The following is a 57,671-nucleotide window of genomic DNA, read 5'->3' as shown; positions in this document are numbered from 1 at the left end:
CGGGGACGCCGGACGTGACGGCGGTGGGGTCCACGGGCAGGTCGATGCGGTCCGGCAGGTCCGCGAGCCGCTGCCGCCAGTGCGCGAGCTGGCGGCCCGTCACGCCGTCCGCGCCGTCGTCGGCGAGCAGGTCGTGCTGCCACAGGCTGTAGTCGGCGTACTGGACGGGCAGCGGGGCCCAGTCGGGCGCCCGTCCCCGCGTACGGCTGCGGTAGGCGGTGGACAGGTCGGCCGCCAGCGGTCCGAACGACCAGCCGTCGGCGGCGATGTGGTGCAGCACCAGTGCCAGGACGTGGTGGTCCTCCCCCAGCTCGAACAGGGCCGCCCGCAGCGGGATCTCGGTGGCCAGGTCGAAGGGCCGGCGGACGGTCCGCTCCAACTCGGCGGTCAGGTCGGCCTCCGCGACGCGGACCGCGACCGGTTCCGGGCGGGTCGGCTCCGCATCGGCGTCCAGGATCTCCTGGCGGGGGCGGCCGTCGGTGTCGGGGAAGACGGTGCGCAGCGCCTCGTGGCGGGCGGTCAGGTCGGCGAGCGCGGCGCGCAGCGCGGGGAGGTCGAGGGGGCCGCGCAGCCGCAGCACCACCCGCATGTGGTAGCCGTCCGTGGCGCCCTCGGCGAGCTGGTGCAGGAACCACAGGCGGCGCTGGGCGAAGGACAGCGGGATCTCGTCGGGCCTGGGGCCGGCGGTGGGGCGGGGACGGGGCGGGGTGCCGGCGGCGGCGGTGACGCGTTCGGCGAGTTCCGCGACCGTGGGGGCCTCGAAGACGGCGCGGACCGGCAGGTCGGCGCCGAGCGCGTTGCGTATGTGGGCGACGAGGCGGGTGGCGAGCAGCGAGTGTCCGCCCAGCTCGAAGAAGCTGTCGTCGATGCCGATCCGGCCGACGCCGAGGAGCCGCGCGTACAGGCCGCACAGCACTTCCTCGAGCGGCGTGCGCGCCGCGCGGCCGCCGTCCGCCGCGGAGCCGTCGGCGGCACCGGGATCGGGCAGGGCACGGCGGTCGACCTTGCCGTTGGGGGTGAGCGGCAGCCGGTCCAGGACGACGAACGCGGAGGGCACCATGTAGCCGGGCAGGCCGGCCGCGGCGTGGCGGCGCAGCCCGGCCGGGGACGGGACGCTCTCGGGCCCGGTTCCGGATACGGTTCCGGTTCCGGATACGGTTCCGGTTCCGGTCTCCGGGACGACATAGGCGACCAGCCGGAGGTCGCCGTCGGGGGTGTCCCGGCGTACGTCCGCGACGGCGCGGGCGACCGCCTCGTGGCTCTCCAGGAACGCCTCGACCTCACCGAGTTCGACGCGGTGGCCGCGCACCTTGACCTGGTGGTCGGCGCGGCCGAGGTGGTCCAGGCGGCCGTCCGCGGTCCAGCGGGCCAGGTCGCCGGTGCGGTACATGCGGGTGCCGGGCCCGCCGTACGGGTCGGCGAGGAAGCGCTCGGCGGACGGACCCGGGCGGCCCGCGTAACCCCGGGTGACGCCGGGACCGGCCAGGTAGAGCTCGCCGGGCGTTTCGGCGGGGACCATGCGCAGCCGGTGGTCCAGGACGTAGGCGCGGACGCCCGGGCGGGGACGGCCGATCAGGAAGCGCCCGCCGGACCGCGGTGCCCCGGGCTCGTCCACCGCCTGGAAGGTGCTGCTCATGGTCGCCTCGGTGGGCCCGTACTGGTTGACGACCAGCGGGTTGCCGAGGGCGGCCGTCTGCCGGAGGTGGCTTTCGGTGAGCGCTTCGCCGCAGGTCATCACCAACCGCGGGGAGGGGCGTTCGCCGACGGGCAGCTGTGCCGCCTCCTCGTCCAGGGCGGCCAGCAGGGACGGTACGACGGAGAGCAGCGCGGTGACCCGGTGGCGGCGCATGGCGCGGACGAGGGCGCGGGCGTCGTTGGCCTCGTCGGGCGGCACCATGACGACACGCCCGCCGGCGGCCAGGGTGCCGAGGATGTCGCGCACCGAGGGGTCGAAGGAGACGGACGCCAGGTTGAGCACGACGTCGTCGGGGCCGAGCCGGGCGATCCCGGACGTCAGGTACGAGAAGTAGGCGGCGACTCCCTGGTGCGGCACCACGACCGCCTTGGGCCGCCCGGTGGAACCCGAGGTGTGGATGACGTAGGCCGGATGGCCGGGCGTCAGGGGCACGGTGCGCTCGTCGTCGGTGGGGTCGCCGTCCGGCAGGGCGCGCAGCGCGCGTCCGGTGTCCGGATCGTCGAGCCGTACGGCGCCGGAGCGGACGTCCTCGGGGAGCGACGCGGCCGCCCCGGTGGTGGTCAGCACCGTCACCGGCCCGGCGTCGCCGAGCATGTACGCGATGCGGTCCGCCGGGTAGCCGGGGTCCACCGGGAGGTACGCCGCGCCGGCCTTGAGGACCGCCAGCAGGGCCACCACCAGGTCCGGGGAGCGGGGCACCGCGACGGCGACGGTCCGTTCGGGGCCGGCGCCCCGGGCGACGAGCAGGCGGGCGAGGCGGTTGGCGCGGGCGTGCAGGTCGCGGTGGGTGAGCCACTCGTCCCCGAAGACGACCGCCGGGGCGTCGGGGGCGGTGGCCGTCCGGTCCTCGAGGACGCCGGTGACGGTGCCGGCCGCCGTGGTCCCGTCCTGTGCTCCCTGCCAGGCCGTCAGCAGGTGGCCGCGTTCGCGCGGGGTGAGGACTCCGGCGCGGCCGGCGGGCCGGTCCAGGCCGTCGCCGAGCTCCTCGAAGAGGCGCACCAGCCGGTCCATGAGCGCTTCGGCGGCGGCCCGGTCGTAGGCGGAGGTGTGGTAGCCGAGGGTGAGGTGCATCCGCTCGCCGGGGGCGGCGAGCAGCCGCAGCGGGTAGTTCGTGGCCACTCCCCCGTCGACGGCGGAGACACGGACGCCGTCCGCCGGCCGGAACACGGCCGGGTCCAGCGGGAAGTTGAGGAACACCACCATCGTGTCGGCGAGCGCTCCGGCACCGGTCTGGCGCTGGATCTCCGGCAGTCCGAGGTGCTGGTGGGCGGCGAGGCGGGACTGCTCGTCCTGGAGCCGGCGCAGGACGGCGGACATCGGCAGCACCGGGTCGAGGCGCACCCGCACGGGAACGGTGCTGATGAACAGGCCGATGACGGACTCCACGTCCTCGACGTCGGCCGGGCGGCCCGCGTTCGGAGCGTCGAGGACGACGTCGTCGCGACCCGTCAGCGCGCCGATCAGGGTGGCCCACACGCCCTGCACCAGGGTGGCCGGTGTGAGGCCGTGGCGGCGGCAGTGCGCGGTCAGGCGGGACGTCAGGTCCGGCGGCAGCAGGCGCTCCACGACCTCGTGCCCGGCCGCGGACGCCGTACTGCCGGTGTCGTCGTGGTCGGCCCGGCTGCCGGTGTCGTCGTGGTCGGCCCGGCTGCCGGTCACCGGCACCACGAGGGTCGGTTCGGCGCCGTCGAGCGCCTGCCGCCACGCCTGCCGTGCCGCGTCCTTGTCCTGCCGGGCGAGCCAGGACAGGTACCGCTCGAACTGGGGCGCCGCCGGGGAGAGGGAGTCCGGCTCGGCGTAGGCGGTCAGCAGTTCGTTCAGGAGCAGCGGCTGCGACCAGCCGTCGAGCAGGATGTGGTGGTAGGTCACGATCATGGTGTGCCGGTGCGGGGCCAGGCGTGCCAGCGCCACGCGCAGCAGCGGCGGCCGCGCCGGGTCGAACGGGGTCTGCCGTTCCGCGGTCCGCAGCTCGGCGAGCCGCGCCTCCCGCTCCGGCCCGCCGGTCGTGGACAGGTCCGTCTCCCGCCAGGGCGGTGCCGCCTCGCCGGTGACGACCTGCACCGGGCCCGCGTCCGCGTCGTGCACGAAGGCGGCCCGCAGGCTGCCGTGCCGGGCCAGCAGCCGGGTCCAGGCGGTGCGCAGCCGGGCCGGGTCGAGGGGGCCCTCCAGCGTGAGCGACAGCTGGACGGTGTAGTCGTCCACCCGGGCCCGGCCGTCCTCCCCGGTCTCCCCTGCGCCCCCCGCCCGCGGGGCCTGCGCGGCGGCCAGGGACTCGAAGAGCAGCCCCTCCTGCAACGGTGTCAGCGGGAGGACCGGCATGTCAGCCGGGCCCGGGTACGGGGCGGTCAGCCGCTCGCGCACCGGCGCCGGCAGCGTCAGCAGGGGCTCCTCGCCCGCCGCTTCCGGCGCTTCGGTGGCGCCGGTGTCCTGGGCCTCCCGCGCCACGGAGGCGAGGGCCGCGACGGTGGGGTGCGCGAAGACGTCACGGACGGCCAGGCCGATACCCGCCCGGCGCGCGGCGCCCACCAGCCGCATGGCCAGCACGCTGTCGCCGCCCAGTCCGAAGAAGCTGTCGTCGATCCCCACGTGCGGGAGGCCCAGCAGTTGGGCGAAGGCGGTGCACAGGGCCTGCTCGGTCGCGTCGCGCGGCGCCCGGCTGTCCGGTGCGGCCGCGAAGTCCGGCGCCGGAAGGGCGGCGCGGTCCAGCTTGCCGTTCGCGGTGAGCGGCAGCTCCGCCAGCACCACGAAGGCGGCGGGCACGAGGGCCTCCGGCAGGGTGCGTTCGGCGAGGGTCCGCAGTTCGGCCGGGAGCGCGGTGAGCCTGCGGGCGAGACCCGGCTCGTTGGTGCGTCGTGCCGGGGCCGGGAGGGACCCCGTCGCGGGCTGGTAGGCGCACAGCACTTCACCGGTCACGGTGCCCGAGGTGGTGGCCCGACCGGTCATGGCGTCCGGGATGGCCTGACCGTTCATGGCGGCCGGGGTGGCCTCACCGGCCGGGGAGTCCAGGGTGTCCGTGCGCCGGAAGACGGCGTCCACCGCGCCGGGGCCGGTCACCGACGGTGCCACGGCCACGCGGTAGCCCAGTTCCCCGGCGAGGGCGTACAGGTCCTCGGGGTCCACCGCGCCGGGCACCGGGACGTCGTCCGCGAGGACGCGCGCGGCGCGGGCGGGTTCGGCCCCCTCGTCCAGCCGCCCGGCCGCCAGGACCTGCCGGGCGGTGCGCTCGTCGGGGAGCCCGGACACGCGCAGTTGAGCCGGGCGGGCCGTGGACAGGGTGTGCCGCAGCCCGTCCAGGTGTATGCCGTCGCCGGCGTCGGCGTCGTGGCTGTCGGCCGGCGGCTCCGCCACGGCTGCCGGGGCCGTGTGCAGGACGACGTCGTAGCGGTAGCGGCTCAGTTCGTTGCGGTACCTGCCCCGCTTCACCTGGACGTCCACGGCGGTGAAGGGGCTGTCGGGACCGGTCCGTCCGGTGAACCAGGCGGGGTCGACGAGGAGTTCGTTCTCGTTCAGCAGGGCCCGGCCTACGGACCGGCGCAGCGCCGCGGTGCCGGTGCGCCGGCCCGGGGGGAGGCGGACGAGGTGCTTCTCCGTCTCGAAGACGCGGGCGGCCCGCAGGTCCCGTACGTCACCGACGAAGATCCGCCCGCCGGGTGCCAGCAGCGGCGCGACGGCGTGGAACACCCGGTCCAGGTAGCCGGCGTCCGGGAAGTACTGGATCACCGAGTTCAGTACGACGGTGTCGAAGAACCCGGTGGGCAGGCCCTCGGTGTCGTCCGCCGCCTGGTGCCGCAGGGTGACGCGGCCGGCGAGGTGGCCGGGCAGCCGGTCGCGCAGTGTGCCGATCACCTCGGCGGAGAAGTCGGTCGCCCAGTAGGTCTCGGTGTCCCCGGCGAGCCGCGACAGCAGCAGGCCCGCACCGACGCCGATCTCCAGCAGGCGTACGGGACGCAGGGCGCGGATCCGCTCCACGGTCGCGTCGCGCCAAAGGCTCATCTCCCGGTACGGGAGGGGCCGGCCGTCGTAACTGCTGTCCCAGCTGGAGAAGTCGTCGCCGAAGGCGGTGAGTTCGCCGGCCGGAAGCTCCGCGGCGGTGCTCGGTGCGGACGGTGTCCGGGCGGCGGGCGCGTAGACCGACTCCCAGACGGCGTTCCACTCCTGAACCTGTGCCCGTGCCCGTGCCTGTGCGTCTGCCTGTACCTGCTCGGCCCCGGACCCGTCCGTGTCACGCCCGTGCACGGCCGGCACCACGTAGGCGGTGAGCTGCCGCCGGCCCGGCTCGTCCTCCCGGACGATCACCGCGGCCCGGCTCACCGCCGGGTGCCCGGCGAGCGCGCCCTCGATCTCGGCCGGCTCGGCGCGCACCCCTCGGATCTTGACCTGGTGATCGGTCCGGCCCAGGTACTCCAGCGTGCCGTCGCCGCGCCACCGCGCCAGGTCGCCGGTGCGGTACATGCGGCTGCCCGCGGGGCCGAAGGGGTCGGCCACGAAACGGAGCGCGGTCGTCCCGGGCAGGGCCGGGTAACCGCGGGCGAGCTGGCGTCCCGCCAGGTACAGCTCACCCGCGACGCCCGGGGCGACCGGCCGGAGCGCCGCGTCGAGCACGTACACCCGGGTGTTGTCCACCGGACGACCGATGGGGACCGTGGCTCCGGCCCCGACAGGGGCCGTGACGCCCGCCCCGCCAGGCGCCGTGGTGCCCGCCCCGGTGGAGACGCAGCTCCACCGGGTGACGTCGATGGCCGCCTCGGTCGGCCCGTACAGGTTGAACAACGGAACGCCGAGGAGGCCGAGGCAGGCGTCGGCGAGTTCGGCCGGGAGCGCCTCGCCGCTGCAGATCACGCGCCGCAGCCCGGCCCCCGCCGCGGCCGCGGCGGGCTCGTCGAGGACGTCGAGGAACACCCGGAGCATCGACGGGACGAAGTGCACCGTCGTCACCCGGTGGGTCTCGACGGCCGCCGCCAGGTACTGCGGGTCGCGGTGGCCGCCGGGGCGTGCCACGACCACCGCGGCACCCGTGGTCAGCGGCCACAGCAGCTCCCACACGGACACGTCGAACCCGACGGGCGTCTTGTGCAGCACCCGGTCGTCGGCGGTCAGGGCGAACTCCCGCTGCATGCCCAGCACCCGGTTGGCGATGGCCTCGTGGGAGACGACGACGCCCTTCGGGCGGCCCGTCGAGCCCGAGGTGAAGATCATGTACGCGGCCGAGGCGGGCGCCACGGGGACCGGCGAGGACAGGGCCGCACCGACACCGGCGGGCGCGCCGTCCCCGAGGAGGACCGTGTCCGGGCCGCCCAGACGGGGGAACCGCTCGACGAGGCCGCGCGTGGTGAGGACGCAGGCCGGGGCCGCGTCGTCCAGCAGCAGCCCGATCCGCTCCGCCGGCAGGTCCGGGTCCACCGGCACGTACACCGCGCCCGCGCGCAGCACGGCGTGGACGGCGACGAGCAGGTCCGCCGAGCGCGGCACGGCGACGGCCACCCGGGTCTCGGGCACGGCCCCGCGCTCGCGCAGCAGCGCCGCGAGCGCCGCCACCCGGGCGTCGAACTCGGCGTACGTCAGCTCCTCGGTGCCCTCCGCGCCGTCCCCGTACACCACGGCGGTCGCGTCGGGCGTGGCCGCCGCACGTGCCGCGACCAGTTCGGGCACGGTGACGGGCGGCACCGGCACGGCGGTGTCGTTCCACTCCGCCAGCACCTGCCGCCGCTCCTTGGGGAGGAGCACGTCGACGGCGCCGACGGTCCGGTCGGGGTCGGCGACCGGCCCCTGGAGCAACCGCACCAGCCGTTCACCGACGAGGGCGATGTCCTGGGGCGAGAAGGCACCGGTCCGGTAGCCGAACCGCAGGCTGAGCCCGGCGGTCTCCGGCACCACCAGCAGGGTCAACGGGTAGTGGGTGCCCGCGTGGACGTGCGGATCGGTGATGCCGAGGCCGGGGCCCGGCCGGAAGGCGGCCGGGTCGACGGGGAAGTTCTCGAAGGTCAGGACGGTGTCGAAGAGCCGGTCCAGCCCGGTCGGGCGGGTGATGTCCGGCAGGCCCAGGTGGGCGGCGGCCGTGTGGCGCGACTGCCGGTGCTGCATCCCGCGCAGGACGCCGAGCAGGTCGTCCGCCGGGCGCAGCCGTACGCGCACGGGGACGGTGTCGACGAACAGCCCGACCATGGACTCGGCCCCGTCGATCTCGGCGGGACGGCTGGCGACCGTGGTGCCGAACACGACGTCGTCGCGCCCGGTCAGCCCGGCCAGGAGGAGGGCCCAGGCGCCCTGGACGACGGTGTTGAGGGTGAGGCCGTGCGCGGCGGCCAGGTCCCGCAGTGCGTCGGTGGTGCCGGCCGGCAGGTCGACGGTGTACCGGCCCTGCGCCGGCTCCGCCGCTTGGGCGGCGTCCGGCACGAGGAGCGTCGGTGCGTCGAGCCCGTCGAGCGCGGCGCTCCACTCGGCGCGGGCCGCGTCGCGGTCCTGCCGTCCGAGCCAGGACAGGTACGCGCGGGGCGGGGTCACCGGCGGCAGGGGCTCGTCGTGGTACAGCGCGAACAGCTCTCGGCCCAGCAGGGGCAGCGACCATCCGTCGAGCAGCATGTGGTGGTGGGTGAAGAGCACGGCGTGCCGCTCGGGGGCGAGCCGCACCAGGGCGATCCGCAGCAGCGGGGGGCGTGCCAGGTCGAAGCGTCCGGCCCGCTCCTCGGCGGCGACCCGCCGCAGGCGCCGGTCCCGCTCCCGGTCGTCGGTGTCCGTGGGCGGCTGTGTGAGGTCCACGTCGCGCCAGGGCGGCTCGACGTCGTCGAGCACCACCTGTGCCGGTACGTCGGCGGCGTCGGCGACGAAGGCGGAGCGCAGGACGGGGTGCCTGCGCACCAGGGCGTGCCAGGCCGCGCGCAGCCGGTGGCCGTCCAGCGGGCCCTCGACCGTGAAGCCGAGCTGCACGGTGTAGTCGTCGTCCCCGGCGGTCTGCGCGTCGTGCAGGGACTGGAACAGCAGGCCCTGTTGCACGGGGGTCAGGGGCAGGGCGTCCGAGAGCCGTGGGTAGCGGGCGCGCAGGCGCCGGAGTTCCGCCTCGGCGAACAGGGCGGCGTCCGAGGACTCCGGTACCGGGGAGGTGTCGCCCGTGGCGTCCTCCCGCGGGAGCGCGCGGGTGGCGAGGTCCGCCACGGTCGGGTGCTCGAACACGTCGCGCAGGGTGAGGGTCAGTCCCTCGCGGCGTGCGGCGGCGACCAGGCGCATCGCCGAGACGCTGTCGCCGCCGAGGGCGAAGAAGTCGTCGTCGATGCTGACGCCCGGTGTGTCGAGCAGGCCGGCGCAGAGCCTGCAGAGGGTCTCCTCGGCCGGGTTCCGCGGCGTCCGGCCGCCACCGGGGGCGGCCGCCGCCGGCGCGGGCAGCGCGGCGCGGTCGAGTTTGCCGTTCGCCGTCAGGGGCAGTTCCGGGAGGGTCATGAAGGCGGCGGGCACCATGTACGGGGGGAGGCTCCGCGCCAGCGCCGCGGCCAGCTCCTCTTCGCCTGCCACCTGTTCCGTGCCCGGGACGAGGTACGCCGTCAGCTGCCGCCGGCCCGGCGTGTCCTCGCGGAGCACGACCGCGGCACGGTCCACGCCCGGCTGCCGCTCGAGCACGGCCTCGATCTCGCCCGGCTCGATACGGTGTCCGCGCACCTTGACCTGCTGGTCCGCCCGGCCCACGTAGGCGAGCCGGCCGTCCTGCGTCCACCGTACGAGGTCGCCGGTCCGGTACATGCGGGTGCCGGGGACGCCGAAGGGATCGGCCACGAAGCGCTCGGCCGTCAGGCCGGGCCGTCCCGCGTACCCGCGTGCCAGTCCGGCGCCGGCGATGTACAGCTCGCCCACCACGCCGGGCGGCACGGGTCGCGCCGCCCCGTCCAGCACGTACACCGCGGTGCCGGCGATCGGCCGTCCGATGGTGACCGTCGCCGCTTCGGCGTCCTCGGCGGACAGGTCCGCCGCGGTCGACCAGACCGTCGTCTCCGTGGGTCCGTAGACGTTGGTCACCGACGCGGCGGACGCGAGGAGTTCACGCGCCAGGGCGGCCGGCAGCGCCTCGCCGCCGACGAGGACCCGGACGCCGCCGAGGGCGGGGGCGACCTCCGCGGACACCGCCTGCCACAGGCTCGGCGTCGCCTGCATCACCGAGACGCCCTCGGCCGGCAGCAGTCGCCGCAGCCGTGCCGGGTCGCGTGTCTCGTCGGGTCCGGCCACCACCACCGCGGCGCCGGCCACCAGGGGCGCGAGCAGCTCCAGGTTGGCGATGTCGAAGCCCAGCGTGGTCACGGCGAGCAGGCGGTCGCCGGCGCCGAGGCCGGCCCGCCCGGCCATGTCCAGCAGCAGGTTGGCGAGGCCCGACCGGGGGACGACCACGCCCTTGGGGCGTCCCGTCGACCCCGAGGTGAAGATGACGTAGGCGGCGGCCGAACCGTGCACCGCGGCGGGCGGCGCCGCGACGTCGGCCTCCGCGGAGGCGTGAGCAGGGGCATGAGCAGGAGCACGACCGGGTGCGTGAACAGGTGCGTGGTCAGTGGTACGGGCGTCGACGGGAGCGACGTCCCACGCCCCGTCGGTCAGCACGCGTCGCGGCCCCGGCGGCACCCGCTCGGCCAGTTCGGCCGTCGTCAGGACGACGGCCGGCCGTGCCTCGGCCACCATGAGCTCCAGCCGCTCCGCCGGGTGCGACAGGTCCAGCGGAAGATAGGCGGCGCCGGCACGCAGGCAGGCCAGCACGCAGGCCACCAGGTCCACCGAGCGCGGCAGAGCCAGCGCCACGCGGTCCTCCGGCCCCACTCCGTGACCGGCCAGGACACCGGCCAGCCGGGCCACCCGGCCGACCAGTTCGGCGTACGTCAGGGACGCTCCCCGGGCGGTCACCGCGACGGCGTCCGGAGTGCGGGCCGCCTGCGCCGCGACCAGCCGCCACGGGTCGCTCTCCGGGGCGCCCTCCGGCTCATCCTCCGAAACCCGCTCCAGGGCCCTCCCCGGCTCACCCTCCGAAACCCGCTCCGGAGCGTTCCCCGGGGCGCCTTCCGTGTCGCGTTCCCCGCCGGGGGCGACATCGCCGACGGCTCCGGCACCACCGGACCAGCCGCCCAGCACGCGCCGGCGCTCGTCCTCGTCGAGCAGGTCACCGTGGCCGATCGGCCGCGCGGCGGCGTCGTCGCCCGCGGTGAGCCTCTCCAGCAGCCGCAGGAACCGCTCGTGGTGTCCGGCCAGTTCACCGGCCGAGTACAGCGCGGGGTTCCCGTCGACGGCGACCTTGATCGCGCCGCGCTGTCCCGGGCGCCCGCCGTAGCAGGCGACCGACAGGTCGGACACCGGCCCCACGGCCAGATGGTGCAGGGAGCCGTGGAGGCCGCCGAAGGTGAAGTCCTGGCCGAACGGCATGACGTTGACGAGCGGCCCGTAGAGCCGGCCCCCCGCGGAGAGACCGAGGTCGCGGGCGAGGTCGGCCTCCGGGTAGCGCTGGTGCCGCACCGCGTTCTTCATCTCGGCCGCGACCCGGGCGGTCAGCTCGCCGTACGTCAGGCCGGGGTGCACCCTCAGCCGCAGCGGGACGACGTTGGACACCATGCCGGGGGCGGTCTCCGCGACGGAACCGACGCGCGCGGTGACCGGGAAGCCCAGCACCAGGTCGTCCGCCCCGGTCATCCGGTGCAGATAGGCGGTGACGCCCGCGACGAAGGCGGCCGGCCAGCTCGACCGGCCGCTCCGCGCGACCTTCCGCATTCCCGACTCGGTCCCGGGGCTCAGCCGTGCGGTCCGCCGGTGCACCGGGGCGGAAGGCGGCGCGGTCCGGTCCACCAGCCCGGCGGGTGCGGGCCGGCCGGCCATCCGGTCCAGCCAGTACGCCCGGTCGGCGCCGAAGTCGTCCGAGGCCCGGTAGGCCGCCTGCTCGTCCAGCAGTTCCCGGACCGGCCGCAGGGCGCCCCCCACGGGTTCGCGCCCCTCGGAGAGCGCGGTGTAGAGGGCCGCCGCACGCCGTACGGCGATCCCGGCACCGTACCCGTCGCTGATCAGATGGTGGAGGCCCGTGTACCACCAGTGGCGCTGCCCGGCGACGCGGATCACCGCGTTCGTGAGGTTCGGCGGGTGGCCCAGGAGGCGCGGGCGCGCCATGTCGGCCCTCATCCAGGCGTGTGCCGCGGCCTCGGGGTCGGCCTCGGCCGACACGTCGACGAAGAGCTGCTCCCACGCACCGGTCGGCTCGACCCACTGGCGCAGTTCGCCCTCGTGCTCCCCGACCCGGACGCGGAACCCGTCGGCCTCGTCGAGGAAGCGGCGCGTCGCCTCGGCCAGCAGCGCGAGGTCGAGCGGACCGGCGATGTCGACGTAGATGCCGAGGTTGTAGGCGCGGCTCTCCGGCGCCAGCTGCTGGCCGAACCAGACGCCCGACTGTCCCGGGGTCAGCGGCAGGCCACAAGGGTGGTCGTCTAGCACGTGCGTAACTCCCAGGCATGCGGATGAGCGGTGAGCGTGGCCCGGCCTCGGTATCGGACCGGGAAAACCCCGGTGACCACGGCATTCACCGTGCCGGCCGACCCGGGGCCGTGGTGACGGGCTGTCATCCGGGTGTCTAGCACGGCGAGTTGACCGGCCGGGGGTGCCCGCCGACAGAAAATGATCTTCAGGTGAACTGTCCCGCGCGGCGCGGAACCTCCGCGGCGGCCGGCGGGGGCGCGGGAACTGCGTGTCCCGTCCGTGGCGCCCGCCCGGCATTCACCCCGGCATCACTTGCGGGGACCTCTTGTTCACCCGGCTGAACTTTCCCCCAACTGCGGTGACGCCCACGGTCCGCAGCGGCGTCCGCCGTTCGCGGCCCGGATGCCATCATCCAGCTGTCGCGGCGCCGCTTCGTTCCGCACCCCGGGCCCGCCGCCGGTATGCGTCGCACCCTGCCCCCCGATCCCTCCCCCACCGCTTCCTGATCCTTCCCGACCCCTCCCGCCGCGCTGTGCGGCACCGACCCCGAGGACTCCGATGGCGCAGCCCGGCACCCCTGAGACGAGCCCTGCCGGAACCCGCCGCGCGTTCCGCGCCCTGCTGCTCGGCCTCTTCGCCGGACTGCTGTCCAGCACCGTGGTCGTCACCGCGCTGCCCCGCGTCGTCGCCGACCTGGGCGGCGGTCAGGCCGCCTTCACCTGGGTCGTCGCGGCCACGATGGTCTCCTCCACGCTGAGTCTGCCGCTCTGGGGAAAGCTCGCCGACCTCGCGGACCGCAAGACGCTGATCCAGTGCTCGCTCGGCCTGTTCGCCCTCGGGTCGGCGTGGTGCGCGCTGGCCGGTGATGTCGGGCAGCTCATCGCGGGCCGGGCCGTGCAGGGGCTGGGAGCCGGCGGGGTGAACGCGCTGGCCCAGGTCATCATGGCCACGCTGGTCCCGCCACGAGAGCGTGGCCGGTACAACGGCCGCGTCACGCTGGTCATCACGGCCGGAACGGTCGCCGGTCCCCCGCTCGGCGGCCTCCTCGCCGAGACCCCCGGGGTGGGCTGGCGCGGCTGCTTCCATCTGGGCGTGCTCCTCGCGGCCGGCGCCGGACTCGCCCTCCACCGGACCCTGCTGCTGCCCGCGCCGGCGCCCGGGGCCGGTTCCGGGCGGGCGACGGGCGGGCGCCGCCCCGACCTCTGGGGCGCGGCCCTGCTCACCGCGGCGGTCGGCACGCTCCTCCTCGCCGTCACCCGGGCCGGTGACGGTGTCCCGTGGGTGTCCTGGCCGTCCGCGGGAGCGGCCTGCGCCGTGCTCGTCCTGGCCGTGCTGTTCGTCCGTCGCGAGTCGCGGGCCGCCGATCCGCTGGTGCCGCTGCGCCTGTTGCGCGACCGCACCGTCGCCCTTTCGGCGCTCGCCGGTTTCGCGGTCGGGCCGGCGCTGTTCGCCGCTCCCGCGCTGCTGAGCCAGTACTTCCAGATCGCCCGGGCGCAGTCGCCGGCCCTGTCGGGCCTGCTGACCCTGCCGATGATCGCGGGTCTGCTGGTGGCCTCCGGCGTCGCCGGGCGTCTGATCGCCACGCGAGGCCGCTGGAAACGCGTCCTGGCCGTCGGAGGCCTGCTGCTCGTCCTCGGCTTCTCGCTCATGGGCACCGTGGCGGCGGACACCCCGCTGCCGCTGGTGGGCGCCGCCCTGTTCGCGGGAGGCGCGGGCATCGGCATCGTCTCGCAGAACCTCGTGCTGATCGCCCAGAACGCGGCGCCGCCGGACGACCTGGGCGCCACCACCACTTTGGTGGTCCTGTCCCGCAGCCTCGGCGGTGTACTCGGGCTCGCCGCACTCGGCTCCCTGCTGACCGCCCGCGTGGACGCCCTGTCCCGCGCACACACCGCGGCCGGAACCGGGCTCGACGGCGGCCTGCCGGACCTGGGCTCCCTACCGCCCTCCGCCGTGGAGAGCGTCCAGGCGGTGTACGGGCAGGCTTTCGGCGACGTGTTCGCCACCTCCGTACCCTTCGCGCTGCTCGCGCTGACCGCCGTCCTGCTGATGCGGGAGACGCCCCTGCGCACCGCGCACGGGGAACCCGAGCGCACCACGCACGGGGAACCCGAGCGCACCGCTCACGGGGACCCCGACCGGAGGCCGGCCCCCGACCCGGAGTAGAACTCCACGGCACCGCACGCCGTGGGTCTCCTCCACATGCCCGGCTGACCGTCCGGCACCGCGCGCGACCATGGCACGCGCAAGCCCGTGTCACCGGCCGAGGTCGAGGGCAGCCGGGCGTGGGTTCCCGCCTGGACCTCGCTGTCGGGCTGTGCGGTCGGGCGGCCAGGATGCGCGGGACGTGCCCGCCGCCGGTCGGTGTCCGCACTGGAAGCGACCGGATGAAGGGACCGGATGAAGGGACCGGATGCGGTCGTGACAGCGCCCGGCGCCGCCCGTCGGGCACGGGCGGCGCCGGGTGTCCGGAGGGGGCCGCTCAGCCGGCGCGGCCGGCCATGCGGGCGTCGACGAGGCGGGTGACGGACTCGCGGTGGTCCTGCAGATAGAAGTGGCCGCCGCTCAGCACGTCCAGCCGGAAGCGCGAAGGGGCGATGTCCGCCCAGCCCGACATGTCCTGGACGCCGATCGACGGGTCCCGGTCCCCGAGGTACGCGTAGACGGGGCAGTCGACCGGATCCGCGGGGCGCGGCCCGTAGGTGCCGACGATCGTGAAGTCGGCGCGGATCGCGGGCAGCACGATGTCGCGCAGGTCGGGATCGGACAGCAGCGCCTCGTCCGTGCCGCCGAGCCGGCGGACCTCCGCGATCAGCGCGTCGTCGCCCTGCTCGTGCAGGCGCCGCGGCGTGAGCCGGTGCGGCGGCTTGCGGCTCGACACGTGGAGTGCGGCGGGCGACACACCGTGCCGCTCGGCCAGCCGCAGGGTCGTCTCGTAGGCGAGGGACGCGCCCATGCTGTGCCCGAACAGGGTCACCGGCACGTCGAGCAGCGGCAGCAACGCCTCCGTCACCTGCTCGGTGAGCTCCGCCATGCTGTCCACGCACGGATCGGCGAGCCGGTCGTGACGGCCCGGGTAGCGGGCCACCACCACCTCCGTGGCGGAGTCGAAGGCGGTCCCCCAGGCGTGGAAGAAGCTCGCCGAGCCACCCGCGTGCGGCAGGACGACCAGGCGGCGCCGCGGGGCGGGCGTGGCCGGGTAACGGCGGAACCACTGTGCGCCGGCGACAGCGGTCCGCGCTGCCGTGGTACGGGGGCCGAGACTCATGCTGTCGTCCTTCCGGCGGACTCCGGCCGGGTGGCGGAGTGCTGGGTGATGAACTCCACCCGGGGGCGGGCGAGGGCCACGTAGTCGCCGGTGTCCAGGGCGACCGAGCGGTCCAGGCGCGCCGCGTTGAAGAATATCTCGTCGTGCACGAGCAGTTCCGGGTCGACCACCAGATCCAGCTCGGGATGGCGGGCGAACGGCACCACCGAGCCGCTGACGCTGCCCGCCAGCCGCTCGGCCACGTCCCTGGCCGCGAAGGCCGCCTCCGAGCCGCCGTACATCCCGCACAGCCCGTCGAGGTCCACCCGCCGGTCGCCGGGCACGACCGCCAGCACGTACCGCCGGGAGCGGCGTCCCGTCGCGACGCGCACGACGAGGCACTTGGCGGCCTGGGCCAGCGGGTGCCTGCGCAGCTCGCTGGCCCGCTCGGTGTGCCCCTCCGGGGGGTGGTCGATCAGCCGGAACCGGGCCCGGGCGCCGACCAGTTGCTCGATCAGCCAGTCGTACGCCGTCATCGTCGCCGCTCCAGACCCCAGCCGCGCACGGCACCCAGCCGGACGGCGGCGTCGTCGAGCGCCGCCGGACCGAGGGGGGCGGCGAGGGCCGCCACGACCAGGGCCGTGCCGCCGTCCCCGCCGGTACGGGCCAGCCGCAGGGACTCGACCGCCGCTCCGGCCCGGGCGAGCGCCTCGCCGACACGGGTGATCAGCCCGCTCTCGTCGGGGGCGAGGAAGAAGGCGAGGCCGTCGCCGAACGGTACGTCGACCTCGTGTCCGAGCAGCTCCACCAGGCGCTCGCCACCGCGGTGCCCGGTCAGGGCGCCGGAGACCGAGACGTGTTCCCCGCCGGGCAGCGTGCCCTCGACCCGCACCAGGCTGCGGTGCGCGGCGTTCTCGGGCCCGGTGACCAGCTCGGTGTCCAGCCCTCGCTCCTGGGCGAGCAGCGGCGCGTTGACGTAGGTGACCCCGCCCTCCACCACGGGTGCCAGGAGGCCCTTGACCGTGGCGAGTTCCAGGGCCGCGAGTTCGTGCCGGGCGATCTCCCCGCAGACGGTGACGCGCAGCCGGCCGGGCAGCGCCCCGGCGGTCGCGGTGAACAGGCCGCCCAGCCGCTCGGCGAGTGCCAGCCACGGGTCGAGTTCCGCGTCGACCTCGCCCAGCCGCACATTGCAGGCCTCCGGCACGAAGCGGCCGGCCAACGCCTCCCGCACGGAACGCGCGACGGCCACGCCCGCCCGTTCCTGCGCCTCGGCCGTGCCGGCCCCGAGATGGGGGGTGACGACCACGTTGTCCAGCTCGAACAACGGGGAGTCGGTGCACGGTTCGGTGGCGAACACGTCGATGCCCGCGGCGGCGACCCGGCCCTCCTTCAGCGCCGCGTACAGCTCCGCCTCGTCGACGATTTGGCCGCGGGCGGCGTTGACGATGCGGATGCCCGGCTTGACGCGCTGCAGGGCGTCGAAGCCGAGGATGCCGGTGGTCTCCGGTGTCCTCGGCAGATGGACCGTGAGGAAGTCGGAGGACTCGAGGAGCTCGTCGAGCCCGACGACGCGCGCACCCAGCCGTTCGGCGTGCCCGGCCGGAACGTACGGGTCGTGGGCGAGCAGCCGCATGCCGAACGCGGCCATGCGGCGGGCCACCAGGGAGCCGATGCGCCCGAGTCCGAGGATGCCGAGTGTCCGGCCGGACAGTTCGACGCCGGTGAACCGGCCGCGCTGCCACTGCCCGCCCTTGAGCGCGGCGTCGGCCTGCGGGATGTTGCGGGCCACGGCGAGCAGGAGACCGGCGGTCAGCTCGGCGGCGCTGGTCACGTTGGAGGTGGGGGCGTTCACCACCATCACGCCGGCGCGGGACGCCGCGGGCACGTCCACGTTGTCCAGGCCCACCCCGGCCCGGCCGATCACCTTCAGCCGGGTGCCCGCCGCGATCGCCTCGGCGTCCATCCGGGTGGCGCTGCGCACGAGCACCGCGTCGGCGCCGGGCAGCGCCGCGAGCAGCGAGGCCCGGTCGGCGCCCGCGCAGTACCGGACCTCGAATTCCGGGCCGAGGGCGTCGACGGTGGCGGGTGAGAGTTCCTCGGCGATCAGTACGACTGCCTTGTCCATGTCGCGGGTTCCTTGTCTCACAGGTGTCTCGGGGCGCCCTCCTGCGGGGCGCGTGGGGGACTCAGCCGGCGCCGGGGACCAGTTCCAGCTCCTTCTCCGGCTCCCCCGCGTCCCAGGTCTGCGGCGCGCCGAAGTGCCGTTCCACCCATGCGGGGTCGTACACCGTGTCGAGGTAGCGGTCTCCCTGGTCCGGGGAGAGGGCCACCGCGGTGAGCCGCTCGCCGCGCGGCCGGCCGGCCAGCCAGCGCAGTGCGCCGCTGACGACGGTCCCGGTGGAGCCGCCGAACAGGAAGCCCTGGCGGGCCATGGCGTGGCAGCTCTGCAGGGTGTCCCGCTCGGGCACCATCACGACCTCGTCGAGCAGCCCCTCGTCGAGCAGTTGCGGACGGACGCCCGCGCCGAGGCCCGGGATGTGGCGGGTGGACGCCGGCCCGCCGAAGGTGACCGAGCCGACGCTGTCGACGGCGACGATCCGCACACCGCCGCCCCGTTCGCGGAAGTAGCGGGCGCAGCCCATGAGCGTGCCGGTGGTTCCCGCGCCGACGAACAGCACGTCCAGGTCCGGGAACTGGGCGGCGACGGACGGGCCGGTGGTGCGGTAGTGGGCCAGCCAGTTGTGAGGGTTGACGTACTGGTTGAGCCACACGTAGTTGGGGTCGAAGTCGACCAGGCGCTGCACGTAGTCGATGCGGGCGCCGAGCAGCCCGCGTTCCTTGTCGGCGCGGGAGATGACGAGGACACGGGCCCCGAAGGACTCCATCAGCCGCCGGGTGGCGGGGTTGCAGCGCGAGTCGGTGACGCAGACGAAGCCGTAGCCGCGGTGGGCGGCGATCATGCTGAGGGCGACACCGAGGTTGCCGGAGGACGACTCCACGAGCACCGCGCCCGGGGTAAGGGTGCCGTCCCGCTCCGCGGCGAGCACCATCTCCAGGGCGGCCTTCAGCTTGACCGAGCCGGCGAGGTTGATCCCCTCGTACTTCAGGTAGAGGGGTACGTCGAAGACGGACCGGAGGTCGACGAAGACGTCGTCGACGTTCATCTCGTACGGGGCGGTTATGACGGTCACTTCATCACCGGATTCCGTTCGGCGCCGGGTCGCCCTGGCGGCCGTAGCGGTCGAGCTCGTGGAAGAAGCCCTCGACGACCGGCAGGCGGCCGGTGTCACGCAGTGTGTCGAGGACGTGGCGGCCGACGGCGAGGTCGAGCACGCCGAGGCCGAACGGCGAGAAGACGACGGGCCGGTCGGCGGGGAGCCCGACGCGGCCCTCCAGGACGTCGTACAGCGTGCCGTCGATGAAGTCCCTTCCACCGGTGAGCTGTTCGGCCAGGTGGGGAGAGGTGTCGGCCTTCAGGCAGTGCTCGACGTCGTCGAGGATATTGGCGGAGGCCAGCAGGACTTCGGGGGCGAGGTCGCGCAGGGACACGTTGAGGACGAGCGGGTTGTGCGCGAACCAGGCCGGGTCATGGATGTGCGGACGGGGCGCGACGGTGGCCAGGACGATCAGGTCGCTGGACCGGACGAGTTCCTCGGCGGTGCGGTGCACGACCACGGGTGCGTCGCCGGAGCGGCCGGTGAGGTAGCCGGCGAAGGACTCGGCGTGGCTGTCCGACAGGTCGTGGACGCCGAGTTCGTCGAACGTCCAGCCGGTGGCCTCGAGGTAGTGGTGGACGTAGCGGCCGATGAGTCCGCCGCCGATGAAGCCGATGCGTCGCGGGCGCTCGCCGCGGCTGAGCCGGTCGGCGGCGAGGGCGGCCGAGGCGGCGGTCCTGGAGGCACTGATGATGGAGCTCTCCAGACAGGCGATCGGGTATCCGGTGGCGGGGTCGTTGAGGATGAGCACCGCGGAGGCCCGCGGGATGCCGGCCGCGACGTTCTCGGGGAAGCTGGAGATCCACTTCAGTCCGTCGGTGGGCCGGTCGCCGCCGACGGACGCGGGCAGCGCGATGATGCGCGCGCTGGGCCGGTCGGGGAAGCGCAGGAAGTAGGAGGGCGGGTTCACCGAGTCGCCCCGGCCGTGCAGCCGGTAGACGTCCTCGACCAGGTTCACGACGTGCTTCTCGCTGCCGGTGAGCACCTCGGCCACCTGCGCGCCGGTGATCACGGCGAAGGGGGGCACGAGCGGCTGGCGGGACATGGTTGCTCCATCCGTGAGTGGTGGGTGGGCGGCCGGGCGCGGCGGGCGCGCCCGGCCGGCGTGCGGTCAGGAGGACGCGGGGAGGGCGACCGGGTCGCCGAGGACGACGGCGATGTGCCGCTCGCCCTCGTAGGGCTCCCGGCTGTGCGCCATGCGGAGGTTGTCGACGACGAGCAGGTCACCGTCGCGCCACGGCTCGCGGAGCGTGTGCTTCTCGTACACGCCGTTGATGGTGAGCACCGTGTCCTCGTCGAGGCGTTCGCCGCTCCCGTAGCGGCTGTTGAAGGGCAGTCCGTCGGGCCCGAACTCGAAGGTGAGGTATTCGCGGACGACGGGGTCCAGGGTCCACTCGTTGAGGAAGGCGATCTGGTTGAACCAGCCGGGCCGGCCCGTCACCGGGTGGGTGAGCACCGCGGCGGCCCGCTGCCGGGTGCGGAGGTCGCCGCCCGGCTCCCAGCGGTACTCGATGCCCCGGGCGGCGCAGTACGCCTCGACGTCGGCACGGTGGTCGCTGCCGAAGGCCTCGGCGAGACCGACGCCGACGGTGCCCGTGTAGTTGCGTTCGACGAGCCAGCCCTCGCGCTCGAAGCGGCGGACGAGGCCGGCCGGGAGCGCCTCGAGCACCTCGGCCGAGTCGCTGACCCCGGTGGCGCCGCCGGACTCGGGCGCGGTGAGGCAGGCGAAGAGGAGGGTGCCGGGCACCTCACGGGCGTAGCACAGCTCGTGGTGCATGCACATGGGCTGGTCGGCCGGCCACTCCGTGGACGAGTAGACGCCGTCGGCGAGCCGCCGGCGCGGGGCGAAGCCCTCGCGTTCGGTCATCACCTCGTGCAACAGGGCCCGGCCGACCCGGCCGACGGTCCCGGCGTCGGCGAGTCCGAGGCCGCGCACGAGCACGGCGCCGTGCTCGGCGACCGTGGCACGCAGCCGGCCGGCGTGTTCGGCGGCCCAGGCGGCGGGGTCGGCGGGCGGCGGCCCGTCCAGGACGAACACCGCGGGCCGGCCCTCGGTGCGGACCACGTCGAACGGCGCGGCACCGCCGTCGGTGCCGGGTGCGGTGGTCACGGCGGCCGGACCGGCCTCGGCCGCGGGACCGGCCGCCGGGTCCGCCGGCCCGGGGGCGGGGGCGGCGGAGGTCGGGTCGTCGACGAAGGCGGCCAGCGCGGCGAGGGTCGGGTACCGGGTCACGTCGCGCAGGGTGAAGGCGCGCTCCGTCCGTACGACGAGACGTACCGCGGAGAGTGAGGTGCCGCCCAGGTCGAAGAAGCCGTCCGCGCGGCCGATGCGCTCCACCGGCAGTCTGAGGACCTCGGCCCAGGCGGCGGCGAGCCGGCGCTCGGTGGCGGTGCGGGGTTCCTCGCGCTCCGCCGTGCCCTCCTGTTCGGCGAGTTCCGCGGCGAGGGCGCGCAGGGCGCGCTTGTCGGTCTTGCCGTTGGGGGTGAGCGGCAGCGCGTCGAGCCGTTCCACCCGGCTCGGCACCATGTACGCCGGCAGTGTCTCGCGCAGCCGGTCGCGCAGGGCGTCGGACGTCGCGTCCAAGCCGCACTGGAAGGCCACGAGACGGCGTCCCCGGTCGGGTGACTCGACGACCACGACGGCACCGTCGCGGACGCCGTCGACGCGCAGCAGCTGGTTCTCGATCTCACCGATCTCGATGCGGAACCCGCGGATCTTGACCTGGGCGTCGCGGCGGCCGAGGAATTCGAGGGTGCCTCCGGGCAGCCGTCGTCCGAAGTCGCCGGAGCGGTACAGGCGGTGGCCTGGGCGGTGCGGGTCCTCGGTGAAGGACTGTGCGGTCCGTTCGGGGTCGTTGATGTAGCCGCGTCCCACGCAGACGCCGGAGAACACGATCTCGCCGGGGGCGCCGAGCGGCACCGGGCGCAGGTTCTCGTCGACGACGTACACGGAGACGTTGTTGACGGCGCGGCCGAGGGGCACGGAGTCCCACGCCGGGACGGCGGTCATGACCTCGTGGTTGGTGTCGTCGGACGTCTCGGTCAGGCCGTAGGCGTTCATCAGCGCGATGTGCGGGAAACGCGCGAACCAGCGGACGACCAGTTCCTTCTTCAGGGCCTCGCCGGTGACCGAGACGCAGCGCAGCGCGGGCAGGTCGCGGGGGCTCTCCTCCAGGCGGCTGAGCACGACCTCCAGGTAGGACGGGACGACCTGGAGGATCGCGACCTCGCCGTGCTCGACGGTGTCGAGGTAGCGGTCGACGTCGAGGATCGCCTCCTGTTCGACGATCAGGGTGCGGCCACCGACGACGAGGGCGGCGACCAGCTGCCACAGGGAGATGTCGAAGGACTGGGGGGCGGTCTGGGCCACGACCTGGCCCTGGGTGATGCGCTGGTCGTCGATCTTCGCGAACAGGTGGTTGACGAAGCCGGCGTGCTCGCACATCGCGCCCTTGGGTTCGCCGGTGGAACCCGAGGTGAAGTAGAGGTAGGCGAGCTGCCCGGCGGCGACGGGCACTCCCGGGTCGCCGGTGGGGCGTTCCTCCGCGTACGCGTCGGCGGCCGTGAGCGGTTCGACGCCCTCGGGGGCGGCCTGCCGCACCTGGCCGAGCGCGCTGTCCTCGGTCAGCACCAGGCGGCAGCCGCTGCGGGCCAGGGTGCGTGCCATCCGGTCGGCGGGGGCGTGCGGCTCGACGGGCAGGTAGGCGGCGCCGGCCTTGAAGACGCCGATGACGCAGGCCAGCCAGTCCAGGGTGCGCTCGGTGATGACGGCGACCACGGGCTCGGTGCCGAGGTCGCGAGCGAGCAGGGCGTGGGCGACGCGGTTGGCGCGGGTGTTGAGCTCCTCGTAGGTCCAGCTGCGGCCGGCGTGCACGGCGGCGACGTCCGTGGGCCGCAGGCGGACCTGCTCCTCGAACAGCTCGTGGAACCGGCGGTCCGGCAACGGGCGGTTCGGGCCGGACAGTTCGTGGACCTGGTGGTGGTACTCGGCCTCGGACAGCAGCCCCCGGGCGTGGGCGGGGGTGTCCGGGCCGTCCGTCAACTGCTCCAGGGCCGTGACGTGGTAGCCCGCGATCCGCTCGGCGGCGGCCGCGTCGAGGACGTCGGTGCGGTACCCGATCAGCAGAGCGGGACCGTCCGCGTCGAGACGCGGGGCGACGCGCAGGGCCGTGTGCCCGGACGGCGCGGCGGGCGCACCGGTGGCACTGCCGAGGTCCAGGACGGTCTCGAAGGCGCCCTCGGCCGGCTCGGCGGCAGCCCGCGCGGAGGCGGTGAGCAGCTCGCGCCAGGTGTGTCCCTCCAGGGTGAGAACGACGGGCACGGGTCGCGGTGCGGCGGTGGCCGGGGATGCGGGGTGCGGCGCCGGGGGCAGATAGCCGGCGAGGACGGTCCGCTCGCCGCTGATCGCGGTCAGCACGGCCGTGTGGGCGGCGAGGGCGGCGGCCTCCCAGCCGGTGCCGGTACGGCGGGAGAGCAGCCGGGTCCGGGCGGCGAGCCGGTGCGGCACGGGGTGGCGCAGTTCGGCCCAGCCGGGGCGGCCGGGTTCACCGGCCGGGGCTGGCGCGACCCAGCGGGGCACGGTCCGCTGGGGGGTCGGCGTGGTCGTCATCGGTGTCTCCTGTCAGACCGGGCGGCTGCCGTCCGGCGCGGCCGGCGACGGGATCGCGTCGAAGGGGGCGTCGCTGACGCCGTCCCAGGCCTCGCCGCGGACCGCGGCGACGAACGCGCCCACCCGCTCGGCGCCCCAGAACGGCTCGCGGCCGTGGACGAAGAACGGCACGCCGAAGGCGTCGTCGTGGTAGGCCGCGATCAGGCACTCGGCGCCCTTGATGCGCAGCTCGGGGTCGTCGACCGAGTCGGCGACCGACGGGTCGAGGCCCAGCTCGCGGGCGATGGCGGCGATGGTGGCGCGGTCCGCGAGGTCCCGGCCCTCGTTCCAGCGGGCCCGGTAGGCCCGGTCGACGAACTGCCGGCCCAGGCCCTGCTCCTCGGCGGCCAGGTAGGCGAGGTGGGAGACCTCCCAGTGCGGGGCGCGGTCCACGGGCCACGTCACCTGCCAGCCGCGGGCGTGGGCCCAGCGGCGGGCGTCACGGAGGATGTAGAAGTTCTTGGTGCGGTGCATGGGCATCACCGGCAGGGTCACGCCGGCGTCGGCGAGCAGCCGGGTGGACTCCTCGTCGGGCTCCCAGTACGGGATCCACTCGATGCTGTCGAGGACGTCCGGGTACTTCTCGCACAGGTCGCGGTAGGCGAACCAGGAGTACGGGCTGCGCAGGGAGAAGTACCACCTGGGCTGCTTCTTCCTGCCGTGTACGGTGCTCACAGGGCTATCCCCCCGTCGATCTGGAAGACGGAACCGGTGATGTAGGCGGCGCGCGGTCCGGCGAGGAAGGCGACGAGGTCGGCGACCTCCTCGGCGGTGCCCATCCGGCCCAGGGCGACGGAGGCGAGTGCCTCGGTGCGCAGCCGTTCGGGCACGGCGGCGACCATGTCGGTCTCGACGAATCCCGGGGCCACCACGTTGACGCGGATGCCGTAGCGGCCGACCTCCTTGGCGAGGGACTTGGAGAGGCCGATGATCCCGGCCTTGGAGGCGGCGTAGTTGGTCTGGGTGGCGTTGCCGTACACGCCGGCCACGGAGGAGATGTTCACGAGCGAGCCCCGGCGGCGCTTCATCATCCCGAAGGTGACGGCGCGGCAGATGTGGAAGACACCGTCGAGGTTGGTGCTCAGCACCGAGCGCCAGTCCTCGTCGGACATCATCACCAGGCCCTTGTCGCGGGTGATGCCGGCGGAGGTGACGGCGGTCTCGACGGGGCCCAGTTCCCGTTCCGTGGCGCTGACCCAGGCGCGCACCGCGGCTGCGTCGGAGACGTCGACGCCGCGGTGGAGCACGCGGGCACCGAGTGCCTCCGCCTCCTTGGCCAGGATCTCGGCGGCGTCCTGGCTGGTGCGGTAGCAGAAGCTGATGTCGTAGCCGTCCGCCGCGAGCTTGAGCACGGCGGCCCGGCCGATACCCCGGGACCCTCCGCTGATCAGGGCCACGGGCCTGGTCTCGGTCATCGTTCGGCCTCATTTCCGGTTGCGGCGGACGGGTGGGTGGGGGCGTCGGGCCCCGGGGGCCGGAGCAGGCCGGCGGGGCGGAAGGCCATCACCATCTGCCCCACGGTCATCACGGTGCGGTCGCCGCAGTGGCTGCTGCCCTCGAAGACGACGGAGTCGGTGAAGGTACGGGTGACGGCCACCCGGTGCTCGACGACGTCGCCGGGCAGGACGGGGTGGTGGAACACGGCGTCGGCCACCGAGCCGAAGAGCATGATCTGGTCCGGCGGCGCGCCGCCGCCGACGACGGTGAGCAGGCCCGCCGTCTGCCCCCAGGACTCGACGAGCAGGCTCGGCGGGTAGGCGAGGTCCGCGTCCGGGGCCGTGCCGGCGTACCAGGGCTCGTTGACGGTGATCGCCTTCACGGCGCGTATCCGTTCGCCCGGGACCACGTCGACGACGCGGTCGACGAGCAGCATCGGGTAGCGGTGCGGCAGCAACCCGGCGACGGACGAGGCCGGGCCGGCGGCGGTCATCGGGCACCTCCGGCGGGCTCGAAGCGCAGGCGGACTCGGGCGGCGGGGCCTCGGGAGGTGGTGGCGGTGGCCTTGCAGCGCCACGCGGTGCCGGTGTGCTGCCAGGTCAGGGCCAGTCGGAGGGTGTCGCCCGGGTAGACGGCGCCGGAGAACCGGGCCGACTCGACGGCGGCGAGCGTGCCGGGAGCGGACGCCGGATCCGCGTCGAGGGCAGCGCGGCGGACGCACTCCAGGACGCAGACGCCGGGGAAGATCGGGAATCCGGGATAGTGCCCGGCGAACACCGGTTCCGTCTCGCGCAGTTCGGCCGTGGCGCGGGCCGCCAGCCCCTCGCCGGTGCGGGACTCCACGACGATCCGGGCGGCGACGGGACTGACCGCGGTGGCACCGCTCGTGGCGGCGGCGGGCGCGGAGGCACCGGGCGCGTCGTGGAGGGCGGTGGCGGCGGGTCCGGCGCCGTGACCGCCTCTCGCGCCGCTCATCGGGGACCCGCCAGCCTGAGGACCGCGCAGGCCAGGGAGCCGTCCCGGTCGGCGGACGTGACCAGGGCGATGCCGCCCGCGGCCGTCGTGTCGTCGGCGGCGGTGGCGAGCAGGGTGGCGATCTGGAACTGGGCCGACGCCGCGGACACGTCGCCGATCCGGCCGACGGCCGGCACCCGGTCCACGGCGGATGCCCCGCAGACCTCGGTGAGGACGTCCCGCTCCAGGTGGCCGAGCAGGCCCGGCGCGTCGCTGGGGCTCGCCGCCCACACCTGGCCGGCGGTGACGCCCGCCGCGTCGAGGGCGGACCGGACGCAGGCCTCGAGCGTGGCGCGCACCCGGCTGCCTGTGGCGACGCGGGACCGCACCGCCAGTATCTCGGCGAGCGCGGGGCGCTCGGGCGTGGCCGCGGAGGCGGGGCGGATCAGCATGACGGCCGAGCCCTCGCCGAGGGCGGCGCCGGGTGCCTCGGGGCCGCGGCTGTGCCGCTCCAGCCAGTACCGGGCGTGCGAGTACTCCTCGGCGGCGGCGCACAGCACCGTGTCCGCGCGGCCCGTGGACAGCAGCCGGATCGCGTAGTTGAGGGAGAGCAGGCCCGCCGCCCGGCCGCCGGCCAGCGTGGTGTTGGGGCCCTTGATGCCGTACCAGATGGCGCACTGGCCGGCCGCGCAGTTCATCACCGCGTTGGGCATCACGGCCGGGTCCACGTCGTAGGGCCGGGCGCCGACCAGGGAGCTGCGCGTGAAGTCCATCATGCTGGCGGCGCTGCCGGTGGTGGTCGCCAGGACGAGCGCGGCCCGCTCACCGGTCTCCGTCTCGCGCTGTGCTCCGGGCCGGTCGAGCAGGGAGCCGACGGCGGCGACGGCGAGGCCGGTGACCCGGTCCATGGAGCGGGTGCCCTTCTTGCCGAGCACCTCACGGACCTCGAAGCCGGGGACCAGGTGGGCCCGGCTGAGGGGGACGTTCCAGCGTTCGGTGTCCACGGGGGCCAGGGTCGGCCGCTGGGCGCGCACGCCCTCGGCGAAGGCCTCGGCACCGATGCCGTGCGGGGAGACCGCCGACCAGCCGGTGATGACCGGCGGCCCGGTCACGACGGCGTTCACGACACCGCCTTGCGGGGCGTGGTGAGGGCGGTGACGGTGGCTTCGTCGAACTCCGCCATCTCCCACTGGTTGGGCTCGGTCTCGTGGAGGTAGCCGTGCGTGATGGTTCCGGTGGCGGTCTTCACCAGCTGCCCGTCGCGCACCACGTAGCAGTCCATGCGGGTGGTGTAGAGCAACGTCTTGAAGATGTCCTCGACGGTGTAGACGGTGTAGAGCTCCTCCTCCATCACGGTCTCGTCGAGGAGTTCGACGCGGGACTGGGTGACGACGGGGATCCACCCGCGGGTGTCGAGGACCTCTTTGATGGCCAGTCCCCGGTCGGCGAGGAACAGGTCCTCGACCTCCTCCATGATGCGCAGGAAGCCGGACATCTGGACGCGCTCGTTGTAGTGGCAGTAGAAGTATCCGACCCGCCAGCGCCAGCCGAACGCGTTGGTCTCGCCGATGAGTTCGGTGAGCACCGGGTCGGCACTGGTGCCGCGTCCGGCCGTGAACTCGCCGTACGGCACGGGTGCGGCCGCCAGGTCCAGCCGTTCGCCCGTGCCCAGGCGGGCGGTCGTGAAGCGTTCGAGACCGGCCGGCCAGGGTTCCTCGGCGCGGATGTGGCCGTCGGCGCGCAGCGCCACGACGAGGGTCGAGTCCGCGCACCGCACCCGCTTGCCGTCACGCTCGACGAACTGCTCGACCCGGAAGCGGAACCGGTTCTCGCCGTCCTTGGTCTTCGGTGTGACGACGGCCTCCACGTCGTCGTCGACGGCGAGCAGCGCGCCGAGCCGGGAGCGGATGTCGACCACGTCGAAGCCCAGTCCGTGGCGCCGGTACAGGTCCACGACGGGCAGCCCGGCTTCCCTGAAGTGATGCAGAACCGCCGCTTCGGCCACGTAGTTGATGTGCTTGAAGCCGATGGCGAAACTGATGTTGTTGCCTTCGAACAGGGGACGCAGCCGCGCCGTGGTCGAGGTCTGCAGCAGCGCCGTCACCGAGGGGTGGGGCGTCGGGTCCATCACGGACTCCTTCGTGTCGGGGTGTTTCGGGTCGGCCGGGTGGTGCGGGACTTCTCAGGCGTCCGCCAGGGGCCGGACGCGGTCCGGGATCCGGTCGAGGAAGGCGTGCACGGCGCCGGTGAACCGGGTGGGCGCCTCGAGCATCGGGAAGTGGCCGCAGCCGGGCAGTTCCCGGCACTCTCCGGCGGGCAGCCGGGCGGCGAGGTGGTGTGCCTGGGCGACGGGCGCGGACCGGTCGGTCTCCCCGCCGATCACCAGAGCCGGCGTTTCGACGAGGTCCACGCGGAACAGCGGGGTGCGCAGATAGGCGTCGAAGAACCGCAGCCAGCCGTAGGGGCCGATCCACTCCGTCATGCGCCGGGCCATGTCGGCCAGCCGTTCGGCCTCGATGCGGTGGCCGGGGGTGCGCAGCCGGATCGACTCGGCCATGGTCCGCGGGAAGTCGTCCAGGGTCGGCGCGATCATGTCCCAGTGGAAGTCGTCGGCGTCGGACCGGTAGAAGGGGTTGACGAGGACGACGCCGGGCAGCTTCAGCGGGTCGTCCGCGGCGGCGCGGCCGCTGAGCAGGTCGAGCAGTACCACCGAGCTGAACGAGTGGGCGACCACCACGTCGGCGCCGCCCGGGACCGCGTCGAGCACCTCGGCCAGCCGGGCCGCGGAGTCGGTCTCGTGACGCCAGTCGTCGATGCCGCCGCTGTGCCAGGGCAGCCGCGGGGCGTGTACGTCGACGCCGTCGCGCCAGTGGCCGGCGAGCGGGTCCCAGATGCCCTCGTTGTTGGCGAGTCCGTGCAGCAGTACCACCCTCGTCATGCCGCGCCTCCCGGCGGAAGCAGGGCCGCTCCGGCGGCGCCGGTCAGGGCGTACGCCGGCCGGGTGCCTCCCTCGGCGAACCAGCCGACGGCGGCGGCGCACTGCACCACGCCGAGGGCGCCGGACAGTTCGCCCCAGCCGGTGAGGGCGACGCGCAGGGTGCCGGACGGCACGGGGCCGGTGTCGGTGCTGAGCCACAGCCCGCCGCGCGGGGTGCGCCGGGTCAGCTCGGCGACGGTGGCGAGGGGCTGTGCGGTGCGCACCACCGGGCCGAGCAGGGCGCGCGGCTCACCCGTGGCGGTGCGGCTCAGCACGAGCGCCGCGCCGCCGTCGGCGACCGGCCGGCCGACGAGCCGCCGGGTGACCTCGTTGTCCGGTTCGACGCCGGTGACCAGGACGTGGTCGGCGCGTTCGGAGCGCAGCAGGAGGGCGGCCCAGCGTACGGCGTCGAGGCCGGAGGTACGGCCGTTGCACACCGTGAGGTTCGGGCCGCGCAGCCCGTACCGGATGGCGGTTTCCGAGGCGATGATGTTGCTGGAGGCGTTCGGGGTGTCCATCGGGCTCAGGGCCGCGGTGGCTTCCTTGGCGATGGTCTCCACCGCCCGGCACACGGTGTCCGCGTTGCCGAGGTTGGAGCTGACCACGGTGGCGATCCGGTCGCCGGTCACGGCCCTGCCGTCGGACCCGAGGAGACCGGCGTCGGTGAGTGCGGCATACGCCAGGTGGAGCCCGAGCCGGGTGGCGCGGTCCTTGAAGCGCAGCCCCTTGCGGCCGATGAGGGCCGCGGGGTCGACGGGGTCGGCACCGGCGACGGCGGGGCGCAGCAGGGCGTCGGGGCCCGACGCGCCGGGGAGGGCCACCGCGACGCCCGAGACGGCGAGCGTCATGCGGCACCTCCCACGATGGCGACGGCGTTGACGCCGCCGAAGCCGAAGCTGTTGACCTGGGCGAGGCGCATCGGGGTGACGAGCGGCTCGCCGGCGACGAGGCGCAGGGTGCTGCCCTCGGGCAGCGGGTCGGCCAGGCCCGCGATGGGCGGCACGACCCCGGCCTCCAGGCAGCGCAGCGCCACGATCAGGCTGAGCAGTCCGGCCGAGCCCGAGGTGTGTCCGGTGAGGGACTTGATGCCCGTGAGCGCCGGGTGGGTGCCGGCGAACACCTGGGCGGTGACGGTGGCTTCGGTACGGTCGTTCAGCGGGGTGCCGGTGGCGTGCAGGACGACCAGGTCGATGTCGGCCGGGGCGACTCCGGCGTGTCGCTGCGCCTCGCGGACGGCGCTCTCGACGCCCGTCTCGTCGGGTGCGGTCTGGTGGTGCGCGTCGCAGTTGACGGCGACCGAGTGCAGCAGGCCCCGCACGGGCCGGCCGGGCCGCGCCTCGCGCGTCAGGACGACGGCGGCGGCGCCCTCGCCGAGGATGGTGCCCCGGCGGTCCTTGTCGAAGGGGCGCACGGAGGGCGGCGGGTCGAACTGGACCCGGTCGGCCTGGCCGAACATGCTTTCGGTGACGACATCGCAGCCGGCCACGACGACCGTGTCGGCCTCGCCGAGTTCCAGCAGGTCCCAGCCGAGGGCCAGCGCGTAGAGGGAGGCGGAGCAGGCCCCCGCGAAGGTGTGGGTGTCGATGGCTCCGAACCGCTCGCGCAGGACGTTCTCGAAGTGCAGGCGGTCGGCGTCGAAGACGGTGCCATCGCGCCACCACAGTTCCAGGGAGCGCAGTTCGCGCAGTCCGGTGCCGACGAGGACGGGTATGCCGCCGAGGTCCTCGGGCAGTCCGGCGTCGGCGGCGGCCTGCCGGACGGCCTCAGCGAGGAGGCGCCCGGCCCGGCCGGGCTCGTCCAGGCCGGGGTGGGGGCGGTCGTCGATCTCGAACAGCTGCTGGGCGCGGTACCGGGAGCGGTCGAAGGCCTTCAGCGGTGCGAGTCCGCTGCGGCCGGCGCAGAGGCTGTCGAAGATCTCGCCGGGGTCGGCGCCGATGGCGGCGACCGCGCCCGTACCGGTGATGGGGTACGTCATCCGATGTCACCGTCCCGGTCGTATCTGCCGAGGATGACGATGGCGTTGTTGCCGCCGAAAGCGAGGCCGTTGTTCTGCACCACGCGCAGGTCGGCGTCGACCGCGTGGTTGGGCACGCAGTCGATCTCGCACTCGGGGTCGGTGCGGCGATGGTTGATGGTGGGCGGGATGAAGCGGTGGGTGATGGCGAGGCCGCAGGCGATGGCGCCGAGGGCGCTGGCGGCGCCCATGGTGTGGCCGAGCATCGACTTCAGGGAGATGGTGCGCGGGGTGTCGGCGCCGAACACCGAGCGGATGGCGGCGGCCTCGGTGATGTCGTTGGCCTTGGTGCCGGTGCCGTGCGCGGAGACGAGGTCCACCTCCGCGGGTTTCACGCCGGCGTTGGCCAGCGCGAGGCTCATGCACTGGGCGACGCTGTCGCCGTTCGGGGCGACCTGGTGGAAGGCGTCGCAGTTGAGGCCGTAGCCCAGGACCTCGGCGTAGATGCGTGCGCCGCGGGCCAGGGCCGACTCCAGGCTTTCGAGCACCAGCAGACCGGCACCCTCACCGGTGAGAATGCCCTTGCGGTCCGCGTCGAAGGGCTGGCACACCTCGGGGGCGATGGTGCCGAGCCGGTAGAAGCCGGTGAACGTCTTGCGGCACATGGCGTCCGCGCCGCCGCACAGCGCGTATTCCGCCTCGCCGGAGCTCACCGCGTCGAAGCCGTAGCCGATCGCGTAGTTGCCCGCGGAGCAGGCGGTGGCGATGGTGGGGGCCTCGACGTCGGTGAGGTCCAGTTCGTGCGCGATGGCCGTGGAGAGCCGGGCCGCCGAAACCCGCCGGACGATCTGGGGGTCCATGTGCTCCGGACCGTCGGCGAGTTCGGCGGCCACCAGCCGGTCCAGCTCGTAGGACTCGCCGTCCGTGGTGCCGACGGAGATCAGTCCCCGTCGGCCGGCGAGGTCCGCGGGATCCAGACCGGCGTCACGCAGCGCCATGACCGCCGCCGCGACGGCGAAGCGGCTGGCGCGTCCCAACTCCCGCACCGGGGTGCGGGAGATCCACTGTTCGGGGTCGAACCCCTTGACCTCGCAGCCGTTGACGTGGGCGAAGCCCTCGACGTCGAACAGCGAGATCGGGCTGGCACCGCTGCGGCCGGCCCGTAGGCTCTCGGTGAATTCCTCGGCCCCGATGCCAATGCTGGAGATCACTCCGAAGCCGGTGAGGACCACCCGGCGATTTCCGGTTACGCCGCCGGGGCGTACTGAGGACATGTTTTCCCCTTAAACCTTCGGTTCGGCGGGACGGTGCCCGGGTCAGCGGGCGGGGGCCTCCGCGACGATGGTGTAGACCGCCTCGAGGTTCACCATCTGGGCCAGCTCGGACTGGTCGATGGTGATGCCGAACTCCTTCTCCAGGGAGGCCAGGATCTCGATGGCACGCAGCGAGTCGGCGCCGTGGTCGTCGATGAAGAGGCTGGTGTCGGTGACCTCGTCCTCCTCCAGCTCGAGGATGTCGCAGACGATTTCCTTGACAGCGGACCGGCGGTCTTCGGCAAGTATCGGCATGACGTTGTTTCTCCTAGACGGTTCGGTGTGCGATGTGACGGGTTCGGCAGGCCTGTCCCTCAGGCCCCGGCGTCCATGGCGGCCGCGAGGCTGCGCGGGCGCATGTCGGTCCAGTGCTCGTCGACGTAATCCAGGCATTCCTGGCGGGATGCGGCACCGTGCGCCTTTTCCCAGCCGGCCGGAATCTCCGCGAACACGGGCCAGACGGAATGCTGACCCTCGTCGTTCACGAGTACGTAGTACTCGGCATTGTCATCCTCGAACGGATTGGCCATGGGCGTCTTCCTTCCTGGCACGGTCACGTAATTCGGCTCGACTGTACGCAGCGGAGTTTCACTCGGACAAGACTTCTCGGAGATCGCCCCGACCGTGCGTTCGAGAGTTTTCAATGAGAAGAATTGAATAACGTGTTGCGGGTCTTTCGGCCTGCCCGCACCGTTCGGGCCGGCGTGCCCCGGAACGGGGTCCCGCAGGTCCGGCCGGGCCGCGGACGGGGCCGCTCGTCACTGCTCCGCCGGTCCCCGGCCACCGAGCGTCACTTCCGGGCATCGAAGATTTCTTGGCCGTCCGCGCCGCCGGCCGGCCGCAACCGCTACGTTGCTGCGAGCCCGTCGCGAGCCGACACGAGCCCTCGGAAAGGAGGCCGGATGGCCGGGCACCTCATCCGCCCGCTCCCCAGGCCGCAGGCCGGCCGGGTGCTGTTCTGCCTGAGCTTCTGCGGGGGCGCCACCGCGCCCTTCCGGCCCTGGGCGGACAGCCTCCCCGAGAACACCGAACTGGCGCTGTACTGCTATCCCGGCCGCGAGGCCCGCTACGGCGAGCCGTTCGCCCGAAACTGGCAGCAGCTGCTCGACGGGGCGCTGGCCGCGCTGCGCACGCTCGCCGGACGCGAGGTGGTGCTGTGCGGCCACAGCATGGGCGCCTGGGTCGCCTTCGACCTCGCGGTACGCGCCCGGCGCGCGGGGCTGGCGGAGCCGGAAGCGGTGGTGGTGTCGGCGGCGCACGCGCCCGCCCTGCTGCCCCGGCACACCGACGTGCCGCCGCACCCGCGCAACACGGACCGGGAACTCCTCGACTGGATGCTCACCGCGGGCCAGCTCTCCGAGGCGGTGCGCGGCGAGCCGGAGCTGCTGCGGATGGCGGTGGAGGTCCTCCGCGCCGACCTGGTCGCGGCGGACACCTACCGGTTCCGCCAAGGCGACCGCGTGGCCGCGCCGCTGCAGCTGCTCCACGGCGACCAGGACGATCTCACCGAGGCGGACCTGGCCGGCTGGGGCGCTCTGACGACCGGTCCGTTCGAGGCGACCCGGCTCGAGGGCGGCCACTTCTACACGCCCGCGGTGTGGCGGCGGCTGCCCGAGCACATGGCGGTGTTCCGCCCGGGCGCACCGGACGGAACACCGCCGCCGGATCAGGCCGCACCGACCTCGCGCACCAGCCTGCGGCGGATCGCCCGCAGCATGGACGCCCGGGTCAGCCCGCTGCCGAACCGCACCAGCCACCAGTAGGGCGCGAACGAGCGACGGGTGCGGGCGTCGGTGGCGAGGACCCTCGTCTCCGTACTCAGCGTCCCGCCCTCGAAGCGCACGTTCATCCCGACCTTCAGGATTCCCGGCTCATGGCATCCGGTCACGATCTCGGAAACGGTGCCGGGGGGCCGGGGGACGTCGTGCGGCGACTGCACCCCGGCGAACAGGAACTCGTCGTCGCCGGCCGGGATCACCTCGCCCATGCCGCTCAGGTAGTCGGAGACGATACGGCGCTCGGCCGACACATCCGCCCGGGTGAGCGCCACGAGGACACGGGCCAGCGGCGCCTCCGACCAGGTCGCCGCCCGGACGGCCCTCATCACCTGCTCCGTGGTGCCGGGCACCGAGATCCGGTGCACTTCCCGGAAATGCCATTCGGGCAACAGCCGGTCCAGTTCCGATCCGCTCTCACCAGGCATTTCAGTCCCCTTCACGAAAAGGCAGCCTTCTGACTCCGCGGAACATTCTAGAGAAGTTTTCGAAATGGTCTCGCCGGGACCGGTCCACTGGCAGGTAAATGTCAGCGACGGGCCGTTTCGCCACGCATGCACGCCCGGGCGTCCGGCCGCCATTCAGCAAGTTGACAGAAAAAGCGCCGTGCCGCTCGCCGGCCCGAGAACGGCGGGCTCAATCGAATGCCGCCGCACCCGACACATCGGATGGGGAACAACGTGACCGCACACGACGTCGAATACATCGAGATCCTCACGAGCGACCTGGAGGCGACCTGCGCCTATTTCACGTCCGCGTTCGGTTTCCGCACGCGGGCACGCGGCACGGCGGCCGGCCTGGAGGCGGTGCTGCTGGAGCAGGGCGCCGTCCGCCTCGTCGTCGCCGCGGGGCCGGCCGCCGCGGGTCACCTCGCCGCGCACGGCGACGGCGTGGTGGACATCGCCTTCGCCTGCACCGACCCGGTCGCCACACGGGACGAGGCGGTGGCCGCCGGTGGGCGCGCGCTCACCGGGCCGGCACCGGAGACGCTCGTCGTGTCGGGCTTCGGCACGGTGCGCCACACCCTGGTGCGGCGGGCGCCCGGGGCGCCGGCCCTGCTGCCCGCCGGCTGGGACTGGACCGACCTCGGGCCGTCCACGCCGGCCGGTGCCGCGCAGGCCGCGCCACCCGCGCTGACCGCCCTCGACCACGTCGCGGTGTGCCTGGAGGCCGGGACGCTGCACGATGTCGTCCGCTACTACCTCGACGGCTTCGGCTTCGAGCAGTTCTACAGCGAGTACCTGGCCGTCGGCGAGCAGGCGATGGACTCCATCGTGGTGCGCAGCCCCTCCGCCGGGATCACGTTCACGGTCATCGAGCCGGACGTGTCCCGCAAGCCCGGCCAGATCGACGAGTTCCTGGTGCGCAACGGCGGCGGCGGTGTGCAGCACCTGGCGTTCCTCGTCGAGGAAATCGTCCCGGCCGTCACGGCGTTCGAGGCGCGGGGTGTGGAGTTCCTGCGCACCCCGGACACCTACTACGACGCGCTGGCCGAGCGGATCCCCTCGCTCGAGGCGGTGATCGCCGACCTGCGCAAGACGAACGTCCTCGCCGACCGGGACGAGTGGGGGCACCTGCTGCAGCTGTTCAGCCGCTCCCCCTTCGAGCGCCGCACCCTGTTCTTCGAACTGATCCAGCGACAGGGCGCGCAGGGCTTCGGCAGCGCCAACATCCGCGCCCTGTACGAAGCGGTCGAGCGGGCCAGGGCGGTCACCGCATGACCGGCCGGCCGGACACCGCCGGGGACCGCCGCCCGGCCCTGACCGTCGCCGACTTCGCCGAGCGTGCCCGCGGCCGGATGGAACCGGCCGTGTGGGACTTCGTCGAGGGCGGTGCCGGCGAGGAGCGCACGCTCGCCGCGAACCTGCGCGCCTTCGACCGGGTCCGGCTGCGGCCGCGGGTACTGACCGGCGCGGGCGTCCCGTCGCTCACCACCACGGTGCTGGGCCGCCGTTGGGCCGCGCCGCTCGCCGTGGCGCCGATGGCGTACCACACCCTGATGCACCCCGAGGGCGAGACGGCGACGGCACATGCCGCGGGCGACTCGGGGGTCCCGCTGGTCGTGAGCACCTTCGCGGGCCGCCCGTTCGAGGAGATCGCCGCGGCGGCGCGGGCGCCGCTGTGGCTGCAGGTGTACTGCTTCCGCGACCGGGAGACCACCCGCCGACTCGTCGAACGCGCCGAGCGCGCCGGGTTCGAGGCACTGGTCCTCACCGTGGACGCGCCCCGGCTCGGGCGCCGGCTGCGGGACGAGCGCAACGGATTCCGGCTGCCGCCGGGCATCACACCCGCCAACCTGCCGGCGGGCGACTACTCGTCCCCGGCCGAGCACGGCCGCCGCGGGCTCGACCCCGCCATGGACTGGTCCGTACTCGCCTGGCTGCGCTCGGTGAGCCGGCTTCCGGTGCTGGTGAAGGGGCTGCTGACCGCCGAGGACGCGGTCCGGGCACGCGCCGCCGGAGCGGACGGCATCGTGGTGTCCAACCACGGCGGACGCCAACTGGACGGCGCCCCGGCCACCTTGGACGTCCTCGCCGAAGTCGCCGCGGCCGTCGGCGGGCATGCCCCGCTGCTCCTGGACGGCGGTGTGCGCCGGGGGTCCGACGTGCTGGCGGCGCTGGCGCTGGGTGCGGACGCGGTGCTGGTGGGCCGTCCGGTCCTGCACGGTCTGGCGGCCGGCGGCCGGGACGGCGTGTCCGGAGTGCTGCGCCTACTCACCGAAGGACTCGCCGACGCCATGGCCCTCACCGGCACCGCGACGGTCGCGGACGCCGGCCCCGCGCTGCTCCGCACCCCGCCGGTGCCGCCGGCCGGACACCACCCGGCGGAGCAGCACGTGCCGCCGGGCGGGCCCGCCCGGCCCGGTGAGGTGCGGCTGCGCAGGCAGGAGCTGCACCGGAGCGTCCTGGACCCGGTGCTGGACACCATGACCTTCCTCAACGAGGTCACCGAGCGCTTCCCCGAGGCGATCTCCTTCGCGCCCGGACGGCCGTACGAGGGCTTCTTCGACACCGAGCAGATCTTCGCCCACGTCCACCGCTACCTGGACCACCTCGCCGGGCAGGGCGCCTCCCCGGACGCCATCCGCACGGCCCTGTTCCAGTACGGGCCGACGGCGGGGCGGATCCGTGAGCTGATCGCCGGCTCGCTCCGCGCCGACGAGGGCATCGACGTGCCACCGGAGTCGATCGTGGTCACCGTGGGCGGCCAGGAGGCGATGCTGCTGACACTGCGCGCCCTGTTCGCCGGCCCCGCCGACGTGCTCCTGGTCGTCAGTCCCTGCTACGTCGGCATCACCGGCGCGGCACGGCTGCTGGACATCCCGGTGGTGCCGGTCGAGGAACGCGCCGAAGGGCTGCGGTGCGCGGACGTCGAGGCGGCGGTCCGCGCCGAGCGGGCCGCGGGACGCCGTCCCCGGGCGCTGTACCTGGTGCCGGACCACTCCAACCCGACCGGCACCACGCTGTCCCGGGCGGCGCGCGAGCAGTTGCTCGACCTGGCGGGCCGGCACGATCTGCTGATCCTCGAGGACAGCCCGTACCGGCTGGTCAGCCCCGGCCCGCAGCTGCCCACGCTCAAGTCCCTCGACCACGCGCGCAGGGTCGTCCATCTCGGCTCGTACTCCAAGAGCGTCTTCCCGGGCGCGCGGATCGGTTTCGTGGTCGCCGACCAGCCGGTCGTGGACGCCGGCGGCCGGCAGGGGCTGCTCGCCGACGAACTGGCCAGGATCAAGAGCATGGTGACGGTCAACACCCCGGCTCTCAGCCAGGCGGCGGTGGCCGGCGCCCTGCTGGCCGCCGAGGGCAGTCTCGTCTCGTACAACGCCGTGCCCGCCAAGCACTACGGTGCCGCGCTGCGGACCCTGCTGGACGAGCTCGACCGGCAGCTGCCCGAGTCCTGGCGCACCGTCCACGGCGTGGACTGGAACCGGCCGGACGGAGGGTTCTTCCTCACGCTGCGGGTGCCGTTCCGCGCGGACGACGCGGCACTCGTGCGGTCCGCCGAGGAGTTCGGCGTGCTGTGGACGCCGATGGCGCACTTCCACCCGGGGGCGGGCGGCGACCGGGCGATACGGCTGTCCTTCAGCAGCCTCGGTCCCGAGGAGATCGAGGCGGGGGTGGCCAGGCTGGCCCGGTTCGTGCGGGCGGAAACGGCCCGGTCCGCCGGGCCGTGCGCCGTGGAGCCGGCGGAGGTGGAGCTGTGAGGAGCGCCGCCGTCATCGGCACCGGACTGGTGGGCACGTCGGTGGCGCTGGCGCTGAGCCGGCGGGGCGTGGCGGTGTTCCTCGACGACCGGGACACCACCGCGGCCCGGACCGCCGAGGCCCTCGGCGCGGGTTCCCTCGCTCCGCCGCCCGCCCGGGTGGACGTCGCCGTGCTGGCGGTGCCGCCCGCGCACGTCGGCGCGGTCCTCGCCCGCTGCCAGGAGCAGGGGCTGGCCGGGACGTACACGGATGTGGCCAGCGTCAAGGAGCGGCCGTACCAGGACCTCGTCCTCGCGGGCGGCGACCCGAGCCGTTACGTCGGCGGGCATCCGCTGGCCGGCGGGGAACGCTCGGGGCCGCTCGCGGCGCGGGCCGACCTCTTCGACGGCCGGCTGTGGGTGCTGACCCCGGCGGAGGCCACGGACCGGTCCGCGCTGAACCCGGTGCTGGAGCTGGTGGCGCTGTGCGGCGGCACCCCGGTCATCATGGACACGGTCGCGCACGACCGGGCGGTGGCGCTGACCTCGCACGCCCCGCATCTGGTGTCGTCGCTGACAGCGGCCCGGCTGGCCGGGGCGGACGACGAGCACATCCGGGTGTCCGGTCAGGGGCTGCGGGACATGACGCGCATCGCGGCGGGCGAGCCCGCTCTGTGGGGCGACATCCTGGAGGCCAACGCGGAGGCGGTGGCGGACGTGCTGGAGGCCTGCGCCGCCGATCTGGACCGGACCGTCGCCGCGCTGCGCGCCCTGCACGGTGCCGACGGCTCGCTGCGGCGGCAGGCGGCCGCCGACCTGGACGGGGTACTGCGGCGGGGCGCCCTCGGCGCGGCGCGGGTGCCCCGCAAGCACGGCACGCCGCCCACCGAGTACGTCACGGTGCCGGTGGCCGTGCCGGATCAGCCCGGTGCGCTGGCGCGGCTGTTCGCGGCGGTCAGCGCGGCGGGGGTGAACATCGAGGACGTCAGCATCGAGCACTCGGTGGACCAGCCGAGCGGCCGGGTGGAGCTGGTCGTGGAGCAGTCGTCCACGGAGGAGATGCGCCGTCTGCTGGACGTGCACGGCTGGACGCCGCAGCCTCCGCCTCCGCTCGTATCGGGCATGTCGCCCACGGGCGGGCGGAGTTGACCGGCCGTCACTAGAATCGGCGGGATGCCTCTGTCGACCGGTAACCAGTCCGGGAATCCCGTCCGCCGCCGTCTCCTCCAGCCGCTCTGTGCGTTGCTCGCGGCCGCAACGGTCACGGGCGGCCTGGTCACCGGCCCCACAGCGGGCTGGCGGGCGGTCGTCCCCATGATGATCGCGGTGCTCGGCGCGCTGGCCGTGGCCGGCCGGCGCGACCGGGTGCCGATCGTGCCGACGGCCGTGGTCGTGGCGGCCGCCTCGGCGCTGGGCACACTCTTCGGCGACCCGCCGGTGCAGCGCCAGTCGACGGGCCTGGTGACACTGTTGGAGATCGGTGCCACCCTGCTGCTGGTCTGCCTGGTCGCCCGGTACGCCGCCGCGCGGGCCGCCGTGGTGCTGTGCGGGGTGCTCGGCGTCCTGGCGTCCACGGTGATCCTGCGCCTGCAGGTGCCGCCGACGCTGCTGGAGGCGGCCGCGCAGTGCACGTTCTTCGCCCTGGGTGCGGTGGCCGCGGGTGCCGTCGGCGGCTATCTGCGCGGGCTGGAAGGCCGCCGGCTGCGCTCGGTGCACGAGGCGCGCCGCCACCAGCGCCTCCAGCTCGCCCGGGACCTGCACGATTTCGTGGCCCACGACGTGTCCGCCATCGTGGTTCTCGCGCAGGCCGCCCAGGTGGTCGGCGGCGACCACCCGGAGAAGGTGATGCCCATCCTGAGCCAGATCGAGACCGCCGGGCAGCAGGCGCTCCGCTCCATGGACCGCACCGTGCAGATGCTCGACGACGGTGCCGGTACGGCCGCCCCGGCCGCCGGGGAAGGCAAGACGCGGGCGTACGGGCTGCCCGACATCCCCGACGTCGTCGACCGGTTCCGGTCGGCCGGGCGGTCCGAGCTGTGCCTGGGCATGGACCTGACGCCGGAGCAGATCGATCAGGTGCCGCGCGAAGTGGGCAGCACCGCGCACCGGATCGTCGTCGAGGCGCTGACGAACATCCGCCGGCACGCCGCGGCCACGCCGCTGGTCTCGGTGTCCGTGACGCTCGACGCCGAGGCCGCGGAGCCGGTCCTCACCGTGTCGGTGACCAACAGTCCGCCGTCGATCACGGAGCCCGGCGGTCTGCTCGGTGACGGGGGCCGGCGCGGCGGCGGCACGGGACTGACCGGGCTGGCCGAGCGGGCCGGCGCGCTGGGCGGCAGCCTGGAGTACGGCGGCCACGGCGACGGCGGCTGGCGGGTCACCGCCGTTCTTCCCCTGCGCTGACGCCGGCGCACGCCGCTCCGGCGCGGCATACCACGCCGACGGCGATTTCCGGGAATTCCGCAATTCCACTTCAACAGTTCTGATCCATGCTCCATGAATTCCCGCCGCGCGGCTACCGTACAGCTGTAGGTGACGGCCCATGGGGTCCCTTTCGGTCATCCCTGAAAACGCCCGAAGACCGGTAGCGGACTTCCGGGATCCAGCGAAAGGGAATTCCATGGACACCCCGATGATCGAACTGACCGACGTCACGAAGACGTTCGGCTCCACCAAGGCTCTCGACGGGGTCAGTCTCACGGTGCCGCACGGCACCGTGCTGGGCCTGCTCGGGCACAACGGCGCCGGGAAGACGACCGTCGTCGGCATCCTCAGCACGCTCGCCGTACCGACGTCGGGGCAGGCCCGGGTGGCCGGGGTCGACGTGGTGCGCCATCCCGGAGAGGTGCGTCGGCGCATCGGGCTCACCGGTCAGTACGCGGCCGTCGACGAGACCCTGTCCGGGCACGCCAACCTGCTGCTCATCGCCCGGCTGCTGGGCGCGACCCGCTCCCAGGCGGCGTCCCGCGCGGAGGAACTGCTGGAGCTGTTCTCCCTCACGGACGCCGCCCACCGCGCCGTGAAGAACTACTCCGGCGGCATGCGCAGGCGCCTCGACCTGGCGGCGAGTCTGGTCGGGGACCCCGATGTGATCTTCCTGGACGAGCCCACCACGGGGCTCGACCCGACGGCCCGCCGGGCCCTGTGGACCGTCGTCCAGCGGCTGGTCCGGGAGGGCACCACCGTGCTGCTGACCACCCAGTACCTCGAGGAGGCGGACGTCCTCGCCGACTCGATCACGGTGCTGTCGTCCGGCCGGGTCGTCGCGTCGGGCACCGCCGAGGAGCTCAAGAACCGGATCGGGCACCGGTCGGTGTCGGTCACCGTGCGCGGCGCCGACGACCGGGAGCCGGCGGCCGCCGCGCTCCGCAGGGCCGGTCTCAGCCCCGCGCACGAGGGCGACGGCCTGGTGCTGACGATGCCCGTACGGGACTCCACCGCCGTGGCCCAGGTCGTCCGGGCCACCGACGAGGCGGGCGTGGACCTCGCGGGGCTCGCCTTCTGCGAACCCTCGCTGGACGACGTGTACATGGCCCTGAACCACTCCGACGGACGCTAGGCAGGGATGCCCCCATGACCCTCACCACCGATCAGAAAGCGGGGGCCCCGGCCTCCGCGCTCACGCGGCCGCTCCGCTACGGCGGGGCCGGCGTGCTCCGGCAGGTCTCCGTGCTGTCGGGGCGGTCGCTCCGGGCGCTGCGCGAGCCTGCGCTGGTGCTGCCGGGCGTCCTGGAGCCGATCCTGATGCTGACCGTGTTCAGCCAGGTCTTCAAGAGCGTCTCGCAGACCTCCGCCTTCCCGGCGGGCGTCAGCTACATCGACTACCTGCTGCCCGCCTTCCTGGTCACCGGTTCCATCAGCGCCGGCCTGAAGTCCGGGGTGGCGCTGACGACCGAGATGAACAACGGGATCATCGCCCGTTTCAAGGCGATGCCCATACACACGGGGTCGGTCCTGGTCGGCCGGAGCATCGCCGACACCGTGCTGAACTGCGTCAACATGCTGGTGATGCTGGCGGCCGCCGCGCTCGTCTTCGGGTACGGCCCGGACGGCGGGCTGCTCGGCTCGCTCGGCGCGATGCTGGTCGCGGTGATGCTCGGCTGGTCGCTCGGCTGGGTGTTCATGGCGCTGTCCGCGTGGGTGAGGAAGCCGGAGGCCCTGCAGCCCATCGGGGGCATCGTGAACATGGTGCTGCTGTTCGCCTCGAACGCGTTCGTGCCGGCCGAGGGACTGCCCGGCTGGCTGAGGGCGTTCGCCGAGGTCAACCCGATGTCGTACGCGATCACCGCGGCCCGGGACCTGGCGCTCGGCGAGCCCAGCACGGCGACCGTGCTGGCCACCCTCGGCACCTGTGTGGTGATCGTGTCCGTCACCGCGCCGCTGGCGGTCCGCAGCTTCCGCCGCGCGACCTGACCGCGGGACACGGACACGGCCGGGGCCCGGAACCAGCGACTGGTTCCGGGCCCCGGTGTGCCGGGGGCGGTGGCTCAGCAGGGGATGAGCCCCACGTAGCGGTCCGCGACCCAGGAGGGCTCGCCGGTGCTGACCGTCCGGCCCGGTGCGACGGTGTGGCACTCGTCCGGCACGAACCGCACCCCGCCCTTGCTGTACTGGACGTTCACCTGCTGGGTGGTGGAGCAGTTGTTGGTGATCCGCACGGTGACCGTCACCAGGTGGACGGGCTTGGCCACCACGCAGCCGGGCACGGACGCGGCCGCTTCCGGGACGGCGGCCCGGGCGGTGCCGTGCACGGCGCCGACCAGCGCGAGCCCGGCCACTGCGGCGCCCATCGCGCGAGTGATCCTCTTCATTTCCCGTTCCTCCGTGTCTCTCGTCGGTCATGCCGTCGGTTCGGCGTACGGAAATCCATGGAACAAGTGGCGGACATCGCCGCTCCGTCGCAGATCGACGAATTCGTTTCCGGACACCTGGCGAATCTCCGCGATCGCGACGGGAATCAGCCACGGCCGCAGTGCGCGCAGCCGCCGCGGCGGCGCAGGTGATAGCCGAAGGTCGCCACGCCCAGCGCGACGCCCCACACCGCCCAGAAGACGGACGGCCCCAGCGTTCCCCACATGTGCGGGTCGAAGTCCCGGATCGCCATCAGACCGGCCGGGACGAGCACCACGGCCACGACGGACGCGGGCACGACCGCGGTCGCGGGATGGACCGGCCGGCCGCGCTTGAACCACACCCAGCGAGGCCACACCTCCCCCCACCGCGCGATCAGACCGTGCATCAGCAGACTGCCCAGCGTGGACACGGCCCCCAGAGCCAGGCCCATCTCCAGCATGTTCGGGGTCTCCTGCATGTCCTTCAGGAACTCGTCGGTGATGCCGAGCGGCCAGCCGAAGTACCAGGCGATCCGGGTGATGTCGTACGGGAGGGTGGAGATGACGGCGATCCACACCGCCCAGCGGGACCAGCGCAGTGTCGCCGCCGGGTCGGTCCAGGACGCCGCCGCCCGTTCGCCGCGCCCGCAGCGCACGCAACTGCCGCCCGTTCGCCGCTGGTAGGCCAGCGTGGTGGCGATCCAGAGCAGCCCGCCGACGAAGACGATGATCAGGTGGATGCGGTGCCAGTACAGGATGTCGCCGAGGTCCTGCGGCCCCGGGACCCCGGTGAAGACGAACACCAGCAGCACCGGCGAGAACACCAGCAGTCCGAGCAGCGAGTAGTCGGGGATCAGGAAGGTCAGCAGGCCGCCGGCCGTCCAGCCGAACGCGAGCAGCGCACGGCGGGTGCGGCCGGTGCCCCGTCCGCGGACCATCAGCGTCCCGGCGACCGCCCCCACGGCACCGAACACCGCCATCACGGGGGCGACGACCGCAGCGCTGCTCGGCTCCAGGATCGACGAGGAGGAACGGTCCTCGACGGTCTTGGTGAAGGGGTACCCGTCCCCGCCCAGGGCCCAGTACAGGCCCGCGAGGCCGTACAGGACGGACCACACCACGACCAGGCGGCCCGACCAGTCCGGCCACCGGTGCCACCAGCGGCGGTGGGGCGCGGGGTCCTCGGAATTCATCGCTGCCCGCAGGCTGTCCGGCTCTTCAACGGCTGTGTCTGCCATGACGGTCGTCCTTCTCCCACCGCTCCCCGCAGGGTGCGGTTCCTGTCGTCGTGAAAACAAGACTGCGGCCCGCGATCCGGTCGGCGCATCTGCCGTTCAGCAGATCTCGGCGGGAATCCCGGCCGGCGCGAGGACACGAAAAAAGGCGGCTCCGGGCCCGGCGGGGGAAGGCGGGCCCGAAGCCGCCGGTCTGTGAATCAGCGGGTTCGGAAGGTATTTCCTGTCGTGCTGTCCGTGTCTTGCCGTGTGCTGTATTGCCGTGTGCTGTATTGCCGACTTCTGTCTCGCGGTGCCGGTTCATTGAATCCGGCGCCGGACAGCCGCTCAAGCACGCATCGACGAATTCGAATCGAGGTCCTGCGCCGGCTCCGCCGCCACAGCCTGCGGGCCGCCCCGGCCGCAGTGCTTGCACGCCCCGCGCCGCCGGAAGTAGTAGGCGAGCGTGGCCGCCGCGAGGGCCGCGCCCCACACCGGCCAGATGGTCTCGGGCACGGTGGCGCCCCAGTTCGCCGCCGGGTCCTCGAAGGCCCCCTGGAAGTGCAGGCGGATGTACATGATCCCGGCGGTGGTGACCATGACGGCGACGAGTGAGGCGGGCACGATCGCCAGGGCCAACGGCACCCGCCTGCCCCGCAGTCCGGGGATCCAGCGCGGGAACACCTCACCCCAGCGCTGCACCAGGCCGAGGGTGAGCAGCGAGCCGAGCGCGCCCATCGTGGCGAGGGCGGCGCCGAACAGCCAGAGTTTGTCCTCCTTGCCCTCCTCCCACATCTTGTCGGAGATGCCGAGCGGATAGCCCAGCGCCCAGGCCCAGCGTGTGCTGGCGTACACCAGCGGCACGGCGACAGCGGTGTAGGCGGCCCTCCTCCCCCAGCGTGCGGCGGACTCCCTCGAGGTCCAGTCGGCCCGCGAGTCCGTGCGCCCGCAGGCGGTACAGGCCCCGGTGGTGCGCCGCTGGTAGGTGACCGCCGACATCGTCATGAGCCCGACGGCGACGACCGCGAACACCTGGTTGACGACGGTCCAGTTGATGGCGCTGAACCTCAGCATGAACACGTAGGCCAGATTGCCGAGGATCCGGAAGTCCGCGATCGCCCCGAGCACCGCGGCGACGGACAGCCCCGTCGCGCCGAGCAGCACGGGGGTCGGGACCCGGCGCCGGCCGGGCAGCGCGAGCAGCACGGCCACCGCGGCGCTGAGCAGGAACCCCGTCGCCATCCAGGGCGCGAGCCGGTCCCGGCCGACGTGCTCGAAGGCCGAGTACTCCGGGTTCGCGTCGGCGGCGCCGAACGGGAAGCCCGACCCGCCCAGGGCCCAGTGGACATGAGCGAGGCCGTAGGCCGTCAGCGCGGCGACGGCCGCCCAGCCGATCAGGGCGGGCCGGCCGTGCGCCCGGTCCCCGGCGCGAGCCGCTCGTCGTAAGGGCGCGTTCTCCACCCGTGTCATGGCGCCTGCCTCTCCTTCGGTCGTTGCACGTTCAGCATGGCTCGCGGTGGTCCGCCGCCACATCTGCCGATCGGCAGATCCGCACGGAGCGGCACGGGCAGCGCGCGGGCAGCGCGCGGGCCCGGCTGCCGTGGCGCTGGTACGGAGCCGGGCCCGGTGGTGCGGGGGTGGTCAGCGCCCGCCGAGCCGGTCGTTCAGGGCACGGCCGATCTCGGCGACGGGTCCGGCCTGGAGCAGCTGCCGGTGCTCGCAGTCGACCTCGCGGACCTCCACCGCACCGGTGACGAAGCGGCCCAGGCGGGCCACCGAGCGTGCGGTCTTGTCGTCCGGGTGGTCCTCGTCCCGGGTGGCCACGAACAGCAGGACGTCGCCGTCGAAGACGCCGGGTTCGAAGCCGATCGTCAGGTGCCAGTTGTTGTTGTTCACCGCGCCGATCCGCATGATGTGCTCCTCGTCGAAGGTGGCGAGGGCACTGCCCTCCTCGCGGAGCACCGCCATCACCTCCTCGTGCCGCAGCGGGCCGTCCCCGAACATCCCCGGGTCGCGGCCGACGAAGTCCAGCAGGGCCAGCAGGACCTTCTGCTCGTCGGCCTCGGTGTACTCGCCGTCGAGGTCCTCGGCGCTCATCGGCACCTGGTCGAGGTTGGCGAGCAGGGCGACCTCCTGTCCCTGCTGCCGGAGCCGGACGGCGGCCTCGTGGGCGAGGATCGCGCCCATCGACCAGCCGAGGAGGTGGTAGGGGCCGGACGGCTGGACCTCGCGGATGCGCGCCACGTAGTCGTCCGCCATCTCCGGCACCGAGCGCGGCAGCGGCTCGTCCCGGGCGAGTCCGCGGGCCTGGATGCCGTACACGGGGTGCGAGCCGTCCACGTACCTCAGCAGACCGGAGTACATCCAGCTGACCCCGCCCACCGGGTGCAGGCAGAACAGCGGGGCCGCCTCTCCCCCGTCGCGCAGGGTGAGGACCACCTCGAAGGAGTCGTCCGGCCGGCTGCCGGCCCCCATCAGCTCCAGCAGGGACGCCACCGTCGGGGCCTGGAAGAGGGCCCGGTTGGACAGGTCCGCACCGAGGACGGACCGGATCCTGCTGGTGAGCTGGAGCGAGATGATGCTGTCGCCGCCGAGTTCGAAGAAGTTGTCGTCGATGCCCACCCGGTCCAGCTTCAGCAGCTCCGCCCACAGCCGGCACACCAGTTCCTCGCGCGGGTTGCGCGGCCCGCGGCTGCCGCCGGACGGACCGAAGTCCGGGGCGGGCAGCGCCGTGCGGTCGACCTTGCCGTTGGTGTTGAGCGGCAGTTCGGGCAGTGCCACGAACGCGGCCGGAACCATGTAGTCCGGCAGGCGCCACGCCATCTGCTCGCGCAGGCCCGCGGTGTCCGCGCCGGGCACCGGCACGACGTACGCCACCAGCTGCTTGCTGCCGGGCCGGTCCTCGCGGACCGTCACCAGGCTGCGGGACACCTGCGGCTGGTCCTGCAGGACGGTCTCGATCTCGCCGAGCTCGATGCGCAGGCCCCGGATCTTCACCTGGTGGTCGACGCGCCCGACGAACTCGATCCGTCCCTCGGCGTCCCAGCGCACCACGTCGCCGGTGCGGTACATCCGTCCGCCGGCCGGCCCGGAGGGATCGGCGACGAAGCGCTCCGCGGTCAGCCCCGGGCGGCCCACGTAACCGCGCGCCGTGCCCGCCCCGGACAGGTACAGCTCGCCCGCGACACCGACCGGGACGGGCCGCAGCCGGTCGTCCAGGACATGGGCCCGCATGTTGTCCATCGGCCGCCCGACGGGGATGCCGCGGCCGGTGCGGTACGGGGCGCGCAGCGGCAGGCAGGTGGCGTACACCGTGGTCTCCGTCGGGCCGTAGACGTGCACCACCGTGGTGTCGGGGCAGGCGTCCAGGACGCGCTGGAAGGCGGCCGGGGAGACCTGCTCGCCGCCGGTCCAGATCTCGCTGAGCGGGGCGAAGCAGGCCGGGTCCTCCTCGGCGAGCAGGTTGAACAGCGCCGTGGTCATGAAGGCCGCGGTCAGCCGCTCCTCCCCGGCGAGCCGGCGCAGCCCGGCCGCGTCCAGCTGCCCGGGCGGCGCCACGACGAGCTGCCCGCCGCGCAGGAGGGTGGCCCATATCTCGTACGTCGAGGCGTCGAAGGCGTGCGGCGAGTGCATCAGGACCCGTTCGTGGCCGCTGCGCCAGCGGGTGTCGGCGGCCAGCGCGACCACGTTGGCGTGGGTGATCCCGATGCCTTTCGGCCGGCCGGTCGATCCGGAGGTGTACATGATGTAGGCCAGCTGGTCGGGGTGGACCGGCCCGTCCGGCAGCGGACCGGCCGGACCGTCGTCGTCGCCGTCGGCTTCCAGGTCGGCCCGCAGCACCCGAGCGGTGTGCTCGAACTCCACGCCGGACATGGCCTCGTCGGTGAGCAGGACGGCGCAGCCGGTCTCCGCGACGATGTGCTCCAGGCGCGGCACCGGGTAGCGCACGTCGAGCGGGACGTACGCGGCTCCCGCCTTGAGGACGGCGAGCGTGGCGACCAGCAGATGGACCGAGCGTTCCTGAAGGATCGCGACGCGGTCGCCGGGGGTGACCCCCGCGGCGGCGAGCCGGCGGGCCAGCCGTCCGGCCCGCGCGTCCAGTTCCGCGTAGTCGAGGGTGGTCCCGCCTCCGGTGACGGCCGGTGCGCCGGGCCGCTCGGCCGCCCGCTCCTCGAACAGCGACACGATCGTCCCGCCCGGCAGTTCCCGGTCGGTGTCGTTGGCTTCCGCCAGCAGGGACCGCTCGTGCGGCGCCAGCAGGTCGAGGTCGGCGATGCCGGCGGCGGGGTCGGCGACGACCGCGGCGAGCAGCCGGGTCAGGCGGTCCGCGAACGCCTCGGCGGTGGCACGGTCGAACAGCGCGCTGTTGTACTCCAGTTCGCCGCCGATACCGCTGGTGCCGCCGTCGCGGGGTACTTCCCCGAACGAGAAGGACAGGTCGAACTTGGCGATGTCCGCCGAGGTCGGCTGCGGTGCCAGGGTGAGGCCGGGCAGGTCCAGCCGGGCCTCCTCGTTGTTCTCCAGGCTGATCGCCACCTGGAACAGCGGGTTGCGGCCGAGCACCCGCGGCGGGTTGAGCTCCTCGACCAGCCGCTCGAAGGGCACGTCCTGGTTGCTGAACGCGGCGAGGTCGGCCGCGCGCACCCGGTCCACCAGTTCCCGGAAGCCGGGGGCACCGCTCAGGTCGGTGCGCAGCACCAGGGTGTTGACGAAGAAGCCGACCAGGTCGTCGAGGGCCTCGTCGCCGCGGCCCGCCACGACGGTGCCGACCGGGATGTCGGTGCCGGCGCCGAGCCGGTGGAGCAGGGCCGCGACGGCGGCGTGCAGCACCATGAACAGGCTCGCGCCGCTCTCCGACGCCAGCCGGTGCACGCCCTCGGCCACCTCGTCGGGCAGTACCAGCGGCACACGGCCGCCGTGGCCGGCCGCGTCCGCCGGGCGGGGCCGGGCCGCCGGGAGCTCCAGTTCCTCGGGGAGTCCGGCCAGCGCGGTGCGCCAGTGCCGCAGCTGCCGGCCGAACGGGCTGTCCGGGTCGCTCTCGTCGCCGAGGACCCGGCGCTGCCACAGCGCGTAGTCGGCGTACTGCACGGGAAGCGGTTCGAACTCGGGTGCGTGTCCCGCCCGCCGGGCGGCGTACGCGGTGCCGAGGTCGCGGGCGAGCGGCGCCAGAGAGGAGCCGTCGGCCGCGATGTGCTGGAGCACCAGGTCGAGCACGTGCTCGCGCGGGGCGAGGCGCAGCAACCGGGCCCGCAGCGGCAGGCCGGTGGCCAGGTCGAAGGCGTACGCGGCCGACTCGGCCAGTACATCGCCCAGTTCGTCCTCGGTGACCGCGCGGGTCTCCAGGGCGGGGGCGGCCTCGCCGGCGTCGAGCACCCGCTGGTGGGGCGTGCCGCCCTCGGCGGGGAAGACGGTGCGCAGCGTCTCGTGGCGCTCCACCACGTCGCTCAGGGCCGCCTGGAGGGCGGGCGCGTCCAGGTCGCCGAGCAGCCGGACGGCCAGCTGGATGTTGTAGGAACCGGCCGTTTCCTCCACCGAGTCGATGAACCACAGCCTGCGCTGCTGGTGGGAGAGCGGCACCCGGGCCGGCCGTTCGGCCGGGGCGAGGCGCAGCCGGGCGGTCTCGGCCGCACCGAGCCGGGTGGCGAGCGCGGCGACGGTCGGCGCCTCGAACACGGCCCGTACCGGCGCCTCGGCGCCCAGCGCGCCGCGGATCCGGTTGACCAGCCGGGTGGCCAGCAGGGAGTGTCCGCCGAGGTCGAAGAAGCTGTCGTCGATGCCGACCTCGGGCACCCCGAGGACGTCGGCGAACAGGGCGCACAGCGTCTGCTCCCGTTCGTCGCGCGGGGCGCGGCGCTCCGCCCAGCCGCCGAGCTCCGGGGCGGGCAGCGCCTTGCGGTCCAGCTTGCCGTTGGCGGTCAGCGGCAGCGCGTCCAGCAGCCGCAGCGACGACGGCACCATGTAGTCCGGGAGTTCCGCGGCGAGGTACTCCTTCAGTTCCCCCGGCTCCACGGGGGCCGCCGCGACGACGTACCCGGCCAGGCACTTGTCCCCGGGCCGGTCCTCGCGGACGACGACGGTGGCCTGGGCGACGGCCGGGTGGCGGCCGAGGCGGTCCTCGATCTCGCCGAGTTCGATGCGGAAGCCGCGCAGCTTGACCTGCTCGTCGACGCGGCCCGCGAACTCCACGACGCCCTCGCCCGTCCAGCGGGCCAGGTCTCCGGTGCGGTACAGCCGGGAGCCGGCCGGACCGAACGGGTCGGCCACGAACCGCTCCGCGGTGGTGCCCGGCCGGCCGGTGTAGCCGCGGGCGAGCCCCGCACCGCCGATGTACAACTCGCCGACGACTCCGACGGGGACCGGGCGCAGCGCGCCGTCCAGGACGTAGGCGCGCATGTTGTCCAGCGGCCGTCCGATGGGTATCCGGGCGGGCACCGGGGCGTCGGCGGCCAGTGCGTGGGACAGCGCGAACGTGGTGGATTCGGTGGGGCCGTAGCCGTCCACGACGACGGTGTCCGGGCAGGCCTCGCGCACCCTGCGCACGGCGGCGGCCGGTACGGCGTCGCCGCCGGTCCACACCTCGCGCACGCCCGCCAGGCTGTGCGGTGCCTCCTCGGCGACCAGGCGGAACAGCCCGGCGGTGAGCCACAGGGCGGTGACGTCGTGGGCGGTGAGGAGTCGTCCGAGGCCGGCCACGTCGAGGTCCGCGGGAGGGGCGACGACGACCGTGCCGCCGTTCAGCAGCGGTACCCACAGCTCGTAGGTGGACGCGTCGAACGCCGTCGGCGAGTGCAGCAGCACCCGCTGGTGCGCGCCGCCCTGCCAGCGCCGGTCCACGGCCAGTTCGACGATGTCCCGGTGGGTGATCGCCACGCCCTTGGGCACGCCGGTCGAGCCGGAGGTGTGCATCACGTACGCCAGCTGCTCCGGCAGGACGGTGCGCCGCGGGGCGGTGCCCGGCGTGTCCTCGTGCGCGCCGGCCACGGTGACGCCGAGGCGGGCCGCCCGGTCCGCGAGGGCGGCGTCGGTGACCACGACGGGGGCGCCGGTGTCGGTGACGACCTGCTGCTGCCGGGCGAGCGGATCGCGTTCGCGCAGCGGCACGTACGCGCCACCCGCCTTGAGGACGGCGAGCAGGGCCACGGGCAGGTCGGCGGAGCGCTCCATCAGCACGGCGACCGGGGTCTCGGGGCCGACGCCGAGGCCGGCCAGCCGGCCGGCGAGCCGGTCGGAGCGTTCGTCCAGCTCCCGGTGGCTGAGCGTCACGTCGCCGAAGACGACGGCCGGGGCGTCGGGAGTGCGCTTCGCCCGGGCCCGCAGCAGTTCGGGCACGGCCTGTCCGGGCACGTCGGTCGCGGTGTCGTTCCACTCCACGAGCAGGGTGTGGCGCTCGGCCGCGGTCAGGGTCGCCAGGGAGTCGACGCTCCGGCCGGGGTCGTCGGCGAACGCCTCCAGCAGGCCGCGCAGCCGCTCGCCGAGGGCGCGGGCGGTGCCGTCGTCGAACAGGTCGGGCCGGTAGTCGATCCGCAGGGTGAGGGCCGTGCCGTTGTCCGAGGTGCCGAGCGCGAGCGGATAGTGGGTGCCGTCCTGGATGCGGGCGTCGACGATGCCGAGGTCCTCCGCGGTCTCCTCCAGGTTCTCCTTGTCGACGGGGTAGTTGCTGAACTCGGTGGAGGTGTCGAACAGTGCCTGGGTGCCGGTGATGCGCTGGATGTCGGTCAGGCCGAGGTACTTGTGCGGCAGCAGCCCGTACTGCTGCTCCTGCAGCCGGGTGACCACGTCGAGCAGCGAGTCGCCGCGCTCGATGCGCACCCGCACCGGCAGGGTGTTGATGAACAGGCCCACCATGGTCTCGACGCCGGGCAGTTCGGCGGGGCGGCCGTTGACGGTCTCGCCGAACAGGACGTCGTCGCGGCCGGTGAGCCCGGCCAGCAGCAGGCCCCAGGCGGCCTGGACGACCGTGTTCTTGGTGACGCCGTGGCGGCGGGCCGCGGTGGTGAGGCCGGCGGTCGCCCGCTGCGACAGGGTCAGTTCGCGGATGCGGGGGCGCAGCGGTTCGCGGGCCGGGTCGGCGGGCGCGACCAGGGTGGGCTCGTCCACGCCGGCCAGGGCGCTGCGCCAGGCCTCCTCGGCGGCGGCCCGGTCCTGCCCGGCGAGCCAGGCGAGGTACTCCTTGTACGGGGTCACGGGCGGCAGCGCCGTGACGTCCCCGCCGTTGCGGTAGAGCTCGAAGAGGTCACCGGTCAGGACGGGGCCCGACCAGCCGTCGAACAGGATGTGGTGGCTGGCCAGCAGCAGCCGGTGGGTCTCGGGACCGGTGCGGACCAGGGTGAAGCGCAGCAGCGGCGGGGTGCGCGGGTCGAACCGCTCGGCGGGCGCCTCGGCGGTGATCCGTTCGAGTTCCCTCTCGCGCGTGCCGGGGTCGTGGGCACTGAGGTCCACCTCCCGCCAGGGCACCTCGACGTCGCGCGGGATGACCTGCAGGGACTGACCGGTGGCGCCGGGGCGGAAGGCCGCGCGCAGGTTGTCGTGCCGGCGCAGCACCGCGCCGGCGGCGTCCCGCAGGCGGGCGGGGTCCAGGGGGCCGCGCAGGTCGAAGGCGAACAGCGTGGTGTAGACGTCGGCGCCGCGCTCGTCGTAGAGCCCGTGGAAGAGCAGACCCTCCTGGAGCGGGGAGAGCGGCAGGACGTCGGCCAGGCCGTCGGTGGCCGCTTCCAGGCGGTCGATCTCGTCCTGGTCGACGGTGACCAGGCTCAGGTCGGAGGGGCTCAGGCCGCCCGTGCCGGTGGCCGCTTCGGCATGGTCGACCAGGGCGCGCAGCGCCCTGAACCAGCTCTCGGCGAGGTCGCGCACGTCGTCGTCGGAGAACAGCTCCCCGGCCCAGATCCAGGTGGCGGTCAGGCGGGGGCCGTCGGGGTGGGTGACGGCGGTGGCGGTGAGGTCGAGGGCGTGCGGCAGGGCCATGGCGGCCTCGGCGACGCCGGACAGGTCGCGGTCGACTTCGGGCTCGGTGCTGTCGGGTTCCTCGGCGGTGCCGAGGCGGCCGAGGTAGTTGAACCCGATCTGGGGCTGCGGGTAGCGGGCGAGGACCTGGGTGGTCTGCGGGTTGAGGTGGCGCAGCAGGCCGTAGCCCATGCCGTTGTCGGGCAGGGCGCGCAGCTGCTCCTTGATCCGCTTCAGGGCCGTGCCCGCCGCCGGTCCGCCCGACCACAGTTCCTCGTCGGGGAGCGGGCCCGCGTCGAGGCGCAGGGGGTGCAGGCTGGTGAACCAGCCGACGGTGCGGGACAGGTCCACTCCGTCGGTGATCTCCTCGCGGCCGTGGCCCTCCAGGTCGATCAGGACGTCGGTGCCGGTGCCCCGCCCGGTGCGCTGCCGCCAGTCGGCGACGGCGACGGCGAGCGCCGTCAGCAGCACGTCGTTGATGCCGGCGTGGAAGCGTGCCGGGACGGGGCCGAGGAGCGGCCGGGTGTACTCGGCGGGCAGGCGGAGGGTCAGCCGTGCGGCGGTGCCGAAGGTGTCCCGCGCCGGGTCCAGCGGGCGGGGTGTCAGCATCGGGTCGGGGCCGTCCAGGACGTTCCGCCACAGCGTCAGTTCGCTCATCCGCTCCGGCTGCGCGGCCAGTTCGGTCAGGCGCCGGGCCCAGCTGCGCAAGGAGGTCCCGACGGGCTCGAGGGTGACGCCGCGGCCGGCCGTCACAGCCTCCAGGGCGGCCTCCAGGTCGGGCAGCAGGATGCGCCAGGACACGCCGTCGACGGCCAGGTGGTGGACCACGAGGGTGAGGGTGCCCGCGGCGTCGGTGCCCGCGTCGAACCAGACGCAGCGGACCATCGCGCCGGCCTCGGGATCGAGCCGCGCCTGGGCCGCGGTGGTCTCGGCGACGGCGCGGGCGTCGAGTTCGGCCTCGTCGAGGCCGGCGGCGAGCAGGGCCGCGGCGTCGACCCGGTGGACGCAGTCCTCGGCGCGTACGGTGCCGGGCGGGGCGATCTCGAGGGACCAGCCGAAGTCGGCGCCGAGCCGGGACAGGGTCATGCGCAGCGCGTCGTGGTGGTCGAGCACGGCCTGCAGGGCGGCGGTGAGGGTGGCGGCGTCCGTGCCGGGCGGGACGGGCAGCGACATGGTCTGGTTGAAGCGGTCGATGGAGCCGCCGCGTTCCCGGATCCAGTGGATGATCGGGGTCAGCGGCACGTCACCGACCCCGTCGGAGGGCTCGGCGGGTTCCGCCGCGGGTTCCTCCTCGCGGCCCAGCAGCAGTTCGGCGAGGGCCTGCGGGGTGCGGTGGACGAACACGTCGCGCGGGCTGAAGGCGAGTCCGGCGCTGCGGGCGCGGCTGACCAGCTGGATCGAGCTGATGCTGTCGCCGCCGGCGGCGAAGAAGCTCTCCGCCACGTCGATCCGTTCGACGCCGAGGACCTCCGCGAACAGCGTGCACAGCGTCGCCTCGGTGTCGTTGAGCGGTTCGCGGGTGAGTTCGGCGGGAGCGGCCTCCGGTTCGGGCAGGGCCTTGCGGTCGAGCTTGCCGTTGACGGTCAGCGGCAGCGCGTCGAGCGGGACGCACAGGGCGGGCACCATGTGTGCCGGGAGCGCGGCGGCGACGTGCTCGGTCAGCGCCTGCGGGTCGGGCGTCCGGCCGTCCGCGCCGACGACGTAGGCGATCAGGCGCTTGACCGCAGGCTGCGTCTCGTGGACGACGACCACGGCCCGGTCGACGTCGGGGTGGCGGGCCAGGACCGTCTGGATCTCGCCGAGTTCGATGCGTACGCCGCGGATCTTGACCTGCTGGTCGTCGCGGCCGACGAAGTCGAGCGTACCGTCGGCACGGCGGCGCACCATGTCCCCGGTCCGGTACATGCGCGCGCCGGGCGGGCCGAACGGGTCGGCGACGAACCGCTCGGCGGTGAGCGCGGCCCGGCGCAGATAGCCGCGGGCCAGCGCTCCTCCGGACAGGTACAGCTCACCGGCGGTGCCCGGCGGTACCAGCCGCAGCGCGGCGTCCAGCACGTAGGCGCGGCTGCCGGGCACCGGCCGGCCGATGGGCGGTGTGCCGTTGCCGGGGGCGAGCGGCTCGGACAGGGTGGTGGCCACGGTCGCCTCGGTGGGTCCGTAGGCCACGACGAAGCGCCGGCCTCGGCTCCACCGGTCCACGAGGTCGGTGGGCACGGTGTCGCCGCCGACGGCGAGGCTGCGCAGTCCGGGCACGGCGTCCGGCGAGAGGGTGGCGAGGACGGCCGGCTGGATCTGCAGGTGGGTCACCCCGCGGTCGGCCAGGATGCCGGCCAGCGGGTCGCCGGCCAGCGGGCCGGGCTCGGGCACCACGAGGGCGGCACCGGCGAGCAGGGTCATGCACAGTTCCATCACCGAGGCGTCGAAGCTCGGCGAGGCGTACTGCAGGACCCGGCTGTCCGGGGTGACGTCGAACCGCTCGTGCTCGGCGGCGGCGAAGTCGGCGAGCCCGCGGTGGGTGACGACCACGCCCTTGGGCACGCCGGTGGAGCCGGAGGTGTAGATGACGTACGCCGGGTGGTCCACGCGCAGCGGTGCCACGCGGTCGGCGTCGGTGACGGCGGTGCCGGGCAGGCCGTCCAGCCGTGCGGCGACGTCCGCGTCGTCGAGGACGGTGATGTGCGGGACGGCCCCTTCGGGCACGGCGGCACGGTGGGCCGCGGTGGTCAGGACCGCGCCGGGCCTGGCGTCGCGGAACATGAACGCGATGCGGTCGGCCGGGTATTCGGGGTCGACGGGCAGGTAGGCGGCGCCGGACTTGAGCACGGCGAGCTGGGCGACCACGGACTCCACGGAGCGGCCGAGGACCAGCGCCACGGTCTGCTCCGGGCCGGCGCCCTGCGCCACGAGCAGCCGCGCCAGGCGGTTGGCGCGCTCGTCCAGTTCCGCGTATCCGAGCCGGAGGCCGGGGGCGTCCACGGCGAGGGCGTCGGGGTGGGCGGCGACCCGGGCGGCGAACAGCTCGGGGAACGTGGCGGGGTGCGCCGGGGTACCCCCCGGCGTTCCCGGGGCGGTCATGACGGCGCGTTCGGCCGGGGAGACCAGCTCCAGGCCGGCGAGTGGGCGGGCGGGGTCGGCGACGAAGGCCCGGAGCAGCCGCAGCACGCGGTCCGCGACGGCCTCCACGTCGGCGTGGGCGAACAGGTCGGGCCGGTACTGCCACGTCATGCTCATCCGGGTGCCGCGCAGGGCGACGCCCAGCGCCAGCGGGTAGTGCATGGCGTCGTGCACCTGGGCGTCGACCACGCCGAGTTCCTGCGCGGAGGTCTCCAGGGCCTCGAAGTCGACCGGGTAGTTCTCGAAGACGAGCACGGTGTCGAAGAGTTCGCCGAGGCCGGCGAGCCGCTGCACCTCGGCGAGCCCCAGGTGCTGGTGGGCGAGCAGGCCGGCCTGCTGGGTCTGGACCCGCCGCAGCAGGGTGAGCAGCGTGTCGTCGCGCCGTGCGGCGACCCGCACCGGCAACGTGTTGATGAACAGGCCGATCATCTTCTCCACGCCGGGCAGCTCCGGCGGGCGACCGGAGACGGTGGCGCCGAACACGACGTCCTCGCGGCCGGTGAGCGCGCCGAGCACCATGCTCCACGCGCCCTGCACCAGGGTGTTGACCGTCAGCCCGTGCTCGCGGGCGCGGGCCACGAGGTCCGCCGCGAAGGACTCGGGCAGCTCCGTCTGCAGCCGCTCGGGGGCGACGGGGTCGCGGTCCTGGGCCTCGGCCGCGAGCAGGGTCGGCTCGTCGAGGCCGGCCAGGGCGGAGCGCCAGGCCTCCTCGGAGGCCGTGCGATCCTGGGCGGCGAGCCAGGCGAGGTAGTCCTTGTACGGCACCGGCCGGGGCAGCCCGGCGGGGTCCCCACCGCGTCCGTACAGCTCGAACAGCTCGCTCACCAGCAGCGGCAGGGACCAGCCGTCCAGCGCGATGTGATGGACGGTCAGGACGAACGTGTGCCGCTGTTCGCCGAGCCGGACCAGGCTGCAGCGCAGCAGGGGCGGGCTGCCGAGGTCGAAGCGGCGTCCGCGGTCGCCGGAGAGCACCCGCGCCAGCTCCTCGTCCTGGGCGGCGCCGGACAGGTGGCTCAGGTCGGCCTCCGCCCAGGGCAGTTCGGCCTCGGCCGGGACGACCTGGAGGGGTTCTCCCGAGGCACCGGTGACGAAGCAGGCCCGGAGGTTGTCGTGGCGGCGCAGCAGGACCTCGGCCGAGTGCCGCAGCACGGCGGTGTCCACCGGTCCGTCCAGGGCGAGCGCCGACTGGATGGTGTAGACGTCGGAGACCGTGTCGTCGTAGAGGCCGTGGAAGTGCAGTCCGCGCTGGAGCGGCGACAGCGGCAGGACGTCGGCGAGGCCGCCGGGTGCGGCGGACAGCCGGTCGATCTCGTCCTGGGCGACGGTGACCAGGGGCAGGTCGGACGGGGTGAGGCCGCCCGCTCCGGGCTGGGCGGCGTGTGCGCCGAGGGCCTCGAGTGCCGCGAACCACAGCCGGGCGATCTCCCGGACCTCGTCCTCGGTCAGCAGCTCGCCGGACCAGGTCCAGGAGGCGGTCAGCCGGGGGCCCTCGGGGTGGTCGACGGTGGCGGCGTTGAGCTCGAGGGTGTGGCCGAGCGGCATTCCGGCGTCGCCGGCGCCGGCGAGGTCGCGCACGCGCACGGTGTCGGCGGCTGCCTGTTCGGCGGGGTCGGCGGCGCCCATGCGACCGAGGTAGTTGAAGCCGATCTGCGGCTCGGGCCGGCCGGCCAGTTCGGCGGCGGTGTCGGGGTTGAGGTGGCGCAGCAGGCCGTAGCCGATGCCCTTGTCGGGGATGGCCCGCAGCTGCTCCTTGA

32 protein-coding genes (1 of these 32 running past the window's edge) are annotated in these 57,671 nt (G+C 74.1%); 8 read left to right on the top strand and 24 right to left on the bottom strand.

From position 1 onward, the window contains the following. Positions 1 to 12,133, bottom strand: part of the annotated coding region (locus ACP4J0_RS31240) for an amino acid adenylation domain-containing protein (protein WP_426602079.1) (this coding region is incomplete at its 3' end). The annotated region extends 7,288 nt beyond the left edge of the window; 12,133 of its 19,421 annotated nt are in view. Positions 12,134 to 12,673: 540 nt separating this feature from the next. Between ACP4J0_RS31240 and ACP4J0_RS31235 the strand changes: the two genes are divergently transcribed. Next, a complete protein-coding gene (locus tag ACP4J0_RS31235) occupies positions 12,674 to 14,281 on the top strand; it encodes an MFS transporter (RefSeq protein WP_426602078.1) in 1,608 nt (535 codons plus the stop codon). Positions 14,282 to 14,597: 316 nt separating this feature from the next. Here the strand turns inward: ACP4J0_RS31235 and ACP4J0_RS31230 are convergent, their stop codons facing one another. The 18 genes from ACP4J0_RS31230 to ACP4J0_RS31145 form a co-directional block, all read right to left on the bottom strand. Further along, complete coding sequence (locus ACP4J0_RS31230) at positions 14,598 to 15,383, bottom strand: thioesterase II family protein (RefSeq protein ID WP_426602077.1); 786 nt, start codon at positions 15,381 to 15,383, stop codon at positions 14,598 to 14,600. Then, on the bottom strand, positions 15,380 to 15,898 hold the full coding sequence (locus ACP4J0_RS31225) for a YbaK/EbsC family protein (protein ID WP_426602076.1): 519 nt from the start codon (positions 15,896 to 15,898) through the stop codon (positions 15,380 to 15,382). The genes ACP4J0_RS31230 and ACP4J0_RS31225 overlap by 4 nt, the downstream gene beginning before the upstream one ends. Next, positions 15,895 to 17,487, bottom strand: coding sequence for a phosphoglycerate dehydrogenase (gene serA, locus ACP4J0_RS31220; protein ID WP_426602075.1), 1,593 nt, complete (start codon positions 17,485 to 17,487; stop codon positions 15,895 to 15,897). The genes ACP4J0_RS31225 and serA overlap by 4 nt, the downstream gene beginning before the upstream one ends. Before the next feature lie 61 nt (positions 17,488 to 17,548). Further along, positions 17,549 to 18,553, bottom strand: a complete 1,005-nt coding sequence (gene sbnA / locus ACP4J0_RS31215; RefSeq protein WP_426517840.1) for a 2,3-diaminopropionate biosynthesis protein SbnA — start codon at positions 18,551 to 18,553, stop codon at positions 17,549 to 17,551. Positions 18,554 to 18,557: 4 nt separating this feature from the next. Beyond that, entirely contained in the window at positions 18,558 to 19,622 is a 1,065-nt protein-coding gene (gene sbnB / locus ACP4J0_RS31210; RefSeq protein WP_426602074.1) for a 2,3-diaminopropionate biosynthesis protein SbnB, read from the bottom strand. 66 nt (positions 19,623 to 19,688) lie between these two features. Further along, on the bottom strand, positions 19,689 to 23,186 hold the full coding sequence (locus ACP4J0_RS31205; protein ID WP_426602073.1) for a non-ribosomal peptide synthetase: 3,498 nt from the start codon (positions 23,184 to 23,186) through the stop codon (positions 19,689 to 19,691). 12 nt (positions 23,187 to 23,198) lie between these two features. Next, positions 23,199 to 23,900 carry a 2-hydroxychromene-2-carboxylate isomerase gene (locus ACP4J0_RS31200; RefSeq protein ID WP_426602072.1) on the bottom strand — a complete coding sequence of 234 codons (702 nt, stop codon included), beginning with the start codon at positions 23,898 to 23,900 and terminating at the stop codon, positions 23,199 to 23,201. Continuing rightward, positions 23,897 to 24,640 (bottom strand): 3-oxoacyl-ACP reductase FabG, encoded by a 744-nt coding sequence (fabG, locus tag ACP4J0_RS31195; protein ID WP_426602071.1) that lies wholly within the window; start codon positions 24,638 to 24,640, stop codon positions 23,897 to 23,899. The genes ACP4J0_RS31200 and fabG overlap by 4 nt, the downstream gene beginning before the upstream one ends. After that, on the bottom strand, positions 24,637 to 25,155 hold the full coding sequence (locus ACP4J0_RS31190) for a 3-hydroxyacyl-ACP dehydratase FabZ family protein (protein ID WP_426602070.1): 519 nt from the start codon (positions 25,153 to 25,155) through the stop codon (positions 24,637 to 24,639). The genes fabG and ACP4J0_RS31190 overlap by 4 nt, the downstream gene beginning before the upstream one ends. Next, entirely contained in the window at positions 25,152 to 25,637 is a 486-nt protein-coding gene (locus ACP4J0_RS31185; RefSeq protein WP_426602069.1) for a 3-hydroxyacyl-ACP dehydratase FabZ family protein, read from the bottom strand. Before ACP4J0_RS31185 ends, ACP4J0_RS31190 begins: the two co-directional genes overlap by 4 nt. Continuing rightward, on the bottom strand, positions 25,634 to 26,740 hold the full coding sequence (locus tag ACP4J0_RS31180) for a beta-ketoacyl synthase N-terminal-like domain-containing protein (RefSeq protein ID WP_426602068.1): 1,107 nt from the start codon (positions 26,738 to 26,740) through the stop codon (positions 25,634 to 25,636). Before ACP4J0_RS31180 ends, ACP4J0_RS31185 begins: the two co-directional genes overlap by 4 nt. Next, positions 26,737 to 27,744, bottom strand: coding sequence for a hypothetical protein (locus ACP4J0_RS31175; RefSeq protein ID WP_426602067.1), 1,008 nt, complete (start codon positions 27,742 to 27,744; stop codon positions 26,737 to 26,739). The genes ACP4J0_RS31180 and ACP4J0_RS31175 overlap by 4 nt, the downstream gene beginning before the upstream one ends. 54 nt (positions 27,745 to 27,798) lie before the next feature. Continuing rightward, entirely contained in the window at positions 27,799 to 28,554 is a 756-nt protein-coding gene (locus ACP4J0_RS31170; RefSeq protein WP_426602066.1) for an alpha/beta fold hydrolase, read from the bottom strand. After that, a complete protein-coding gene (locus tag ACP4J0_RS31165) occupies positions 28,551 to 29,441 on the bottom strand; it encodes a beta-ketoacyl synthase N-terminal-like domain-containing protein (RefSeq protein WP_426602065.1) in 891 nt (296 codons plus the stop codon). Before ACP4J0_RS31165 ends, ACP4J0_RS31170 begins: the two co-directional genes overlap by 4 nt. Beyond that, positions 29,438 to 30,568: a beta-ketoacyl-[acyl-carrier-protein] synthase family protein gene (locus tag ACP4J0_RS31160; protein WP_426602064.1), complete on the bottom strand. Its 1,131-nt coding sequence runs from the start codon at positions 30,566 to 30,568 to the stop codon at positions 29,438 to 29,440. The genes ACP4J0_RS31165 and ACP4J0_RS31160 overlap by 4 nt, the downstream gene beginning before the upstream one ends. Then, complete coding sequence (locus tag ACP4J0_RS31155) at positions 30,565 to 31,821, bottom strand: beta-ketoacyl-[acyl-carrier-protein] synthase family protein (RefSeq protein ID WP_426602063.1); 1,257 nt, start codon at positions 31,819 to 31,821, stop codon at positions 30,565 to 30,567. Before ACP4J0_RS31155 ends, ACP4J0_RS31160 begins: the two co-directional genes overlap by 4 nt. Before the next feature lie 42 nt (positions 31,822 to 31,863). After that, positions 31,864 to 32,115: an acyl carrier protein gene (locus tag ACP4J0_RS31150; RefSeq protein ID WP_426517866.1), complete on the bottom strand. Its 252-nt coding sequence runs from the start codon at positions 32,113 to 32,115 to the stop codon at positions 31,864 to 31,866. 59 nt (positions 32,116 to 32,174) lie between these two features. Next, positions 32,175 to 32,390, bottom strand: coding sequence for an MbtH family protein (locus ACP4J0_RS31145; RefSeq protein ID WP_426602062.1), 216 nt, complete (start codon positions 32,388 to 32,390; stop codon positions 32,175 to 32,177). 372 nt (positions 32,391 to 32,762) lie between these two features. On the opposite strand from ACP4J0_RS31145, the gene ACP4J0_RS31140 reads away from it, so the two are divergent. After that, positions 32,763 to 33,623 carry a thioesterase II family protein gene (locus ACP4J0_RS31140; RefSeq protein ID WP_426602061.1) on the top strand — a complete coding sequence of 287 codons (861 nt, stop codon included), beginning with the start codon at positions 32,763 to 32,765 and terminating at the stop codon, positions 33,621 to 33,623. Here ACP4J0_RS31140 and ACP4J0_RS31135 read toward each other — a convergent pair. After that, on the bottom strand, positions 33,527 to 34,063 hold the full coding sequence (locus tag ACP4J0_RS31135) for a hypothetical protein (RefSeq protein WP_426602060.1): 537 nt from the start codon (positions 34,061 to 34,063) through the stop codon (positions 33,527 to 33,529). The two genes, ACP4J0_RS31140 and ACP4J0_RS31135, sit on opposite strands and share 97 nt — an antisense overlap. Before the next feature lie 252 nt (positions 34,064 to 34,315). On the opposite strand from ACP4J0_RS31135, the gene hppD reads away from it, so the two are divergent. From hppD to ACP4J0_RS31105, 6 genes are all read left to right on the top strand, one after another. Further along, the gene (gene hppD / locus ACP4J0_RS31130) at positions 34,316 to 35,356 is read left to right on the top strand and encodes a 4-hydroxyphenylpyruvate dioxygenase (RefSeq protein WP_426602059.1); all 1,041 of its coding nucleotides are present in this window, start codon (positions 34,316 to 34,318) and stop codon (positions 35,354 to 35,356) included. Then, positions 35,353 to 37,839, top strand: a complete 2,487-nt coding sequence (locus ACP4J0_RS31125) for an aminotransferase class I/II-fold pyridoxal phosphate-dependent enzyme (RefSeq protein ID WP_426602058.1) — start codon at positions 35,353 to 35,355, stop codon at positions 37,837 to 37,839. The genes hppD and ACP4J0_RS31125 overlap by 4 nt, the downstream gene beginning before the upstream one ends. After that, positions 37,836 to 38,966 carry a prephenate dehydrogenase gene (locus ACP4J0_RS31120; RefSeq protein ID WP_426602057.1) on the top strand — a complete coding sequence of 377 codons (1,131 nt, stop codon included), beginning with the start codon at positions 37,836 to 37,838 and terminating at the stop codon, positions 38,964 to 38,966. The genes ACP4J0_RS31125 and ACP4J0_RS31120 overlap by 4 nt, the downstream gene beginning before the upstream one ends. A 24-nt stretch (positions 38,967 to 38,990) precedes the next feature. Continuing rightward, a complete protein-coding gene (locus ACP4J0_RS31115; RefSeq protein ID WP_426602056.1) occupies positions 38,991 to 40,220 on the top strand; it encodes a sensor histidine kinase in 1,230 nt (409 codons plus the stop codon). Between the two features lie 217 nt (positions 40,221 to 40,437). Further along, positions 40,438 to 41,376 (top strand): ATP-binding cassette domain-containing protein, encoded by a 939-nt coding sequence (locus ACP4J0_RS31110; RefSeq protein ID WP_426602055.1) that lies wholly within the window; start codon positions 40,438 to 40,440, stop codon positions 41,374 to 41,376. 14 nt (positions 41,377 to 41,390) lie between these two features. Next, a complete protein-coding gene (locus tag ACP4J0_RS31105; protein ID WP_426602054.1) occupies positions 41,391 to 42,230 on the top strand; it encodes an ABC transporter permease in 840 nt (279 codons plus the stop codon). 74 nt (positions 42,231 to 42,304) lie between these two features. On the opposite strand, the gene ACP4J0_RS31100 is transcribed toward ACP4J0_RS31105, so the two are convergent. The 4 genes from ACP4J0_RS31100 to ACP4J0_RS31085 form a co-directional block, all read right to left on the bottom strand. Then, on the bottom strand, positions 42,305 to 42,628 hold the full coding sequence (locus tag ACP4J0_RS31100; RefSeq protein WP_426602053.1) for a hypothetical protein: 324 nt from the start codon (positions 42,626 to 42,628) through the stop codon (positions 42,305 to 42,307). Between the two features lie 146 nt (positions 42,629 to 42,774). Then, positions 42,775 to 43,887, bottom strand: coding sequence for an NYN domain-containing protein (locus ACP4J0_RS31095; RefSeq protein WP_426602052.1), 1,113 nt, complete (start codon positions 43,885 to 43,887; stop codon positions 42,775 to 42,777). Positions 43,888 to 44,211: 324 nt separating this feature from the next. Beyond that, positions 44,212 to 45,333, bottom strand: a complete 1,122-nt coding sequence (locus tag ACP4J0_RS31090) for a hypothetical protein (protein ID WP_426602051.1) — start codon at positions 45,331 to 45,333, stop codon at positions 44,212 to 44,214. 171 nt (positions 45,334 to 45,504) lie between these two features. Beyond that, a partial coding sequence (locus ACP4J0_RS31085; protein ID WP_426602050.1) for an amino acid adenylation domain-containing protein occupies positions 45,505 to 57,671 on the bottom strand: 12,167 nt, incomplete at its 5' end.

The sequence above is a fragment of the Streptomyces sp. WG7 genome, assembly GCF_049975785.1.
Classification (GTDB): Bacteria; Actinomycetota; Actinomycetes; order Streptomycetales; family Streptomycetaceae; genus Streptomyces.
The sequence above is the reverse complement of the archived record's forward strand: the minus strand, read 5'-3'. Positions and strand labels throughout refer to the sequence as shown.

Coding starts and splice junctions, on each gene's coding strand:
- ACP4J0_RS31235 (WP_426602078.1), top strand. CDS start 12,674: ATGGCGCAGCCCGGCACCCCTGAGACGAGCCCTGCCGGAACCCGCCGC.
- ACP4J0_RS31230 (WP_426602077.1), bottom strand. CDS start 15,383: ATGAGTCTCGGCCCCCGTACCACGGCAGCGCGGACCGCTGTCGCCGGC.
- ACP4J0_RS31225 (WP_426602076.1), bottom strand. CDS start 15,898: ATGACGGCGTACGACTGGCTGATCGAGCAACTGGTCGGCGCCCGGGCC.
- serA (WP_426602075.1), bottom strand. CDS start 17,487: ATGGACAAGGCAGTCGTACTGATCGCCGAGGAACTCTCACCCGCCACC.
- sbnB (WP_426602074.1), bottom strand. CDS start 19,622: ATGTCCCGCCAGCCGCTCGTGCCCCCCTTCGCCGTGATCACCGGCGCG.
- ACP4J0_RS31205 (WP_426602073.1), bottom strand. CDS start 23,186: ATGACGACCACGCCGACCCCCCAGCGGACCGTGCCCCGCTGGGTCGCG.
- fabG (WP_426602071.1), bottom strand. CDS start 24,640: ATGACCGAGACCAGGCCCGTGGCCCTGATCAGCGGAGGGTCCCGGGGT.
- ACP4J0_RS31190 (WP_426602070.1), bottom strand. CDS start 25,155: ATGACCGCCGCCGGCCCGGCCTCGTCCGTCGCCGGGTTGCTGCCGCAC.
- ACP4J0_RS31185 (WP_426602069.1), bottom strand. CDS start 25,637: ATGAGCGGCGCGAGAGGCGGTCACGGCGCCGGACCCGCCGCCACCGCC.
- ACP4J0_RS31175 (WP_426602067.1), bottom strand. CDS start 27,744: ATGGACCCGACGCCCCACCCCTCGGTGACGGCGCTGCTGCAGACCTCG.
- ACP4J0_RS31170 (WP_426602066.1), bottom strand. CDS start 28,554: ATGACGAGGGTGGTACTGCTGCACGGACTCGCCAACAACGAGGGCATC.
- ACP4J0_RS31165 (WP_426602065.1), bottom strand. CDS start 29,441: ATGACGCTCGCCGTCTCGGGCGTCGCGGTGGCCCTCCCCGGCGCGTCG.
- ACP4J0_RS31160 (WP_426602064.1), bottom strand. CDS start 30,568: ATGACGTACCCCATCACCGGTACGGGCGCGGTCGCCGCCATCGGCGCC.
- ACP4J0_RS31155 (WP_426602063.1), bottom strand. CDS start 31,821: ATGTCCTCAGTACGCCCCGGCGGCGTAACCGGAAATCGCCGGGTGGTC.
- ACP4J0_RS31150 (WP_426517866.1), bottom strand. CDS start 32,115: ATGCCGATACTTGCCGAAGACCGCCGGTCCGCTGTCAAGGAAATCGTC.
- ACP4J0_RS31145 (WP_426602062.1), bottom strand. CDS start 32,390: ATGGCCAATCCGTTCGAGGATGACAATGCCGAGTACTACGTACTCGTG.
- ACP4J0_RS31140 (WP_426602061.1), top strand. CDS start 32,763: ATGGCCGGGCACCTCATCCGCCCGCTCCCCAGGCCGCAGGCCGGCCGG.
- ACP4J0_RS31135 (WP_426602060.1), bottom strand. CDS start 34,063: ATGCCTGGTGAGAGCGGATCGGAACTGGACCGGCTGTTGCCCGAATGG.
- ACP4J0_RS31125 (WP_426602058.1), top strand. CDS start 35,353: ATGACCGGCCGGCCGGACACCGCCGGGGACCGCCGCCCGGCCCTGACC.
- ACP4J0_RS31115 (WP_426602056.1), top strand. CDS start 38,991: ATGCCTCTGTCGACCGGTAACCAGTCCGGGAATCCCGTCCGCCGCCGT.
- ACP4J0_RS31110 (WP_426602055.1), top strand. CDS start 40,438: ATGGACACCCCGATGATCGAACTGACCGACGTCACGAAGACGTTCGGC.
- ACP4J0_RS31105 (WP_426602054.1), top strand. CDS start 41,391: ATGACCCTCACCACCGATCAGAAAGCGGGGGCCCCGGCCTCCGCGCTC.
- ACP4J0_RS31100 (WP_426602053.1), bottom strand. CDS start 42,628: ATGAAGAGGATCACTCGCGCGATGGGCGCCGCAGTGGCCGGGCTCGCG.
- ACP4J0_RS31095 (WP_426602052.1), bottom strand. CDS start 43,887: ATGGCAGACACAGCCGTTGAAGAGCCGGACAGCCTGCGGGCAGCGATG.
- ACP4J0_RS31090 (WP_426602051.1), bottom strand. CDS start 45,333: ATGACACGGGTGGAGAACGCGCCCTTACGACGAGCGGCTCGCGCCGGG.